The following is a 55705-nucleotide window of genomic DNA, read 5'->3' as shown; positions in this document are numbered from 1 at the left end:
ACCGCCGGCAGCAGCGCCAGGAAGAAGGCCATCGCCTTCGGATTGCCGAGGTTGATGGCCAGCCCTGCCAGGAATTGCCGCCCATCCTCCCGCGCCGCCACCGGGGCTGGCGCGGCCCCGGCTGGGGTGGCCCCGGCTGGCGTGGCCCCGGCTGGCGTGGCCCCGGCTGGCGTGGCCCCGGCTGGCGTGGCCCCGGCTGCGGTCCGGGCAGGCGCCCGCCAAAGCTGCCAGGCGAGGTACAGCAGCCAAGCGGCGCCCAGGTAGCGCACCACCTCGAACACCATGGCGAAGCGCGCTGCCAGCAGCGACAGGCCGGTGGCCGCCAGGGTGAACCAGATCAACGCGCCGAGGATGACGCCCGCGGTGAAGGCCGGCGCGCAGCCGATGCCCTGCGCCAGCACCCGCGCCACCAGGGCGGTCACGCCCGGCCCGGGGACGATGAGCACCGCCAGGTAGCTGGCGGCAAACAGGAACAGTGCGGCGGGCTCCATCTCAGCTCTCCTCGATGGCGCGGGCCGCCGCGTCCAGCGCATCGGCGATGGCGCGCAGTTCCGTCTCGCTCAACGGCCCGCGGCCCATGCGCAGCCGCATCGCCATGCGGAGGTTTTCCGTGGCGCGGATGATGCCGGGATGCTGGCCGCCGGCGCTCGCCAGCTTCGCCGCCTGCATCCGGGCCAGAGCCACATCCACGGCCGGCTGGTTGGCCTGCATCCAGCTGCGGCCCGCCTCCGTCAGCGCGAACAGCTTCTTGCCGTCCCGCTCCTCCGTGCTTGCGTGGCCCAGCTCCTCCAGCAGGGTGAGGGTCGGGTAGATCACGCCGGGGCTGGGGCTGTAGCTGCCGCCGGCGCGATCCTCGATTTCCTTGATGATCTCGTAGCCGTGGCGCGGCTGTTCCGCGATCAGGGCCAGGACGACCAGGCGCAGCTCGCCATGGTCGAACATCCGGCCGCCGCCACGGCTGCCATGGCGGCCTCCGTGGCCATGCGGGCGGTCATGTCCGAATTCGCCGCGCATGGGACCCCGGGCGAAGCGGCGTTCGCAGCCGTGGTGCCGATGATGATGATGCATGTATCTAGACCCTATTTCGATATTACTAATTGCGAGATATATCTAGATAGGGTCGGATTCAAGTTTCAGAGTGTAACCGAAGCCGGTGTACCGATACCCTCTTCAGCCGCCGCACCGGAACGGCACGAAGCTGCTGGCCGTGCCGGCGTTCATCGCCGCGATCGTCATCGCATCCGCCAGCGCCAGCTCCTGCGGCGAGCGCGGGCAGACCTCGACGCGGGACCGGCAGCCGGAGGCGAGGAAGGTGGCGTGCCGGTCGAGGAATTCGGCGCTGAGCCCTTGCCGCCCGAACATGGACAGGGCGCGCGGCCAGTCCGCGGTGTAGCGGGCGCATTTCTCGGCGTTCCAGTCCCGGCTGTTCGGGGCCTGTGCCGCTGCGGGCATGGCCAGGGCCAGCAGCAGCAGGGTCAGGATCAGCTTCATGGTCCCTCCACCACCAGCACCGCATCGCCCACCCATTGCCGGCTGCGCCGCACCCTGCCGGTCGCGGGCTCGGCCTCGAAGCGATTCTCGAAGTCGATCTCCGGGCCGGTGCAGGTCTCCGTCACCACCAGCCAGGCGCCCTCCTCCACCGCGGCCAGGCGGCAGGACAGCGCCACGCCGAAGCGCAGCCCGGCCGCCTCGCCATCCGCCTCGCGCAGGTCGATGCTGCGGCGCGTCGCGGTCTCCCGCCCGAGCAGCGCGCGCGGGTCGGCCAAGGGGTCCGGCTGCTCCAGCCGCGTCGCCGAGACGCCGGGGCCCAAGCCGGCGATGGCGGTGATGCGTGGTCCTTCGGTGGCGAGCGCCGCGCCACCCTCGGCGCGCCACAGCCGGCGCTCGCCGCTTTCCTGGACCAGCGTGAACAGGAAGGGTCGTCCTGCGCCGCTGACGCGCAGCACCGGCCCGGCCGGGGCCATCTCGCCGGCCTGGACCCGCGGCGGCGCGCCGAGCAGCGCCGCCGCGATCGGCGTGTCCCCACAGCCGGGAAGGCCCAGCAGGGCCAGCACCGGCAGCAGGGCCCGCCCCGCCTTCATGCGGTGCGCGGCGCCGGCCGCCACTGCAGGGACAGCAGCCCCACCGCCAGCACCATGCCGATCAGGTGGGGGTAAGGCAGCAGGCCCGGGGCGATCGTCTCCAGCAGTGCCGGGAACATCATCAGCACGCCGGCCACCGCCAGCGTCCAACGCTCCCACGCCGCGAGCGCGCGGCGCAGGAAGCCCTGGCAGGCCACCGCCAGCGTGCCGAGGCCGACCACCGCCAGCAGGAACTGCCAGGCCACGTCGCTCCAGCCCATGTCGCCGGAGAATTGCAGCAGCAGCCCGACGCCCTGCGGGTCCGTCACGAAGACGAAGGGCATGACGAAGGCGGGCAGGGTGTATTTCCAGGCCTGGAAGGTGGTGCGGTACGGACCCGCGCCGGTGATCGCCGCCGCCGCGAAGGGCGACAGCGCGGTGGGCGGGGAAACCTCGCTGAGCACCGCGTAGTAGAAGACGAACATATGCGCCGCGTAGTCCGGCACGCCCAGCTTGATCAGCGCCGGCGCCGCGACCACGGCGCAGATGATGTAGCTGGCCGTCACCGGCACCGCGAGGCCGACCACCCAGACGATCAGCGCCGTATAGATCGCCGTGATCACCAGCGACCCGCCGGCCGCCTGGATCGCGATGTCGGAGAATTTCAGCCCGAGCCCGGTCAGCGTGATGACACCGACGATGATGCCCGCGCTGGCGCAGGTCGCCGCGATGCCGACGGACTGCACGGCACCGGCCGCCAGCGCGCCGATCAGCTTGCGCGGCCACAGCGCCTGTTCCGGCCGCACGAAGGACAGCACCACCGCCACCACCATGGCGTAGAGCACCGACATGGTCGGCGAGTAGCCCATGATCATGAAGACGATGATCGCGATGAGCGAGGAGAAGTGGAAACCGTACTTCCGCAGCATCACCGGAATCGGCTCGACCTGCAGCGCATCATCCGGCACCGCATTGCCGCTGGCGGCCAGGCGGCGCTGGTCCAGCTCCACCATGAACAGCAGGGACGCGTAGTAGAGGATGGTCGGGATCACCGCCATCTTGATGACGTCGAGGTAGCCGATGTTGAGATACTCGGCGATCAGGAACGCCGCGGCGCCCAGCACGGGCGGCGAGATGATGGCGCCCAGGCCGCCGGCGGCCAGCAGCCCGCCCGCATCATCCGGCCGGTAGCCAACCTTCTTCATCATCGGCCAGGCGACGGTGCCGAGCGTGACGGTGGTGGCGACGCCCGATCCCGAAGGACCGCCCAGCAGGAACGATGACAGCACCACGGTGCGCCCGGCGCTGGCCGCCTTGCCGCCGGTTGCGGCGAAGGAGAAATCGACGAAGAACTTGCCCGCGCCGCTGGCCTGCAGGATGGCACCGTAGATGGTGAACAGCACGATCAGCGTGGCCGAGACATCGACCGCCGTGCCGAAGATGCCATCGAGGCCGATCGCCAGATGCGGGATCATCCGCTCGGAGTCGTAACCCTGGTGCTGCCACGGCGCCGGCAGCCAGTTGCCGAAGAAGCCGTAGAGCAGGAAGCAGATGGCGACGAAGGGCATCACCGGCCCGGTGGCGCGGCGCGCCACTTCCAGCACCATCGCGACCAGCATCCAGCCGACCACGATGTCCATCGGCTCGGGGAAGATGGCGCGGTCCTGCAGGTCGTCGCCGCCGCTGATCAGGTACCAGATCACATAGATGCCGGCCGCCGCCAGCGCCCAGTCCCACGGCATCAGCCGGTGCCGGAAACGGCGCGAGATGGGGAACAGGGTGAAGCCGATGGCGAGCGCGAAGCCGACATGGACGAAGCGCAGCGTCGTCGTCGGCACGATGTCCCACGCCGCCCAAAGGTGGAACAGGCTCATCGCCAGCGCGATGGCAACGGCGCCGAGGCCGAGGAAGCCGGTGAAGCGGTTCTGTGCGCCCTCCTCCTCCTCGATCAGGGTTTCGAGGCGGGAGGCGGTGGCCTCGTCGAGGGCGCCGGGCGCGAGCTCCGGCGGCAGGGGCGAATGGGTGCTCACGATATCAGCTCCGGCGGCCCGGCCGTGGAGGGCTGGCGCCTAAAGGTTCGGGCCACGAAAAAACCGGGGGCGGCGCGCTGTGGCCGCCCCCGTCCTCAAACTGCCAGAAAGGCGGAAGCCGCGCCCTCAGGCGAGGGTCGCGCCCTTGCCCTTCCAGAAGGTCTCGGCGGCCGGATGCCAGGGGATGCCCGCCGCGGCGGTCTTCTGGCCTTCCAGCTTGAAGTCGCGCGCCGCGGAATGGACCTGCGCCCAATCCTGCCGGTTGCCCCACATCACATCGAGGATCTTGCCCACCATGTCGCCTGGCATGTCCTCGCGGACGCCGACGATATTGGCCACCGACATCTGCTTGTTGGCGGTCGTCTGGCCCGGATAGGCGCCGGCCGGGATCTCCTCGGGGAAGTACACCGGACCGTACTTCTCGACGATCGCCGGGATGAACTCATGATGGTCGATCAGCACCAGCTGCACGCCCGGCGAGGCGCCGAGATCGGTGATCGCGCTGGTCGGGTAGCCGGAGACGAAGAAATACGCGTCCAGCTTGCCGTCCTTGATGGCGTTGGTGCTCTCGGCCGGGGACAGACGCTCCCGCGCGCGGAAGTCGTTGTCGCGGTGCAGGCCGGCGGCCTCGATCAGGCGCAGCGCCATCACTTCGGTGGCCGAGCCGGGCGCGCCGGTGGAGATGCGCTTGCCCTTCAGGTCCGACATCTTGGTGATGCCGGTGGAGGCCACGGTCACGACCTGCATGCGGTTGGTGTAGAGCACCGCGATGGCGCGCGCCGGGACCGGGCGGCCGCGGAAGCGGTCATTGCCGCGCACCGCATCCACCGCTGCATCGACCTGCGAAATCACCATGCCGACGCGATTGGCGCCGAGAAGCTGCAGGTTGGCGACGGAACCGCCCGTGACTTCCACGGTTGCAGACATGCCAGGGATGCCGCGCGACAGATAGTTCGCCAGCGCACCGCCCAACGGATAATAGACGCCGCCCGTCGTGCCGGTCGCGATGGCCATCTGCGTGGCGGATTGCGCGCGGGCCAGACCCGGCAGGGCAAGAGATGCGGCGCCTGCGGCAATGCCACCCGCGAAGCCACGACGGCCGATGTTGAATGTCATCTTTTCAGTCTCCCTCAGTTTCTTGTGCCGTCAGGAATACAGGCGGCTCGCCCAATGGGAAAGAGCGCATATTTGACCTGCATCAAGGCAGCAGCAGCCGGGCCAGCTTAACCTTCTGCCCATCGACACGCCAAAAGCCGCTGATGAACGGCGCCGGCGACCGCCGATGCAAGCACAGGAGCCACGCCATGACACGCCTGTCCGCCCGTGACCTGATGACCAGCGAGGTGGTGACGGTGCCGCCCGCAACGCCCGTCCTTTCCATCGCCCGCCTGCTGGCGGAACGCGGAATCTCCGCCGTGCCGGTGCTGGAAGGCACCGGCAAGCTTCTCGGAATCGTCACCGAAGCCGATCTGATCCGGCGCCTCGCGGGCGAGGTGGACCACCCGACCTCCTGGCTCGGCAACCTGTTCGCGAATGCGGAGCGGGATGCCGCGCGCTATGCGCGTGCGCATGGCGCCACCGCGGCGGATGTGATGAGCACCGACATCGCCAGCGTCGGCCCCGCCACGCCGGCGGCGGAGGTTGCGCATCTGATGGAGGACCGCAGCATCCGTCGCGTGCTGGTGGTGCAGGACGGCAAGCTGCTCGGCATCGTCTCCCGCGCCGATCTGCTGCGCGCGCTGGTGGCGCCGAGGCATGAGGCGATGGACCTGTCCGATGACCGCATCCGCGCCGCCGTGCTGGCGGCGATCCGCAAGCAGCCCTGGGCCGATACCTTCTACACGCTGATCGACGTGAAGGATGGCGTGGTCGAGATCAACGGCTTCAGCCGCAGCGCCGAGGTGCAACGCGCGCTGCGCGTGCTGGCGCAGAACGTGCCGGGCGTGAAATCGGTGGAGGACCGCACCACGCCGATGCCCGCCTACCTCTACGCCGCGGGGTAGTAGCGGGTCTCGCCGAAGCCCGGCACGCGGAAGGCGTCCTGCGCCACGCCGTGCCGGGCCTTCGCCGCTTCCAGCAGCGCGGCCGGTTCGTCGATGGGCTCATCGGTCAGGCCGAAGAAGGTGCCGAAATGCATCGCCAGGCTGGCGCGCGCGCCGCAGGCCAGATGCGCCTGCACGGCTTCATCGGGATCCATGTGCTGCGTGCGCATGAACCAGCGCGGCGCATAGGCGCCGATCGGGATCAGCGCGAGATCGATCATACCGAACCGCCGGCCAATCTCCGAGAAATGCGGACACCAGCCAGAATCACCTGCGAAGTACACGGTGGCGCCATCCGGCGCCTGGATGATGAAGCCGCCCCACAACGCGCGGTTGCGATCGAAGAGCGTGCGGGCGGAAAAGTGCTGCGACGGTACGTAGGTGACGCGCAGGCCCGCGACCTCGACGCTGTCCCACCAATCCATCTCGCGCAGCGCGCGCAGCCCGGCCTTCGCGAGCAGCCGCCCGGTGCCCAGCGATGTCACCGCAGGTGGCGCCCAGCGCGCCTGCACGCGTTGCAGCGTCGCCAGGTCGCAATGGTCGTAGTGGTTGTGGCTGACCAGCAGCAGATCGACCTTGGGCAATGCCTCCAGCGCCTGGCCCGGGGCACGCACGCGCTTCGGCCCGGCGAAGCGCAACGGGCTGGCGCGCGGCGACCAGACCGGATCGATCAGCACCGCGACGCCACCGATCTGCAGCAGCCAGCTCGCATGGCCGATGAAGGTCGCGGCGATCCGGCCCGCGCCGATGCGCGGTGGCGGCGGCTGCGGCGGATCGATGATCCAGGCCGGCCAGGGCGCCACCTGGCGGGAGCGGGACCAGCGCCACACATCGCGCAGGCCGTGGTCCACATCGCTGTGCAGATTGACGAAACGCCCGCCGAGGCGGCGGGAGGCGAAGTCGCTCATCGGCGTTCCCGGACGGTGGCCAGGATGGCGGCGCCGATCATCAGGAAGACCAGCACCGTCGCCATGCCCATGCGCTGGCTGCCGGTGACCGTCGTCACCGCCGCCAGCGCCGCCGGGCCGAGGAAGCCGGTGATGCGGCCGGACAGCGCGAACAGCCCGAAATGCGCCGAGATTTCATCCGGCGGCGCCAGGCGGGCCATGAAGCTGCGGCTGGCCGCCTGCGCCGGGCCGAAGAACAGGCCGAGCGACAGCGCCAGGATCCAGAACCACATTTCCGTCTGTGCCAGCAGCAGCCCGGTGCCGAGCACCACCATCGCCGCCAGCGCGCCCAGCACCATGCGGCGCGATCCCACGCGATCCTCGATCATGGCGAAGCCGGCGGCGCCCAGCCCGGCCGTGACGTTCATGGCAATGCCGAACAGCAGGATGCGATCCAGGCCCATGCCGAAGACGCCCGCGGCATAGATCGCGCCGAAGGCGAACAGCGTGTTCAACCCATCCGTGTAGAACAGCCGCGCCAGCAGGAAGCGCGCGAGGTCCGGGTTGCGCGGCAGCGTGCGGATCAACGCCGCGATCTCGCCCAGCCCGCGTGAGGCCGCTTCCGCCCAGCTTGGCCGTGGCCCGGCGGGATCGGGCAGCGCCACCAGCACGGGCCAGCCGAAGGCCAGCAGCCAGAAGGCCACCAGCAGCGCCGTGGCGCGCACATGCTCCGCCGCGCTACGGTCCAGCCCGAACAGCGCCGGGTCCGGCTGAATCAGCAGCACCAGGCTGACGGCCAGGCAGGCCAGCCCGCCGGCATAGCCGAGACCCCAGCCGAGGCCGGAGACGCGCCCCAGTCGCCCCGGCGGTGCGACGCCCGGCAGCATGGAGTTGTAGAACACCGTGCCGATCTCGAAGGCCACCGTCGCCAGCCCGACGCAGACCAGCGCATAGAGCGCCCAATCCGGGCTGGGCTGGGCGAACCAGATCATCCCGGTGGCGGTCGCCGTCAGCAGCGTGAAGATGCCGAGCATCAGCCGCCGCCTGCCGCCCGCATCCGCCACCGCGCCGAGCACCGGCGACAGCAGCGCGACGGCGAGGCCCGCGGCGGATTGCATCCACCCCCATTGCGCCTGCCCCGTCACCTGGTCCGCGGCGATGCCACTGGCGAAATAGGCCGCGATGACGAAGGTGGAGACAACAGTGGGAAAACTGCTGTTGGCCCAGTCATACAGCGCCCAGGCCCATGCCTTGCGTGTCATGCCTTGCGAAAGCCGAGGGCCATGGCCGTGTGCATCCAATGCAAGTGGTAGCCGTTCCTATCCCAGTTCCCGTTGTTGGAACCAGATGTGCTCGGCAGTACGAAGACCGGCGGGAAGCCGGGCGGCCGCAGCGCATCATCCAGCCGCCCGAAGGGCAGCGCCTTCGCGCCCAGCGCCAGCGCCGCGGTGCGCCCGCTGGTGAAGGCCAGCGCCTGCGGCCGGGCGGCGCGGATGGCGGCCAGCAGCCGGTCCCGGTCCGCCTGCGTCACCCGCACCAGCCGGTCGACGCCGGATTGCGTCTTCGCCAGATCCGTCAGCCCGATGCCGAGGCCCGGCAACTCGGGAAAATCCTCCGGCAGCAGGCGGCGCGGCGTGAAGCCGGCCTGGTGCAGCACGCGCCAGAAGCGGTTGCCCGGCGCGGCGTAATAGGCGCCGCGCCGGGCCGATTCCGGCCCCGCCGCCATGCCGCAGAACACCAGGCGCAATCCCGCCGGCAGCACATCCGGCAGGATGTCGCCGCTCACGCGAGGGCGGAGAGCGCGCGCGTCGCCACGCCGATCGCCACCAGGTCGCCTGCCCGCGCCGCCTCCCGCGCCAGCTGAGTCGCCTCCGCCGCCCGGGCCGGGTCGCCATCCCCTGCCAGCCGCGCCTGTGCCAGCCGCGCCTGCACGGCGGCGAGGTCGGCCAGTGCCTCCGCCTGCGCACGGGCGGCGAAGGCGCTGGTCACGCGCGCCCCCTCCGTGGCTTCGCGCAGCGCATCCAGGCAGAAGGCCTCGCCCACCGCGCGCCAGGCCTGCGCGGCCCCCGCGGGGTCGGCGCCAGTTTCCTGCGCCAGCCGCACCACGGAAGGCGCATCGGCCAGCCTGGCGGCACCGCCGGCCAATGCGGCGAGCCCGGCCGGCAGCCCCGCCTCCAGCAGCCGCGCGGCCTCCGCCCCAGGCGCGGCTTTCTCCGCGGCGATCAGCGCCGCGACGCCCGGGGACAGGGCGGCCAGCGTCGCATCCAGCGGCGCCGTACCGTGTTCCAGCACCAGCTTGCGCGTCGCCGCTTCCAGCAGCCGGCGCAGCGCCCCCAGCACATCCAGCCGCAGCGCCGCCGGCACCGGCGCGGCATCCGCCGCCGCGGCCGCATTCTCCAACCCGAACAGGGCGCTGGCCAGCCAGGCGGCGCGCGCCACCGTAGCGCCCGGCGTCTCGCCGCCCGCCAAGCGACCGAGGGCTGCGGTGCCGAGGTGGTTCGCCACCAGATTCGCCAGGGCGGTCGCCACCAATTCGCGCTTCAGCCGGTGGCGCGGGATCAGGTCACCGAAGCGGTCCTGCAGCGCCTGCGGGAAGTAGCCGCGCAGCAGCGGCGCGAGGGCCGGTTCGTCCGGCAGGCCGCTCGCCTCGATCGCATCGGTCAGCCACAGCTTGGCCGGCGGCAGCAGCGAGGCGAGTTCCGGTCGCGTCAGCCCCTGGCCCGCCGCGGCACGCGCGCGCAGCACCGCCTCATCCGGCAGCCCCGCCACCGTGCGGTCCAGCACGCCCTCCGCCTCCAGCCGCGTCATCAGCGCGGCGTGAGCGGCCAGATCCTCCGTCGCGCTGCGTGCCTCCAGGCTGATGGCGATGGATTGCGCGTGGTTGTCGGCCAGCACCAGGCGGCCCACCTCCTCCGTCATCTCGCCCAGCAGCACGTCGCGCTGGCGCCGTGTCAGCGCGCCCTCGCGTTCGGCCTCGGCCAGCAGGATCTTGATGTTCACCTCGTGGTCCGAGGTGCTGACACCGGCCGAATTGTCCAGCGCATCGGTGTTCAGCCGCACGCCGTGTTGTGCGGCCTCGATGCGTCCCGCCTGGGTGATGCCGAGATTGGCGCCCTCTCCCAGCACCTTGCAGCGCAGCGCCGCGCCATCGACCCGGATCGCGTCATTGGCGCGGTCGCCGGCTTCGGCCTGCGTCTCCGTGCTGGCTTTCACATAGGTGCCGATGCCGCCGAAATACAGCAGGTCGACATCCAGCTTCAGGATGGCGCGCATGATCTCGGCCGGCTCTGCGCGATCCGCCATGATGTCGAGCAGCGCCTGTGCCTCGGGTGACAGCGGCAGCGTCTTGGCATTGCGCGGCAGCACGGCGCCGCCGGGCGAGAGCAGCCGCACATCGTAATCCGCCCAGCTCGAACGCGGCAGCGCGAACAGCCGCGCGCGTTCGGCGAAGGCCACTTCCGGATCGGGGCTGGGGTCGAGGAAGATGTGCCGGTGGTCGAAGGCCGCGACCAGCTTCGTGCGCTTCGAGATCAGCAGCCCATTGCCGAACACGTCGCCCGACATGTCGCCGACGCCGGCGCAGGTGAATTCGGCTTCCTGCACGCCCTGGCCGCGCAACTCGGCAAAGTGCCGGTCGATCATCACCCAGGCGCCGCGCGCCGTGATGCCCATGCCCTTGTGGTCGTAGCCGGCCGAACCGCCACTCGCGAAGGCATCGCCCAGCCAGAAGCCGTATTCGGCGGACAGCCCATTGGCGATGTCGCTGAAGGTGGCGGTGCCCTTGTCCGCGGCGGCGACGATATAGGCATCGTCGCCATCCCGCCGCACGATCCCTTCGGCCGTGACCACGCTGCCGGACTCGGAGAAATTGTCGGTCAGGTCGAGCATGCCGCGCACCAGGGTCTTGTAGGCGGCGATACCTTCCGCCTGGAACGCCTCACGATCCGAAGACGGCGGCGGATGCTTCAGCACGAAGCCACCCTTGGCGCCGGTCGGCACGATGACGACGTTTTTCAAACGCTGCGCCTTCATCAGTCCTAGCACTTCCGTCCGAAAGTCCTCGCGCCGGTCGGACCAGCGGATGCCGCCGCGCGCCACCGGGCCGGCACGCAGGTGGCAACCCTCCATGCGCGGCGAATGCACGAAGATCTCGCGCCACGGCCGCGGCAATGGCATGTCGCCGGCGCGCGCCGAATCCACCTTGAAGGCCAGATAGGGCTTCGGCTGGTAGAAATTGGTCCGCAGCACCGCATCCAGCAGCAGCCGCATGCGGGACAGGATGCGGTCCTGGTCCGGGCTGGCGATGGCGTCCAGCAAGGTGGTCCAGCGCGCCAGCAGCGGCGCTTCCTCCCGATCCGTGCGCGCGGGGTCGAAGCGCGTCTCGAACAGCTCGACCAGCAGCTTCGCGGCTTCCGGGTTCGCCGTCAGCGCATCCTCCACGCTGGCCTGCGCGAAGGGGAAGCCGACCTGCTTCAGCCAGCGATACATTGCCCGCAGCAGCCAGCAGTGCTTCCAGGACAGCCCGGCGCGCAGGACCAGCCGGTTGAAGCCATCCGCCTCCGCCGTGCCATCCAGCAGCGCCGACAGCGCGCCGAGGATGCCGGGGAAATGCGCCTCCGCCACATCCGCCCCGGCCTCCAGCTGGAACACATGCAGCACCACCTCCGGCGCGCCATGCGGCACCAGGCGATAGGGCTGTTCCTCGATGGCGCGCAGGTCGAGGCTTTCGAACAGCGGCAGCGCATCGGCCAGCGCGAGCGGCCGGCCGGGGCTGGCCAGCCGCAGCGTCAGCCGGCGCGGCCCGCAGCCCGGCATGCGCGTCAGCGTCGCGCGCGGGCGGCCCTGTTCCAGCGCAAGCTCCGCCAGGTCCAGATCCGCGACGGCCTGCGACGCCGTCTCCAGATCCTGGTAGGCGCGCGGAAAGGCATCCCGCCAGCGGCCGAGGCTGCCCGCCGCGGCGGCGCCGAGTTCCTCGGCCAGCGCCTCCTCCAGCCGTTCGGAGAAGCCGCGCGCCACCTGCGCCACCGCGGCTTCCAGGGCCACGTCATCCACCGCCGGCAGGGTGCCGGGGCGGGTGCCGATGACGTAGTGCACGCGTGCCAGCGGCGCATCGCCCATCAGCGTGTACCAGGCGGAAAGCCGGCCCTCGAAGGTCTCCGCCAGCAGATGTCCGACGCGCTGGCGCAGCGTGGTGTCGAAGGTGTCGCGCGGCAGCCAGGCGATGGCGGCGACGAAGCGCTCGAACGGATCGCGGCGCAGCACCAGCGCGGCGCGCGGGCGGATGGCGAGGTCCAGCGCGCGCTTTGCCCCGGCCAGGATCGCATCCTCCGGCGCCTGGAACAGCTCGTCGCGCGGCCAGGTGTCCAGGATGTTGCGCAGCGCGCGCCCGTCATGGCTCTCCGGATCGAGTCCGGCCATGGCGAGAACCCGCAGAACCTTCTCCCGCAGCAGCGGGATGGCGCGCGGGTTGCGGTTGTAGGCGTCCGCCGCGAACAGGCCGAGGAACAGGCGCAGCCCGGTGATGCGCCCGGCCTCGTCGCGGATGCGCGTCATCACCACGTCGGCGTGCTGCGGGCGATGCACCGTGGCGCGCATATTGGCCTTGGCGACCACCACCGCCTCCATCCGGGCGAAGGTGGCGCGCACCGCGCCCGGCACGGCGGCGAGGTCCCGCAGCGCGTCGAACACCGGCACCGCATCGTCACGCAGCATGCCGAGGTTTTCCTCCGCCGCGACCTGCAGGGTGCCGTCCTCCGCCACCACCAGGCGGCGATGGCCGAGCAGGACGAAGTTATCCTCGCCCATCCAGCGCAGGAAATCGGCGGCGGCGCCGCCCTCGGCCTGCACCTCCCGCTCCGCCGCCGTCAGCCGCGCCAGCATGGCGGAGAAATCACCGACCGCGAGGCGCACATCCGTCATCGCACGGCGCAGTGCCGCCTCCACCGCCGGCCAGTCGGCGGGGCCGGTGCCGGCCAGCGTCAGGGTGGCGCCGGCGGCCAGCGAGATGCGCATCATGCTCTCGCGCGTTGTCACGCCGTCCACGCGCGCGGGCCCAGGGGCGCCAGGCTCACCCTCGCCGATCTCCAGCAGCCGGCCCTCGGCGTCGCGCCGCACGGGCACGATCGGGTGCAGCAGCTGGCGCACGACGCGGCCGGAGACGGTCAGCGCCGCCATCGCGCTGTCCACCAGGAAGGGCATGTCGTCCGTCACGATCTCCGCCACCGCGACGGCGCCGCGGCCGGGGCCGGGCGGCAGCACGCGCAGCCGGGTCTCCCGCTTGCGGCGCTGGGCGGCGAAGGAGAACAGGCTGGCGGCGGCCTCGGCCAGCGCCTCGGGCGGGGTGGCGGCGAGCTCGGCGGTGGGCACGGCCGCATGCAGCCGGCGCAGCAACTCGGCCGCCGCCGGGGGCAGGGCAGGGGCCAGGCGGGCCAATGCGGCATTGGCGGCCGCCAGCACCTGTGGCCGGACGCCATCCTCCGCCCCGTGATGCGGCTGCGGGGCGGTTGCCAGATCGGTCATGGGCGGGATCCTCCTGCCCCCGAAGCTGGCCCTTCGGCCTGTTTGCCGCAACCCGGTGGCCGCAAAGCCTTGCTCCGGCAAACCCTGGTGCAACTTCGCCCGCATCCGGGCTATTCTGTCGGAATGATCGACAGCCTCGCCGCCCTGCTTGCCCCCGTCACGCCGGAACGCTTCCTCGCCGAGCATCTGGACCGCCAGCCGCTGCACATCCGCGGCACGCCGGCCAAGTTCGCGGAGGTGCTGTCCTGGCGGCAGATCAACCGGCTGCTGGACATGACGCATATCTGGACCGCCACCAGCCTGAAGCTGGTGCTGGACGGCACGGCGGTGCCGGCGGAGCAGTTCTGCACCCGCGCCACCAGCCGCGACGGCGCCCCGGTGCTGCAGCCGGACGCGAAGCTGGTGCAGGGCTGGATCGCCAAGGGTGCCAGCGTCGTGATGAACGACGTGGACAGCCTCAGCCCCGGCCTCGCCAGCGTGTCCAACGCGCTGGAAGGCGCCGGGCTCGGCAAGGCGCAGGCCAATGTCTACATCAGCTGGCAGAGCCACAAGGCCTTCCACACCCACTACGACACGCATGATGTCTGGGCGGTGCAGGTGGAGGGCGAGAAGGTCTGGAACATCTGGGAAGGCCGCGCGGATTACCCGATTCCGCACCCCGCCTTCCGCGGCCAGCCGCAGGCGCATCACGACCAGGCGCGCGGCAAGCTGCGCGGCACCGTGCACATGCAGCCCGGGGACCTGCTGTACCTGCCGCGCGGCTGGTACCACGACGCGCTGGCGGAGGCGCCGGCCAGCGTCCATGTCGCCTATGGCGTGCACGCGCCGCTGGGGATGGACCTGATGAATATCCTGTCCGAGCGCATCCTCTACGACCCGGAATTCCGCAAGCCACTGCCGCGGCAGGATGGATCGAACCCGGCGAAATTCGCACTGACGCAGCGCGCCGGGCTGCTCGGCCAGCGGCTGTCGGAGCTGTGCCGCGACCCCAAGGTGATGGAGGTGCTGGCGCAGTTCGTCGGCAACTACCGCTACAGCCGCGGTGGCTTCGACATGCTGGCGGCGCGCGGCATGGCCCCGGCCTCGGCCCCTGCCGGTACGGAGGCCCCAGGGAAGGCATCAGCGGAGGCCCCGGTCTTCCGCATCCTTGCCGCCGGCGCCAAGCCGGTGCGGCGTGGCGCCGAATGGGTGGTGAAGGGACCGCAGGGCGCCGTGGTGGTCACCCCGCCGGAAGCCGAGGCCGCCGCCTGGCTGCTGGCCCGGCCGGATGTGACGCTGCCGGAACTCGCCGCCGCCGCGCCGTCGGTGGATGCCTCCGGACTGCTCGCCCGTCTCTCGACCGCCGGCCTGCTGGTGCCGGCGGCATGAGGGCGCTTTGGGGCGGCCTCGCCTGGATGCTGCTGGCCGTGCCGGCGGAGGCACAGCCGCGACCCTTCAACTGCGTCGGCGCGGAGCAGCTGGAGGATGACGTGATCGCGGTGCCCTTCGCCCGCAACAGCATGACGCTCGGCCCCGCCGGGCGCAGCGCCATCGCCACCGCGGCGGCGCAGGCGAAGGCGGAGCCGGAGCGGGTGATCTGCGTGCTGGGCCATGCCGACCGCAGTGTGGGCGCCGAGGCCAGCACCCGGATCGCGGCCCGCCGGGCACGTGCGGTATCCGTGGCGCTGGCGCAGCAGGGTGTGGAACGGGACCGGGTGCGGGCGGAGGCGCGGGTCGGCGCCTTCAGCGGCCGGGTGGATGAGCCGGGCGCGCGGGCGGTGACCATAGTGCTGCTGCCGTTGCGCTGAAGATAAGAAGCATTCGCAATTAAAGAAGCGGTTTCGCCTATTCGGCGAAATCATCGGAAATTATTACCGCTTCGGTCTGTAACATCATCCCGAACTGCGGCAGTATCGCCGCGCAGCGCCCGTCGAGGCGCGAGGCTGAACGGGATGGGAGTGCGCCGCGGTGACCGACGAACCGGAGGGTAAGCCGCCGCAGACACGCCGCCGGCTTTTCGTGCTGCGCCTGGCCGCCATGGTCGGCGTGCTTCCCGCCGCGGCCTGCGTGCCGCAGCAGGGCCCCGTCTACTACGCCCCGCCGCCGGTGCAGGTTCGCCGTGGCACCGGGATCAGCGACAGCGACCCGTCCGATGCGCCCGGCAACGGCCGCGGTGGCCATCGCGGCAGCGGCGTCACCGACAGCGATCCGAACGATTCCCCCGGCTTCGGCCGTGGCGGCTATCGCCGGAACACCGGCGTCTCCGACAGCGACCCGAATGATGCGCCCGGTCGCGGCCGCGGCACCTCCTACCGCGCGCCCGTCAATCGCGGCACCGGCATCACGGATAGCGACCCTTCCGATGGTCCCGGCCGCGGCCGTGGCTGGTCCCGCGTGTACCGCCGCAACAGCGGGCTGACCGACAGCGACCCCTCCGATGGCCCCGGCCGCGGCCGCCGCGGCTACTGAAGCGCGGTAGCGTCCCTCCCTGGCCTGCCCTCCCCGCCGGTGCGGGGCCGGCCGCAGCAAGGTTCGTCTGTATGACCCCCCGGCCATTGCGCGCATGAGCGGCTCCACCACACTGGCCGAGGAGGCCTGGCGCCTGGCCTTCGGCAGCCTGCCGATGGAGGACGGGCTGGCGCTGCGCGAGAGCCCCGACTGGCGGCATTTCCCGGGGAATGACCCCGCGCGCTACCGGCACCTGGTCTCGATCGCCGATATCGATGCCTTCCTGGCGACCGACGCCGCCGCCCGGCCGCGCATCTCGATGGCGGATGGCAACCGCAAGGGCAGCGCCGCAGTGCCGGAGGAGGCCTATGCCTTCGAGGATGGCGGCCTGGACCTGCCCGGCCTGTTCGCCACCTTCGATGCCGGTGCGACGCTGGTGATCTCCCAGTTCAACCAGATGCACGCGCCCCTCGCGCGCTTCTGCCGTGGGCTGGAGCAGGTCTACCTGCACGCCGTGCAGGCCAATATCTACCTGACCCCGCCCGGCGCCCAGGGCTTCCGCAGGCACTACGACACGCATGACGTGCTGGTGCTGCAGGTGGAGGGTGAGAAGGCCTGGCGCATCTGGCCCGGCCAGCCCTTCCCCAACCCGACCCGTCGCACCCCCTGGCCTGGTGGGATCGAGCCGCTGGCGGAGGCGGTGAACATCACGCTGCGCCCCGGCGATGCGCTGTATGTGCCGCGCGGCGTGCTGCATGACGCGGCGACGCAGGATGGCGAGCCCTCGCTGCACGTCACCATCGGCTTCATGGAGCCCTCCTTCGCCGAGGTGCTGCGCCTGGCGGTGGATCTGCTGGAGGAATCCGAACCCGCCTTGCGCGCCGCCTTCCCCACCTGGCGCCTGGCCGAGGGCCCCGGCGCGCTGGCCGCGCTGGCGCAGCCGCTGGCGGCGAAGCTGGCGGAGGCGGCGGCGCTGGACCGCACCGCGCTGGCGCTGCTGGACCGGCTGGCGGCGGACCAGCCCGCTTTGCTCGCCCGCGGCCTGTTCCCGAAAGTCCCGCAGGCCGATACGCGGCTGCGCCTGGCCCCCGGCGTGCTGCATGCGCTGGTGCCGGAACCCTCCGGCGAGGGCGCCTCGCTGCGCTGGGCCGGGGCACCACTGGCGCTGACCAACCAGGAAGCCGCCTGGGTGGAGCGCCTGGCGGATGGCGCGACGCCGGCGGAGCTGGGCGAGGACAGCCTGGATTTCTGCCGCAAGCTGCGCCGGCTGGGGCTGCTGGCGGAGGGCTGAGCCCTACTCCGCCGCCGCGACCGCGCCGCGCGGTGGCGGCGCGCTGGCCCAAAGCTCCGGCGCCAGTTCTTCCTTCCGATCCGGGAAGGCCAGCGCGCACAGGAAGGTCACCGCCGCAAAGAAGGCCAGCACCAGCAGCACGCTGCCCAGCCCGCCCGCCGTGGCGTGCAGCCAGGCGATGAAGGGGCTGGCCGCCGCCGCACCGAGGAAGCCAACGAAGAAGCGGATGGAATACAGCTTCGCCCGCAACGCCGGCGCCACGTAGCGCGCCGTCATCGTCTCATTCACCGTCACCTGGCCGAAGATCGCCGCCGCGATCAGCCCCGCCACCGGCAGCACCATCCAGCCCTGCAATTGCGACAGCAGGAGAAAGCCGGGCATCTGGATGCAGGCCAGCGGCAGGAAGACGCGCCGCAGCGTGTTGCGGTCGATCAGCCGGCCGACGGTGAATTGCGTCAGCCCGCCGCAGATCGTCACCAGGAAGGCCAGCAGCCCCACCACCGGCAGCAGATCCGGGCTGTTCGCCAGCCGCTCCGCCATCAGCTTCGGCAGCAGCAGGGTGAAGGCGTTGAAGATGAAGCCGGAGACGGTGGCGAGGCTCAGCAGCACCACCACCGCGCGCCGCACCACCGCGGCCGGGATCTCCGGGAAGGGTTTTCCCGCGGCCTTGTTCTTGGCGACGTCCTCCGGCCCCTCCCGCAGATACAGCAAGCCCACCAGAACGCAGAGCACGCCGGGCACGGCAAAGGCCCAGCGCCAGCCGAGCCAGGCGGCGACGAAGGCCGTCACCACCGGCGCCAGCGCCACGCCGAGATTGCCGAAGACGCCGTTGATGCCCATGGCCGCGCCGACACGCGCACCGGCCGCATCCACCAGCATCGCCGTGCCGATCGGGTGGTAGATGGCGCTGAACGCCCCCATCAGCGCCAGCGCGCCGGCCAGCCAGTACGGCCCCGGGGCGAAGGCGGCCAGCACCAGCGCGGCGCCGCTGCCGAGGAAGAAGGCCGCCAGCAGCGCCGGCCGCCCGAAGCGTTCCGCCAGCCAGCCCATCGGCAGGCTGCCCAGCCCGTACAGCACGAACATGCCGGTCCCCAGCGCCAGGATCGGCCCGTAATCGGTGCCGAACATCGCCGGTTCCTGCAACACGATGGCGAGCACGCCCGTCGCCAGGATCAGCAGCCCGTAATGGGTGAAGATATGCGCCGCGTTGACGAACCAGATCTGCCGATGAGCCGCGTCCATGACCATTTCCCTCGATTGCGGGCATGCTAGCCTGGCGGATCACAGATGGCTCGACAGACCATGTCGCCAATCCGCCAGATTGAGGCCCCCAATCCCGCGCCCAACCCCGTGCCCAACCTCGCACCGGGTCGCGGCCTGCCGCAGGAAGCGGTGGACCGTCCGCTCGCGGCCTTCGCCCGCGACTATCCGGCCGGGGAGGAGGTGCCGCGCCACAGCCACGACCGCGCCCAGCTTCTGTATGCGACGCAGGGTGTCATGCGGATCACCACGGACGATGCCGGCTTCGTCGTGCCGCCCATGCATGCGCTGTGGATGCCCGCCGGCGCGCCGCATGCCGTGGTGACGGAGGGGGGCGTCGCCATGCGCGCGCTGTTCCTGCGCGCCGATGCCGCCGCCGCCGGCCCCGGCGCCACCACGGTGCTGGCGGTCTCCGCTTTGCTGCGGGAGCTGATCCTGGCCGCCTGCGCGGAGCCGCTGGAATGGGACCCGCAGGGCCGCGGCGGGCACCTCGCCGCGCTGATCCTGGACGAGATCGCCCGCGCCCCGTCGCTGCCCTTCCGCGTGCCGGAACCGCGCGACCCCCGCCTGAGGCGCCTCGCCTCCGCCCTGCGCGCCGCGCCGGCCAGCACCCGCACGCTGGAGGATTGGGCGAGCCTGGCCGGCGCCAGCCCGCGTACGCTGGAACGCCGCTTCCGGCTTGAGACCGGCCTTTCCTTCGCCCGCTGGCGGCAGACCCTGCGGCTGGCCGAGGCCGCCGCCCGGCTGGCGGGCGGCGAGACCCCGGCGCGCGCCGCCGCCGCCGTCGGCTATGCCAGCGCGCCGGCCTTCGGCGCCGCCTTCCGCAGCGCCTTCGGAATTACGCCGGGCGCGGCGCGGGGGGAGCGGCCATCCGATTGAACCAGCGCGTGGAGCGCAGCAGCCCATCCGGCCGCGGCGCCATCCCGGCGCCCTCCATCAGCACGGCGGTGCGGCGCTCGGCCTCGGCCGGGGGCAGGCCGGGGGATAGTCGCCGGTACAGCGCAACGCCGCGCGCCACATCGGTGCGGGCGACGCGGCTGCCGGCATCGGCCCGGCTGCGGAGATAGGCCAGCACCTCCCGCGTCGCGGCGGTGCCGGTCGGCTCGCCACGCGCGGCGGCGGCGGCGGCCAGCGCGGCGCGGGCTTCCCGCGCGGTCAGGCCGTAGCGGGTCAGGCCCTCCGCCAGCAGGGCGCGTTCCGTCTCCGGCGCCAGCGGGCCGTCGCGCAGGCGCAGCCGGACGAGGTCGGCGAAGCCGGGCGGGGTCACCGCCTCCGCCCGCAGGGCGCCCGCCTGCGGGGCACCGGCCGCGCAGGCGGCGCAGGGCAGCAGGGTGGAGCGGCCATCCAGCTCCATCAGCCGCAGCTCCACCTGCATGTCCGGGTGGCGGGACAGCACGCCGGCGGCGGCCCGGTCCAGCACCGCCTGGTGCTGGGCCAGCTCATCGGCGCGATCCAGCGACAGGCGGCGGCCGGCGAACAGGTCCATGGCGCCGCAATCGCGGTGGTTCACGAACACCACCTTGCGCACGCCGTGCAGTTGGCGGGAGGCTGCCAGATTCTCCCACAGCGCCTGGCCCCAGGCAGGCCGCGCCGGGTCCACCACGGCGAGCGCGGCGCCGGCGATGCGGAATTCGGAATAGCGGTCGGTGCGGCCCACGGAATCCATCAGCCAGGTCACGTCATCGACCAGCCGCGGGTCGATGCAGCTCACCACGAAGGCATCCGCCTTGCTCGGTACCGGGGTCACTTGGCCACTTCCTCCGTATGGCTGATGCCGCCCAGGCGATGATCGACATGGGAATAGGACAGGCCGGCGGTGAACAGCGCCGCCAGGGTCAGCAGCGCGCCGATCAGCAGCGAGCCGGGATGCAGGATGGAGGTGTCGGTCAGCCTCGCCAGTGTCACGCCGCCGCCGAGGCAGAACAGCGCCACCAGCACCATGCCGCGCGGCTTCAGCACGCCGCGCGTGGTGCGCCACAGCATCAGAACGATCATCGCGAGCAAGGCGCCGATGGCGAGCTTGGCCCAGAACCACGCGAAGCCCTGCAGCACCCAGTGCAGGTAGGAATAGCCGGAAGGGTTGTAGATCGCGAAGACCACGAACAGGCTGAACAACCCGCGCGCCACCACGCCCTGCCAGTTGAAGCGCGCCGCGCTCATGGCGCCCTGGCCGCCCGGGCCGTGGGTGCGGGGACCGTGGGTGCGGGGACCGTGCGCGCGGGGGCCGTGCGGGCGGCGGTGTGCCCCGGCGCCGCGCGCGCCGTGGCCAGCGCGGCAAGCGCAGTGGCAGCATCCTCCATCAGCAGCCGGCGGGCCAAACCCTGCCGCCAGGTCAGCAGCGCCGCCGCCGCCGGGCCGACGAGCGTCGCCAGCGCCTGGTCCGCGGCGCGCAGCTCTCCGCGGCCCAGCAGCACCTCCGCCGCCTCGGTGGCGGCCAATGCCGGGCTTTCGCCGCCGCCGAAACGGGCGCCGAGCCGCATGGCGCCGGCCATCCAGTGCCACAGCCGCCCAGCCTCCGCCGGGTGGCCCATCTCGGCCAGCACCGCGGCGCGCGCGGCGACGGGGAAGCTGGCCGCCAGCTGGCGCGGCAGCGGCGCACCCTGTTCCGCCACGGCATCGAGCGGCGCCAGCAAGGCCTGCCAATCAGCCTCACCTGCGGTCAGCGCCTGCGTCACCGCCAAGGCACGCGGAAAGGGCGCGGACCGCGCCAGATGCGGCAGCAGCAGTTCCGCCCCCGCCAGCGCCAGCAGGGCGGGCTGCGCCTGCAGCGGCGTGGCCAGCAGCAGCAGCAGCAGTGGAATCAGGTATCGCATCAGCCGCATCCCGGATTTTCGGCGCGCAATTCGCCGCGTCTTGCTGCCAGTGCCGCCGCCACGGCCAGGCGCCCCTGCGCCGGCAGGCGCTGTTCGGCACGTTCGATGGCTTCCAGCGCCTGCGCCTCGAAGGCCTCCCGGTTCAGCGCGGAATCGACGCGGTTCAGCACGTAGTCCAGGCCCCAGGACAGGCCGACGCCGCCCGCCACACCCAGCGCCACGCCCGGCGTGCCGCCCAGCGCGTAGCCGAAGGCGCCGCTGGTGGCGACGATCGACCCGGCCTCGCTGACCCGCAGCGCCACGGCGCCGAGCCGCGCCGCCATCGGCCGCATGGAACGCAGGAACACCGTGCTGGTCTCGGCACCTTCCTCCACGACCAGCGCCATTGGGTCGGCCTCCACCGCCTGCCAATCCGCCAGGGGTCGCGCGGCGGCCAGCAGGTCGACCCGCGGCACCGCGACGGCGCCGGGGGCGATCAGCGAAACGCGCGGCAGCGCCTGCGCCTGCCGCGCCACCTCCGTCACCGCCAGCTGCCATTCCGCAACGATCACGTCCCGCACATGCGCGCGGTCCAGCGCCAGCGCCGCGGGCGGGATGGCGGGTTCCAGCACGCGGGTGCGGAAGGCCTCCCGCACCGGGGTGGCCATGCCCTGCGCGATGCGGTCCGGCAGGCTGGAAGCATCCGCCTCCGCCACGCCTTCCGCCAGGTTGCGCGCCGCCAGGCCGAGCACCCGATAAGCGGTCATGTAGCTCTGCACCCAGCCATAGGCCCAGTCGCCGAAGCCGGGCACCGCCTCCCGCGCCGGGGCCAGGCGCATGGCGGCGGCATCCGCCAGCAGGCGATGCGCCATACCTTCCAGCCGCGCCGCCTCCGCCGCCAGATGCGAATCCCAGGCCTGCAAGGCCGCCTCCGGCACGTCGCGCAGGCCGCAGCTTCCATCCGGGTTGCGCACTGCCATCGGTGCCGCCAGGGCTGGCTGCGCGAAAATTAGCAGGGCCAGCGCAACCGCGGCACGAAACCCCTTACTTGCCCCGGCCGCGCGCCCTAGCTTCCGCGCATGGAACATGGTGGCATCGGGATGATCCTGTGGGGCGGGGCGGAAGCTGCGCTCGCCATCCTGCTGGTGCTGGCGCTGCTGCGCGCCGCGAGCGTCGCCTACGCCGCATTGGCGCCCGCGGATGCCGAGGCTGTGCCACTGCTGCACGTGCTGGCGCTGTGCGCCGGCATCGCCAGCGGCGTCACGCTGCTGCTGGCCGTACCGCATGGCGAGAGCTTCCGCCTGTCCAGCATCTTCGTCGTGCAGGGACCGTGGAGCCTGGATCTGCCAGGCTTCCTGCTGCAGCACGGCCTGCCCGGCACGGCGACGCTGCAGAATGCGCGCGACCTGCTGCGCCAGGGTGGCCTCGGCGCACTGCCCGGCGGGCTGGCGCTGCTGCTGCTGGCGACCGGCCCGCTGGCCGCGCTGCGCTGGTGGCGCGGCTGGGCTCGGCTGCGCGCGCTCGGCGCCTTCCTGCTGCTGGCCGCCAGCACGGCGCTGGTGCTGCACTACGCCATCCACCTGCTGGCCTGGATGCTGGCGCTGCTGAATTTCTGGCTGTTCGCGCTGGTGCTGTTCGTCTTCCAGCGCTGGCGCCACGCGCCGCGCGGCGGGGGGCATTGATCGCACCGTCACGTCACCTCCATCAGCGACAGATACGGCCGCGGCGTCAGCAGCGCAGGGTCGCCGACGAAGGGGAAGGCCAGCTTCAGCGACACCAGCAGCACCGCGCCGACGATCAGCGCGATGATGGCGCCCATGGTGTAGTGCAGCGCCACATGGCCGCCGCCGAAGAACCATTGGAAGCTGATGGTGGCGACGGAGACGGTCAGCACCAGCGCCCAGATCAGTCCTGACAGGGTGCGGGACATCACCGAAAGCCGCTCGATCCGCGCCTTCGCCACCGCCGCCAGCCAGTCACCGACATTCTGCTTCAGCGCGTGCTGACCATCGCTGCGTCCCTCGACATCGAGGAAGGCGCGCGCCAGGCGCTGGAAGGCGGCCTCGGACCCGGTGCCGGGCTGGCCCGCCTGCATGACCGGCCAGTCATTCGCCACCACGGCACCGGCATAAAGCCGGATGGCGGTGCGCATCTCGTCGCGCGCCGGGGCTAGGTCCGCGCCGCCGAAACTGTCCACCGCCAATGCCAACATGTAGAGGTTGGACGTCTCCTGCTGCACCGTATCGCGCGCGGTCTGGTAGATGTCCCAGGATCCGACCAGCGCCAGCGCCGCGACCACCGCGTAGATCTCCACCACGAAGCCGTATTTCACCGCGCCGATCTGCGCGTTGGCGGCGAATTCCTGCGGCGTGAAGATCTGGTGCATGGCGTGGCCGAGGGCGAGCGCCAGCAGCACCGGCACGCCCGCCGTCAGCATGATTGCAAGCCAGCCGGGCATGGCCGCGATGTGATGTGGCAGCGAGAATTCCAATTGCCCCTCCTGGGCCACCCCTCGGGGCAACGTCACGCAGCGCTGGCGTGGTCAGTCGTATTCGGCTTCCGTCCAGGCCCAATGCCCCACCGCCAGCCCGGCCGCGCCGCCGATGGCCGCGGCCAGCGCGCCGCCATGGATCAGCACGGACCCGGCAACCGCGCCGGCGAACAGTCCGACGCCGAGCGCCATGGCATGGCCCGCGGTGATGCGCTGCGCCGGCACTGCCGGAATGTTCACGGAAGGCAGCGTGACGGCAGGAATGGCAGGCGTGGTGATGGTCGCCTGCGCCGCAGCATGCTGCGGCGACAGCGCCAGGCCGGCCAGAAGCAGGAACGCCAGGATCGTCTTCATGCGAGTACCCTTCAGCAGGAATTGAGAATCAACCATCGATGGCGCGCCACCAGCGCCGGGTGCGGATCAGCCTGCCATGCGGCTTCGGCGCCAGCTCCAGCTCCTCCATCCGCCGCTTCACGCGGCGCGCGGCTTCCGCTTCCGAAAGCCCGGCGCCCGTGCGGGCGCGATAGAAGGCGACGGCCTTGTTGAAATCCTGCCGCGCGACCCGGCCGCGCCGGTCCGCCATGGTCCGCAGCAGCATGCCGGAGGACCGGCCGACCTCGCCTTCCAGCGCGATCTCATCCTGCTCCGCCGCCGCGCGCAGCATGCCGCTGGCATCTTCCAGCCGCAGCCCGTAGCGCGTCAGCCCTTCCTCCAGCAGGCGCCGTTCCTCATTGCTGTCGAGGAAGCGGCGGCCCTGCATCTGCAGCTTCACCAACTCGCCGAAGCGGCTGCGGCCATCCTGGTCGCCAGCGTTCATCGCCATTCCCCTGCGCAGCCGTTCAATGTGCCAGTGTCGCCGGACGCAGCGAGGGCGCCGTCGGCTCCAGCGGCAGGTCCATGCCCTGCGGCCGCGTCGCCATGCCCTGCACCCGCGCATTCAGCCGGTCGATCGCCCGAAGGATGCGGCTCGCCTCGATGCCCAGCGGCGCATCCGTCGGCGTCAGCACGAACTTCACGCGCGGCAGCGGGAACAGATCCACATCCACCTTGTCCACCGTGAAGCCGCCGATTTCCGTCGCGTCCAGGATGCCGCGCACGATCGTGCGCTGGATCACCGCCATCGGGCCCGGGTTGCGCTGCGCGTGGCGGTCCAGCATCCGCTCGACATAGTCGCGATCCGCCTCCGTCAGCTCCCGCGCCTGGCCGAAGGCGAGGCCGAAGCTCGGGATCAGGCCGATGGAGCTTTCGATCTCCTTCAGCTTGTAGCCGGCGATGTCCATCAGCCAGGTGAAGTCGTCATTCTGTGCGCGGTTGCGGCGCAGCGCGCCGTGGCGGCGCATGAAGTGGCTGGCGCCGGTGCTGAAGCCGAAGATGTCGAGCACGTTGCCCCACAGCTCCCCCGCCCGGTCCACCAGGCCGTCCTCCGACAGATCCTGCAGGGGCACCGTCACCATGGTGCGCGGCGAGGACTGCGGCGATGGCGGCACCGGCTGCGCCAGCGCCACATCCCCGGCCAGCAGCGGCAGCGCCAGGCTTCCCGCAAGCAGCCAGTTGGCGAGGCGGACGGCACGGCGGGTGGGCTGGATGCGCGGCATGGGTTGGGTCTCCGGCGCCGGGTTCATCGGGACAGCAGGGTCATGCGGTCGGCGGTGCGGCGCTGCGCGGCGCGATCCGCCGGCGGCAGCGGCACCAGGCCGGTGACGGAGAGGTAGCCACCAGGGCCGGACGCCGCCTCGCTGGTCGCCTCGTTCAGGAATTCGCGGATGCCGCGCACCACGCCGACGCCTTCGCGCAGCCGCGTGTGCTGCCGCTTGGCGTAGACATAGACGATGCGCGTCGCGACATAGTCCTGCGCGTAGATCGAGCCCTGGGTCGGCAGCACGCCATCCAGCGTCAGCGCCACCAGGTTGCCGCCGCTGGCCTGCAGCTGGTCGTAGGAGATGACGCCGACGGTGCCCGGCGGGCTGGCCAGCAGCGCCGCCGGCACCTCCAGCCCGCCCATCCGCTGCACCCGGCCATCTTCCCGCACCGTCACGCATTTGCCGCGGCGGTACTGGGCCTCGAACAGCAGGCGGATCGCGCGCACGTCGCGGCAGCCGCCTTCCAGGATCATGTCCTCGAACAGCCCGTTGGTGCCGGTGCCGAGATTGGGCGCCAGCACGCGGATCTCGATGCGCGGCAGCGCCGGGGAGACCTCGGACCACAGCGCGCGGCGGTTCGGCACGAATTCCTCATCCACGATGCGCTCCGCCGCCAGCGCTTCCCACACCTGGCGGGAGGTGAGGTTGGTGGTGCCCTCGCCACGCCGCACCGCCAGCAGCACGGCGCTCAGCCCGATCCGCATCTCGACGATGTTGCGCACGCCATTGGTGTCGCAGGTCTCCACCATGCTGCGCGGCATGCGGCGCACCACCACGGCGATGTCGGGGGTCTGTGGGCCGACGCCGGCGCAGAACAGGTCCAGCACGCCGGAGGTCGGCAAGGTGCGCCGCGTCGGCTCCATCACCCCCTCGAAGCGCTCGGTGAAGCTGGCAGCCAGCATGCGGGCGACGGTGCCGGCGGAGGTGGAGGAAATGATCACCAGCCGGTCGCGCATGACGCCCTGCGCCGCGGCGGGCGGCGCTGCGGTGGCTGCGGTGCAGGTGGCCAGGGCTAAGCCCATCAGGAGATTGCGGAGGCGGCCCATGTTGGGACTCCCGGGTCAGTCAGGCGTGAAGCAGGCACCGCGGGGGCGGCGTGATTTCAATTCCGCAGCGTGGCCGCGGCCAGCTCCGGCCGTGGGCGCGGGGCAAGCGCGAGCAGCAGCGTTTCCCGCACCGCCTGCTCCACCGCCATGCGCGCCCGCGCCTGCGCCAGCCAGCCGGCCAGCAGCGGTTGCAGGGTGGGATCCAGCGCGCCGGCATCGGCCACCGCCCCGGCCAGGTCACCCCGGCGAAGCTGCGCGGCAATGCCGGCCACCGCGGCGGCCTGAAGCCCGGCCTGCGGCGGTGCCGCCAGGCCGATGCCGGACAGCACGCCGCGCGCGGCAAGCCCGGCGCGCTGCACCAGCGAATCCTCCTGCGGCGCACGGTCCAGCAGTTGCGGCGCCAGCATCGCGAAGCGGTCCCGCAGTTCCATCCCGCTCGGCAGGCCGCGCGCGGCATGGCTGGCCAGCACCTCGGCCAGCGGGCGCGGCACGGCGCCGGGCGGGGCGAGGGCCATCATCATTTGGTATTCGCGCAGCCAGGGCCGCGGCGTCGCGACGCTGGATTGCAACAGCAAGGCCGCCGCGAGGAAGCGGTCCGCGGTCGGCCCACGCGCCTCCAGAAGCGCCAGGCGCTGTGCCGCGGCTTCCGCCTGCCGTGCCGCCTCCTCGGCCCGCGCGGCGTGCGCGGAAAGCTGGGCATTGGCCTGGCGGAGCAGGGCGTCCAGCGCGGCCGCCCGATCCTCCACCGCCAGCACCACGGGCGGCGAGGACGAGCCGGCGGAGCTCAGCGCGGAAGGCCATAGCAGCACCAGCCCGCAGGCGGTCAGTGAAGCGCCCAGCAGCAGTCCCGCTACCGCATCACGCGCGCCGAGCAGCGCGCCCGGAGCGGCACCCGCGCGGAAGCGGCCGGAAGGCGGGATTGGCGCAGGCTCCGCCCGCGCATTCAGCTCGATCGCCACGGTTTCTGTCGCCCCTGAAGGTGGCTGTTTCCAGCGCCTGCCTGAGCCTAACCGCGGAGAGGTTGTGCAACTGTTAACCCGCGCCGCCGTATGCTGCGGCGCGGAATGATTCGCGGTCGCTACTCGACCGCGGCGGCGTCGAAACCATCCGGCACGTGCCCGCTGGGCCGCGCCATCGCATAGGGGCCGCGCGCCAGGAAGCGGCCATCGCCCGGCTGCGCCAGCACCTGCCCGTCCCGCACCGCCACGCGGCCGCCGGCGATGGTGACGCTGGGCAAGCCGCGCACCGCGAAACCCTCCCACGGCGTGTAGTCGATGGCGTGGTGCAGGTCCGCGTTGCGGATGGTGCGCTCCGCATCCGGGTCCCACAGCACCAAGTCTGCATCGGCACCGGGCATCAGGCTGCCCTTGCGCCCCTCCAGCCCGAACAGCTTCGCCGCGTTGGCAGAACTCAGGCGAACGAAATGCGGCAGGTCGATGCGGCCCTTCGATACGCCTTCGGAGAACAGCACCGGCAGCCGCGTCTCGATGCCCGGCACGCCATTGGGTATCGCGTTGAAGGCGGGCGTGCCATCGGCGCGCAGATTGGCACTGCCCATGCCATAGCCGCCACTGCCCGGCGCGCGCTTCGCCGTGGCGAAGGAAAAGCCGCAATGGTCGGAGGAGACCACATCCAGCGTGCCATCCAGGATGCGCCGCCAGACCTTCTCGTTCTCGCCCTTCGCCCGCAGCGCCGGCGAACACACCGCCTTGGCGCCGGCGAAATCCGGCCCCTGCAGATCGTCGTGCGACAGGGTCAGGTATTGCGGGCAGGTCTCGCCCCACACCTTCACGCCGCGCGCCCGGGCGCGCGCGATTTCCTCTGCCGCCTCCTCGCAACTCACGTGGAAGATCTGCACCGGCTGGTCCACCAGCTCCGCCAGCGCGATCGCCCGATGCGTCGCCTCCCGCTCCACCACCGGCGGGCGGGACCAGGCATGCTGCAAGGGATCCGTCAGCCCGGCCTTCAGCAGCGCGTCGATGCGCCAGCCGATCGCATCGTAATTCTCCGCATGGATGGTGACGAAAGCCCGGTGCCGCCGCGCCATCGCCAGCACCTGGATCAGCTGCGCATCATCCAGCCGCAGCGGATCATAGGTGAGGAACACCTTCAGGCTGCGCACGCCGCGCGCGATCAGCGCCGGAATCTCCCGCTCCAGCACCTCCGGCGTCGGATCGGTGATGATCTGGTGGAAGGAGTAATCGCAACGCGACTTCGCCGCCCGCGCCTCATACCCCGGCGCGCTGTCCGCCAGGGAATGCCCCTTCCACTGCGGCAGGAAACAGATGAACGACGTGGTGCCGCCCGCCAAGGCGGCCGCCGAGCCACTGGCGAAACTCTCCTCATGCACCGAGCCGTCCTGCGCCAGCTCCTCCAGATGGCAATGCGGATCCAAGCCGCCCGGCGTCACCACCATGCCCTTGGCCGAGACCTCCTCCCGCCCCGCCGCAAGATTGCGACCGATGGCCGCCACCTTGCCATCGACAACACCGATATCCGCCTCGAACACCTCGGCCGCCGTGGCCACCGTGCCACCCCGAACCACCAGATCAAACGCCGCCATCCGAACCCCCTGCACCCGCTCCGCCAGACTGACGCAGCCCCGCGGCGGTTGTCCATCGCCGGGGAGGCTGGGGTGGGGTGGGTTGCGCCCGTGATTTGCAGGGAGGGCGCTGCCCTCCCTCCGTCACGGCAGTGCCGTGACCCCGCAAAGGGCTTTGGCCCTTTGAACCCATGAATCATAAGTGGAGAAGCGGAGGGGGCCTGGGCGACCGCTTGTTCAGCGGTTCATCCGGCCCCCTCCGCTTCTTCGCTTAAAGTCCTCGCGGTCCAGGGGCCCGAGGCCCCTGGCAGGGGGTGCAGGGGAACAGCGTCCCCCTGCAATCACGCAGCGCGACCTTCGGCCACGCCACCCCCCGGGCGATTGGTCAGACCTCGCCGTGGGCTGCGCTGTCGGCGAAGGGGGCGAGGCGGGTGCGGATGAGGGTGGCGATGGCGTCGATGGCGGCGCGGCGGGGGAAGGTGGTGCGGGAGACGAGTTGGATGTCGCGGCCGGTCATGTGGGTCAGCGGGCGGAGTGCGATGCCGGCGTCGCGTGCCACGCCAGCGGCAAGGCCGGGGATCAGGGTCGTGCCGTAGCCGGCGGCGACCATGTTCAGCAGGGTGGAGAGGGAGGAGGCGCGCAGCGCGCCCGCGCGGAGGCCGGGGTTGCCGCAGGCGGCGAGCGCCTGGTCGCGCAGGCAGTGGCCATCGGCGAGGACCAGGATGTCTGGTGCCAGGTCTTCCTCCCGCACGTGGTCCTGGCTGGCGAGGAGGTGTTCGGGGGGCAGGGCGGCGAGGAAGGGTTCGGTGAACAGCGGTTGCGTGTCGAGGTCCGGACCTTCGGCGTCGGTGGCCAGCAGGGCGGCGTCGAGTTCGTGGGTGCGCAGGCGTTCGAGGAGTGCGGTGGTCACGTCCTCCCAGGGTTCGATGACCAAGTCGGGCAGGGCGTCGCGCAGCGGGCCGAAGACCAGGGGCAGCAGGTAGGGCGCCAGGGTCGGGATGATGCCGAGGCGCAGCCGGCCGCGCAGCGGGTCGCGGGAGGCCTGGGCGAGCGCCAGCATGGCGTCGGCGGATTCCACGGCGGCGCGGGCATGCGCCAGCAGGGCTTCGCCGGCCATGGTCGGCACGACGGATTTGTTGGTGCGTTCGAACAGCACCACACCGAGTTCCTCCTCCAGCTTGCGGAGCTGGGTGGACAGGGTGGGTTGGCTGATGTTGCACAGCTCGGCGGCGCGGCCGAAATGTCGGTGCTCCGCGACCGCCAGCGCGTAGCGCAGATCGCGCAGGTTCATGGTGGTGGCGTCCCCTGATTTCTTGTCGTTGACGATAAGACATATCAGGGGGCGGGGCGGTTGTCTGATATATGTGGTCTATCGTCAGGGTTGACCGGGCCGATTTCCGCCCCCTCTTGCGCGGCGGCCCCCATTGCCCCTACCTCCGCCCCGATGATGGCGGCGCGCGTCTTGCGCGCGACGAGGCCCCGAACGGGGCCCGCCGGCAGTCCGGCGAGCCAAGCCGGCGGATGCCGGCGCCCGGCGCTTGAGGGCATATAAAGATGAACTGGATTTCCGACTGGGCGCTGCCGAAGGTGAAGGCCCTGTTCGGGCAGCCGCGGGAGGTGCCGGACAACCTCTGGCACAAGTGCCCCGCCTGCGAGCAGATGATCTTCCACCGCGACCTGGAGCGGAACCTTCTCGTCTGCACCCACTGCAACCACCACATGCGGATGCCGGCCGCGAGCCGCGTGAAGGCGACGCTGGATGAGGGCTGGTCGCGCATCGAGCTGCCGAAGGCCCCGGCGGACCCGCTGCGCTTCCGCGACCAGCGCAAATACGCCGACCGGCTGAAGGAGGCGCAGCAGAAATCCGGCATGGATGATGCGGTGCTGGTGGCGCAGGGCAATATCCTCGGCCGCAAGGCCGTGGTGGCGGTCTTCGAATTCGGCTTCATGGCCGGGTCCATGGGTGCCGGCGTGGGGGAGGCGCTGGTGACGGCGGCCAAGCTCGCCGTGCTGCAGGACAGCCCGCTGATCGTCTTCACCGCCTCCGGCGGCGCGCGCATGCAGGAAGGCGCCATCAGCCTGATGCAGATGCCGCGCACCGTGATCGCGACGCGCATGGTGAAGGAGGCCGGGCTGCCCTTCATCGTGGTGCTGTGCGACCCGACCACGGGTGGCGTCACCGCCAGCTTCGCCATGCTGGGCGATATCCAGATCGCCGAGCCGAATGCGCTGATCGGCTTCGCTGGTGCGCGCGTGATCGAGCAGACGGTGCGGGAGAAGCTGCCGGAGGGCTTCCAGCGCGCCGAATACCTGCTGGAGCACGGCATCCTCGACATGGTGGTGAAGCGCCACGACATGCGCGCCACCCTGGCCCAGGTGATCTCCCTGTTGCGGGAGCCGACGCTGCCGGCCGAGCCGGTGCCGGAGGACCTGCCGGCGCTGCCGCCGCCAGAGACGGTCGAGGCCGAGGCCGTGAAGCCGGCGTGAGCACCCTGCGCGCCTCGCGCAGCGAGGAGATCATCAACCGGCTGCACAGCCTGCATCCGAAGCTGATCGATCTGAGCCTGGAGCGGCTGCAGCGCTGCCTGGCGGCGCTGGGCCATCCGGAGCGGCGGCTGCCGCCGGTGGTGCATGTGGCGGGGACCAACGGCAAGGGCAGCACCTGCGCCTTCCTGCGCGCCATCGCGGAAGCCGCCGGCCTGCGCGTGCATGTTTTCACCAGTCCGCATCTGGTGTCCTTCCACGAACGCATCCGGCTTGCCGGCGAACTGGTGACGGAGGATGCGCTGGCCGCGGCGCTCGAACATGTCGAGCAGGTCAATGAAGGCCAGCCGATCACGGTGTTCGAGGTCACCACCGCCGTCGCCCTGCACCTGTTCGCCAGCGTGCCGGCGGATCTGCTGGTGCTGGAGGTCGGGCTCGGCGGGCGCTTCGACGCGACCAATGTGGTGGACCGCCCGGCGGCCACGGCCATCACCAGCATCTCCCGCGACCACATGGATTTCTTCGGCGACGAGATTTCCCGGATTGCCTGGGAGAAGGCCGGCATTATCAAGCCCGGCGTGCCCTGCGCCACCGGCTTCCAGCCCGATGCGGCACGCCAGGTGATCGAGGCCGAGGCCGCGGAGCGCGGCGCTCCCCTGCATCTGCGTGGCCGCCACTGGAATGTGGCGGCGCAGCCGGATGGCACGCTGGAATGGTCCGATGCGACCACGCGCCTCGCCTTGCCGCGGCCGGGCCTGCCCGGACCGCACCAGGTGGAGAATGCCGGCATCGCCATCGCCGCGCTGCGCGCCTGGAATCCCGACTGGCTGACGGAGGATGCGATCCGCCAGGGCGTGGCACAGGCCACCTGGCCCGCCCGCATGCAGCGCCTGACCGGCAGGCTGGCCGCGCTGCTGCCGCAGGGCTGGGAGCTGTGGCTGGATGGCGGGCACAATGCCGGCGCCGGCGTGGTGCTCGGCCAGCATATCCGCGAGGCCTTCGCCGACCGGCCGGTGCATGTGCTGGTCGGCATGAAGGCCGGCAAGCAGGTGCCGGAATTCCTCGCCCCGATCATCCCGGTGGCCAGCAGCCTCTGGGCGGTGGCGGAGCCGGGGCAGCACCTGGCGATGACGGTGCCCGATGTGGTCGCCGCCAGCGGTGGCGCCGCGCATGCCGGCGGCACGGTGGCGCAGGTCCTGGCCGCGCTGCCGCTGGATGGTCCGCCGGCCCGTGTCCTGGTCTGCGGCAGCCTGTACCTGGCGGGCGAGGTGCTGAAGCTGGATGGTTGAGGCCGGCTGTCCCGGGCATCCAAGCTGGCGTACGGCAACCGCAGCGTGCATGAAGGAAGCTGCACGCCGAAGGTGAGGGGTGCGCGGCGGGGGGCGCATGGAAGACAGGACCACGGGCTGGCCGCTGCACAGCGCGCCGCCGCCGGGGGTGCTTTGGCCCGCGGCGCTTCAACATATCGGCCTCGGCTCCGTCACCCTGGTCTTTCCGCTGCTGGTGGCGGACACCGCCGGGGCGGATGCCGCCACCCTGTCCTCATACCTCTCGCTGGCGATGCTGGCGCTCGGGCTGGCCACGCTGCTGCAGGCCTGGGGGCGGCCGGTCTGGGGGGGGCATTCCATCGGCTCCGGCTTCCTGCTGCCCTCCGTCTTCACCGCCATCTACCTGCCGCCGACGCTGGTGGCGGCGCAGATGGGCGGGCTTGGCGCGGTGGCGGCGATGACCCTGGCGGCGGGCGTTACGCAGGTGGCGCTGTCCTTCGCCGTGAAGCGCCTGCGGCCCTGGCTGCCGACCGAACTGGTCGGGCTGGTGGTGCTGATGATCGGTGTCGGCCTCGGCCTGCTGGCGCTGCGGCTGATGCTGGGCTTCGGTCCGGGGCTGGATCGCGGCACGGATAACCTGCCGGCCACGGCGGTGGCGCTGGCGACCATCATCGGCATTGCGGTCTGGGGCGGCGCGCGGCTGCGGCCGGTGGCGGTGCTGGCCGGGCTGGTGCTGGGCTTCGCCACCCATGTCGTGGTGACCCTGGCGGAGGGCGCTCCGCTGCTACCGGTGCCGGTGGTCTGGCAGGTCCCCACCTGGCCGCTGGCCACCCCCACCCTGGAATGGACCCTGCTGCCCGGCTTCGCCATGGGCGCCCTGGCCTGCCTGGTGCGGGTCTGCGGCGATGTGGTGGCCTGCCAGCGCGCCAACGACCCGGATTGGCGGCGGCCGGACTACGGGCCGATGAAGGCCGGTGCGCTGGCCGATGGACTGGGCACCTGCCTGGCCGGGCTGCTCGGCGTGCCGGGCGTCAACAGCTACACGGCCAGCGTCGGGCTTTCGATCGCCACCGGCGTCACCGCGCGGCGGGTTGGCTTCGCGGTGGGTGGCCTCTGGATCGTACTGGCGCTGGTGCCGGGCTCGGCGGAGGTGGTGCTGGCGGTGCCGCGCGGCGTGCTGGGCGCGGCGCTGTTCTTTGCCGCCGCCTTCATCACCACGACCGGCATGGGCATCGTCACGCAAAGGCTGATGGATGCGCGGCGGACGCTGGTGGTGGGTGCCGCGCTGGTCATCGGCCTGTCCTACGACGCAGTGCCGCAGATCTTCTCTGGCCTGCCGGCCCAGATGCGGCTGCTGGTTTCCTCCTCCCTCGTGCTGGCGATGGTGGCGGCGCTGTTGCTGGTGGCGGCGTTCCGGATCGGCGCGTCCCGCCAACGCCGGTTCGTCTGGCGGCCGGAGGAAGGCGAGGCCCCGCTGCGCGATTTCGCCCGCCAGGCCGGCGCGGCCTGGGGCGCGCGGGCGGAGGTTGTGGCCCGGCTGGAGGATGCGCTGGAGGAAGTGGCCCAGGCCCTGCCGGCGCTGGTGGCCCCGCGCGGCTCGGCGGAAATCTCCGCCCGCTTCGACGAGTACAATCTGGACGCCACGCTGCGCTGGAGCGGCGAGCCGCTGCTCGCGGCCGATGGCCCGGCGCTGACCCTGGAGACGGCGGAGGATGCGGCCCTGGCCGCCCGGCTCGCCACGTTGATGCTGCGCCGTGCCGCGGACCGGGTGACGGAGGCGGTGCTACCGGATGGCCGGCAGGAGCTGCGCCTGCACTACGACCACTGACGGTCCATGCCGCGGGTCGTCGCCGATCCGCCTGCAATCACCGGCGCCCTCTCCTGCGGCAGGCGCCGCTTATGCCTTGCCAGCCGGGCGACGACCGGCCGGCACATGCTCATTCCGCCGGCGCCAGCCGCAGGATGCGGCCCTGCGCCTCATCCGTCAGCACCAGCACGGCGCCATCCTGCGCCACCAGTACGTCCCGCATGCGGATGCGGCGGTCGAACAGCAGGCGTTCCTCCCCGGTCACCCGGTCGCCCTCCGTCGTCAGCCGCACCAGGCCGGGCTGGTTCAGCGCCGCGATGAACAGGCTGCGCTGCCAGCCGGGGAAGGCCTGGCCGTCATAGAAGGCGATACCGGAGGGGCTGATCACCGGGGTCCAGACCCGGATCGGGTCGGTGATGCCGGGCCCGGTCTTCTGCTCGCTGATCACCGTGCCGCTGTAGTTCACGCCATGGGTCACCACCGGCCAGCCGTAATTCGCGCCGGGGCGGAGGATGTTGAGCTCATCGCCACCGCGCGGCCCGTGTTCCGCCTGCCACAGGCTGCCGGTCCAGGGGTTCAGCGCCAGGCTCTGCGGATTGCGGTGGCCATATGTGAAGACCTCGCCGCGTGCGCCCTGGCGATCGGCGAAGGGATTGTCCCGCTGCGGCCGGCCCTCGCGGTCCACCCGCAGCACCTTGCCCGCCAGGTCATCCAGCCGCTGCGACCGCATGCGGTCCACGTTGCGGTCGCCGGTGGACAGGTAGAGCCGCCCGTCGGCGCCGAAGGCGATGCGGCAGCCATAATGCTGGCGGCCGGAGGATTGCGCCGGCGACGCATCCAGCAGCGGTGTCACCGCCTCCAGCGCCGAGGCGTCATCCGACAGCCGGGCACGGATGAGCCGCGTCAGCGCGCCGCCCTGCGCCCCCGCGGCGGAGCCGCTCTGGACCAGCGTGGCGGCGCAGAGGAAGATCTCCCGATTGGTCTGGAAGTCAGGGCTGAGCGCCACGTCCAGCAGCCCGCCCTGGCTCGCCGCCTCCACCTGCGGCACGCCGGCCAGGGGGCGGGAGACGGCGCCATCGCGGCCGACCAGCCGCAGCCGGCCCGGCCGCTCCGTCACCAGCAGCCGTCCATCGGGCAGCAGCGCCGCGCCCCAGGGCCGTTCCAGCCCGGTGGCGAAGGTGGTGATGCGGAAGGTGGCGCGCTCGGAGCGCACCACCGAATCCCCCTGTGCCGAGGCGGGTTGCGCCGCGACGGAGAGGGGAAGGGCGAGGATGGCCAGGGCCAGGATGCGACGGATCATGACCCGGATGTAAGGCGGCGCCCGGCCTGCGCCAGCGCCGCCCGTCTTCACGCCCCCATCAGGGGCGTCGGCGTCAGGCCAGCTTGCCTGCCACCCAATCCTTCAGCGCGCTCTTCGGCAGGGCGCCGACTTTGGTGTCCACCGGCTTGCCGTCCTTGAACAGGATCATGGTGGGGATGCCGCGCACCGAGTAATCGTTCGGCGTCATCGGGTTGTCGTCGATATTGACCTTCGCGATGGTCAGCTTGCCGGCATATTCCTGGGCGATCTCGTCCAGGATCGGCGCCACCATGCGGCAGGGGCCGCACCATTCGGCCCAGAAATCAACAAGCACGGGCCCCGACGCCTCCAGCACATCCTGCTTGAAGCTGTCGTCGGTCACGGCCTTGGTGAACTCGTTCATGGGAAGTCTCCGCGCGCCTGGCGGGGGGCTGGCGCTTTGATGGCAAGATCGTGGCGGTCCCGGCCCGGGTCAAGCAAGCGCCAAGTGCAGCGGGCGCGGGGCGTCATGCGCCGGGTGCATGCGCGTCGAGCAACCCTTCCGGCAACGGCATGAGGCGCGCGCCGAAAGTCCAGACCAAAGCGCAATCCACGCGCCGCCCCGGGAAGGCCAGGCGCAACACGGCGCGGTAGGCCGCCATCTGGCGGAGATACAGCGCTGGCACGCCGGACACCTCCATCGGTGGCGGCCGGTTGGTCTTGTAGTCCAGCACAAGGACGCGATCGGGGCTCACCAGCAGCCGGTCGACCTGGCCGCTGACCAGCCTGTCTCCCACCTGGCCCGCGATCGGGGCCTCTGCCAGGCTCTCGGGGCCGAAGGCGTCGGCGAATGCCGGCGCCGTGAGCAGGGCCATCACCTCCGCCAGAGTCGCCGCCTGCTCCGCCTCGGGCAACCCCTGGCCGCGTCGCGCGAGGAAGGCCTGGGCGGCCTTTTCCCGCTCCGCCGGGGCGCGCTCGGGCAGATGCTGCAGCAGCGCATGCACCAGCCGGCCGCGCCGGAAGCGCTGGCCGCCGGGGTCGGAGGCGCCGTGCGGGGCGGCGGCGGGGGCCTCGTTCTCGCCAGGGATGGCAGAGGGCGCGAGCGCGTCCACCGTCACCTCCGGCGGGGCCGGGCGGCGGGCCCAATCCGGCAGGTCGGCCGGGCCGGCCGGCGGCTTGTCCCGCCCATCCGGCACCGGCGCCGCCTCCTGCGGGCTTTCCAGCCGGCGCAGCGTGGTGGCCGCGAAGCCGAAGCCGGCGGGGGCCTCCAGCGGCACTTCGGCGGCGCCAATTCGGGAAAATCCTTGCGCGATCAGGTCGTACCAGCAGGATTCGGGAAAGTCCCGCGCCTTCGGCCGCTTGCGCTGCCAGCCACAGACCAGCAGCCGGTCCTCCGCCCGGGTCAGCGCGACATACAAAAGCCGGTGCTCCTCCGCCGCCCGCGCCGCCTTCTCCCGCGCCAGCAGATCCGTGAAGGCGGGGGCGTGGTGGTCCTTGTTGGGCGCCCAGAGCGGCAGAGGCGGGGCGCCCTGCTCCATCACCCAGCGCACCTCCGTGCTGTCCCGGCCGCTGCCCACCGTGTCCGGCAGGATCACCACCGGCGCCTGCAAGCCCTTGGCGCCATGCACGGTCATGATGCGCACGGCATCGCCGGCGGCTTCCTGGTCCCGCTTCACCTCCGCCCCGCCGCGGCGCAGCCAATCGACGAAGCCCTGCAGGCTGGGCGGGTGGCGGCTGCCATGGTCCAGCGCGGCGTTCAGGAATTCGTCGATCGGATCCGCCGCATCCGGCCCCAGCCGCGCCAGCAGTTTCTGGCGCCCGCGATGTTCGCCCAGGATCTCGGCGAAGAGCGCATGCGGGGTGACGACATCGGCGCGGGACATCAGCCCGGCCAGGAAATCCGCCGCCGCGCCCTCGGGTGTGGCCTGGCCCCGCGCCAGGGCGAGCTGCCGCCACAGGCTGCCCTCCCGCCCCGCGGCGAGGTGCAGAAGCTGGTCGTCATCCAGCCCGATCAGCGGCGATTTCAGCGCCGCCGCCAGTTGCAGGTCATCCTCCGGCAGCAGCAGCGCATCGGCCAGCGCCAGCAGGTCCTGGACCGCGATCTGTTCCACCAGGCGGATGCGGTCGGTGCCGCCGACATTCACCCCGCGCTCCTTCAGCGCGCGGACCAGCCGCGGCAGCAGCCCGCCGGAGCGTTTGCGGACCAGCACCAGGATATCGCCCGCGCGGATGGCCCGGCCGCGGGCGGGCAGCATTTCGCCAGTTTCGATCCAGCCGGCGATACGCGCGGCCAGCGCCTCCGCCAGCAGCGCGTCCGGGCCGGTGGCGGCGGCGGGGGTTTCGGGCACCTCCCAAGGGGGCGGCGGGTCGGTCTCCGCGCCGTCCAGCATGGGCCAGAGCTCGACGCAGCCGGCCTGGCCGATGCGGTCCGGGCGGTGGCGCAGCGTGTCGCCCGGCGCCACCACGCCGTCCCGCGCCGGGCCCTCGGCAAACACCGCATCGGCCAGCGCCAGCACCGGCGCGGTGGAGCGGAAGGAGACCTGAAGCTGCACATCGCGCAGCGATTCCCCCAGCGCCTGCAGGCGGCTGGCGAAATGCCGCTGCCAGCGAGCGAAACCGGCGGAATCGGCACCCTGGAAGGCGTAGATGGATTGCTTGACGTCACCCACCGCGAAGATGGTGCGCCGCGTGGCATCGCGCCTTTCGGCGCCGGAGCCCGCGAAGAACTCCTCGGTCAGCGCGGCGGCGATGCCCCATTGCGCCGGGTTGCTGTCCTGCGCCTCGTCCAGCAGCAGGTGGTCCAGCCCGCCATCCAGCTTGAACAGCACCCAGGCGCTGCCCGGGTCGCGCAGCACCTGCCGCGCGGCGAGGATCAGGTCGTCGTAATCCAGCAGCCCGCGCGCCTTCTTCCGGGCGCGGTAGCCCTCCAGCACCGGGGCGCCGAGGCTGAGCAAGGCGCGCGTCGCCGCAAGCAGGCGGCTGGCGCGGCGGCTGCCCTCCACGGCCGCTACGCGTTCCCCTTCCCGCCGCAGGATTTCGGCGCATTCGGCCTGGCGCGGCCCGACATCCTTGGTGGCCATGCGGGCGCGCGGCGTGCCGTCCAGCGTCAGCAGGATTTCCGTCCATTCCGCCCAGCGCGCGGCGCGCTGTGCCGGGTGCAGTTCCAGCCAGGCCAGCAGCCGGTCGCCGCGCTTGCGGTCATTCTCGTTGCGGCTGCCCTGCAGCAGCCGAGCGGCAATCACCGCCTGTTCGTCCACCGCCTGCGCCCCGGCGGCGACCAGCGCGTCCTCTCCCGCGCCATCCGGCAGGTCGAGGTGGCAGCCGATGGCGGTGCAGAGTGCCTCCAGCGACCCCGTCTCCCGCAGCGCGGTGCCCAGCCGCTCCCGGTCCCGGTCCAAAGCGCGCACCAGGTTGGAGAAGGAATCGGGCGGCACCAGGCTGGCGAGGGCCTCCAGCGCCGGGGCCTGGGCGGGGCTGACCAGCACCGCTTCCCGCGCCTCGGCCAGCAGGGCTGCGGCATCCGCCTCCTCCACCACGCCGAATTGCGGCGCCAGGCCGGCTTCCAGCGGGAAGGCACGCAGCAGGGACTGGCAGAAGGCGTGGATGGTGCTGATCCGCATGCCGCCCGGCAGGTCCAGCACCCGCGCGAACAGCCCGCGCGCCGCATCCAAATCCCGCCGGTCCGGCGCCCGGCCGAGCAGGGAAGCCAGCCGCGCCGCCAGCTTCGCCTCCGGCTCCACCGCCCAGCGGCCGAGGTCGCGCGCCAGGCGATGCGCCATTTCCGCCGCGGCGGCCTTGGTGAAGGTGAGGCAGAGAATGGCGCCCGGCCGCGTGCCCGGCGCCAGCAGCAGCCGCAGCACCCGGTCGGTCAGCACCTTGGTCTTGCCCGACCCCGCCGAGGCGCCGACCCAGGCGGAGGCGGCGGGGTCCGAGGCGCGGGCCTGTTCGAATTCGGCTTCCTGGCGCGGCGTCAGGGTCAGGCTCATTCCTCGCCCTCCGCATCCGCCCATTCCGCGACGCGGGACAGATGGTCGTAGTCGCCGCCGCGCGTCTTGCGCCCGGGATGCGGCCGGGCGGTGAAGGCGGCGTCGCCGAGCAGGAACTTGTCCACCAGCGCGCCGAGGCGCTCCAGCGCCGCGCCGGCCAGCTCCGCGACATCCTCGGGCTCGGAGAACATCTGCTTCTCCTCCCCCGCCGTCTCACCGCCCGAGAGCTTCCAGTAGGTCAGCGCCCGCACCGGCGCGCCGGGCACGCCGGCAAAGGCGCCCTCCGCGGCCATGGCGGCTTCCAGGGGCAATTGCGGGGCGCGGCCATCCTGCAATTCATCGGGGCGCGGCAGGGTGCCGGTCTTGTAGTCGAGGATCGCCAGGCTGCCATCGCCCAGCCGGTCGATCCGGTCCGCCCGCGCCTTCAGCCGCACCGTGCCGCGCGGCCGTTGCAGGTCGAGCAGCCCGGCGGTCTCCGTCCAGCTTCCGGCGATGCCGCCACCCTGGCGCCGCTCCGCCTCCAGCCCCACCACGAAGGCGCCGATGCGCGCCAGGCGCGGGCGCCAGAAGGCGGCCAGCGAGGGCCGCGGCCCCTGCAGCACCAGCGCCGCCGCGGCGGCCTCGCCCCAGGCTTCGAGCGCCGCTTCCTCCCCCGGCCAGCCACCAGGGGCGCGGCTGATGGCGTTGACGAAGCCGGACAGCGCGGCATGGACGATGATGCCGTAATCCAGCGCGCCGACATCGGCATCCAGCGGATCCAGCTTGCGCAGCCGCAGGATGCGCTTGGCGTGGAAGGCGTAGGGGTCGGCCAGCAGGTCGGCCACCTCCGTCACCGAAATCTCCCGCGGCCGCTGCGCCAGGGTGGGGCGCGGCGCGGGGCGGGAGACCGGGGTGACGCGATCCGGCACGTCCAGCGCCGCCGCCATCCGCGCCGCCTCGCTGCCCGGCAGCGTCAGCCCTTGGCCGGACAGGAAGGTTTCCAGCCTGGTCAGCCAGCGCGCCGGCACGGTGGGCGACCCGCCGCGCCGCGCCGCACGTGAAAACACCGCCTCCGGCGCCGCGCAGGCAAACAGAAAAAAGTCCATGCAGACGCGGCCGATGCGTGCCTCCGGCTCCGGCAGGCCGAACTGCGCGCGCATCGGGCGGCTCATCCAGGGGCCGGGGTCGGTGGCCAGCGGCCAGACGCCCTCATCCAGCGCGCCGAGCACCACGCGGTCGAAGGACAGCAGCCGCGCTTCCAGCAGGCCGAGGATTTCCACGCGCGGATGCGCCGCGCCGTGCTGGCGGACGATGTAGGTGGCGATGCCTTCCAGGCTCGCCTCGAACAGCGCCGGCCACAGCGCCGGGTCCATCGGCGGCAGATGGCGCATGGCGGGGCCGAGATCGGCCATGTGCCCGGCCAGCACCTCACCCTCCTGCGCCGCATAGAGGCGCAGGCCGCCCGGTTCCTGGGGCGTGGCGGCCAGCGCCTCGGCGGCGGAGAGATGCGCTTCCAGCAGATCCGCCGGCGGCTTTGCCGCGCCATGGGCGGTGCTGAAATCGCCCAGCGCGCCGGCGAGTGCGGCATGCAGCGCCAGCAGCGGCGGCTTGCGGTCATCCTCCGGCAGGGCGGCGATGGCCTGGCCCAGCCCCTCCAGCCCGCCCAGCGGCCGCGGGCCGCGCAGCACGCGGCGTTCCAGCAGCCGCACGGCATCGAGGAAGGCGGCGCGGTCCATTCCCGCCGCCGACAGCGGATGTTTCGCCAGGGCCAGCAGCGGGACGGGGGCGAAATCCTCGGCCACCGTGCGGGCCAGCAGGCGCAGGAACACGCCCGTGGGCGTTTGCGCCAGGGGCTGGCCGGCGCTGTCATCGGCGCGGATGCCGTGGCGCACCAGCTCGGCCGAGACGCGGCGGGCCAGGTCGCGGTCGGGCGTCACCAGCGCGGCGCGGGCGCCGCGGGTCTCCAGCGCCTCGCGCAGCAGCAGGGCGATGGCGGCGGCTTCCGTCTGCGCCTCCGGCGCCGCGACCAGGCGCAGGCCATTCAGGCCGGGTGCCCAGGTCTCGGGCGCGGGGACCGTCCAGGGCTGCATCCCCTCCGGTGGGCGCAGCGCCATCTCCAGCAGGGCGCTGCGGGCGGCGGGGACGGTGGGCGCGGCCTCCGCGCAGCCATGCCAGCGGCGCACCTGGCGCGGCTCGGCGCCCATGGCGTGCAGCAGGCGGCCCTGGCTGCAGAAGGGGTGGGTGGGGGAGTTGCAGATCGAATCCCAGATCGCGGCCAGCTCCGCGCGGTCCAGCCCATGCAGCACCACGGCGCCTTGCGGCAGCCCGGCCAGCACCCGCAGCAGCTCCACCGCCGCCGGGATGGTGCCGCCGATGCCGATGCCGGCGGCGATCACGGGGTGCTCGGGCGGCCTCTCCTGCCACGCCTTGGTCTGTTCGCGCAGCGCCAGCACGCGGCGCAGGCCGATATCCAGCAGCCCCTCATTCTCCAGCCAGCCGGCCCAGGCGGTGGCGACGCCGCGCAGGAAGTGGGTGGTGATCTGCCAATGGGTCGCCTGGGATTCCGGCACCAGGTCTTCCAGCCGGCCGAGCCAGGTCTCGGTGAAATCAGCCGGGCTGCCGGTGGCGAGCAGTTCGGTATCCGGCTCCTCCAGCGCAATCTCGTCGAAGATCCGGGAAAGTTCGGCGGCCAGCGACCAGGCCTGTTCGGGCGTGCCGGGGCCGCCATGGCGCGGCGGCAGGCGGATCACCAGGCTGGTCAGCACCGCCTGCCGGGTCAGAGCCGGGACGGAGGGCGGCAGGTCCAGCAGCGTCGGCAGCGCCAGCTCATCGGCGTCTTCCGTGGAAAGCCCGGCCAGCGCCCGCATCCGCGGCAGCAGCAGCGCGCGCCCTTCCGCCCGGGCGAGGAAGGCATCGCGCAGCCCGCGCGCGGAACGCTGCGTCGGCAGCAGGATGGTGGCGCGGGACAGCGCCTCCGCCGGCTTGTCGCGGAAATCCGCGAGCACCCCGGCGGCGAGGCATTCCAGGAAAGGCAGCTCGGCCGGGATGTCGAAGAGATTCATGTTCCGTTCCAACGCTACCGGCTGGCGCGGGTTCGGTCCAGCGCCCGAAGCGGGATCAGAACAGCGCCGTCAGCATTCCCGCCCGCAGCATCGTCTCCGCCCGGTCCAGGTCCCGCGGGGTGGAGAGGTGGAACCAGGCGCCGTCATGCACCAGCCCGTACAGGCGCCCGTTCTCGATGGCGCGGTCATACAGCAGGTTCAGGCTGAACGGCCCCTCCGGCACGTCCTTGAACAGTGCCGGGGACAGGATCTGCACGCCGCCGAACAGGTAGGGGGAGATCTCCCGCTCCTTCAGCCGCCGCGCGCGGCCCATCGGGTCCAGCATGAAGTCGCCGCGACCGGCCTCCCCATCCACCTGGGCAGTACGGACCAGCAGCAGCAGCGCGTCCATGCTCTCGGGGTCGAAATTCGCGGCCAGCCGGGCCAAAGCAGGGGTCGGGCCGTCGAGCCAGAAGGCATCGCCATTGACCACGGCGAAGGGGCCATCGCCCAGATGTGGCAGGGCATTGGCGACGCCGCCGCCGGTCTCCAGCAGCACGTCTTCCCGCAGCACCGTGCGGTCCGGTGCGTCATGCGCGGCGACGGCCTCCGCCACCTGGTCGGCGAACCAATGGGCGTTCACCACGTGATGCTGCACGCCGGCATCGCGCAGCCGGTCCAGCGCATGGTGCAGCAGGGACCGGCCCTCCAGCATCAGCAGCGGCTTGGGCCGGTCGTCGGTCAGCGGCCGCATCCGCGTGCCGAGCCCGGCGGCGAGCACCATGGCGTGGGTCAGGGCGATCATGCCGCTTCAGTCTCCAGCCCCGCCGGATTGGCGCGCAATGCGGGGGGTACATGCGTGTCGAGAAATTCCGCCAGCGGTGCAGCCGCCGGGTGTTGCAGCGCCCGGCCGAGCAGGGCCCAGCAGCGCGGCCCGTGGCGCAGGTAATGCGGCTTGCCATCCCGCCGCGCCAGCCGCACCCAGAGGCAGGCGACGCGCAGATGGCGCTGCGCCGCATGGGCGGCCATGGCGCCGCGGAAATCCGCCGCATCCAGCTCCGGCCGCAATTCCAGGTAGCGCCGTATGCAGGCCTCGCGCAGCGCCGGGTCCACGTCCCGCCGCGCATCCTCGACCAGCGAGACGAGGTCATAGGCCGGGTGGCCCAGCGCCGCGTCCTGGAAATCCAGCAAGCCGACATCGGCCGGCGGGGCACGGTCCGGCAGCGGCATCAGGTTGGCCGGGAAGAAATCCCGGTGCACGAAGCCGGCTGCGGCGTAGGGCGCCAGCATGGCGTGGATCGCCTCGCCGAATTTCGCGCCGATGGCCTCGGATGGCGCATCGCCGAAGGCCGCCGGCCACCACCATTCCAGGAAGGTGGCCGCGGCGGTGTCGGCCATGCGGACGGAATCCCAGGCCGGCAGGCCATCCGGCGGCGGCACGGCGTGCAGCCGGGCCAGGGCGGCTGTGGCTGCCAGATAATGCGGCGCCGGCTCCGCCCCCGCATCCAGAAGCTGCGCCATGGTGCGCGCGCCGAAATCCTCGATGAGGGCGAAGCCCTGGCGCGGGTCCGCCGCCAGAACCTCCGGCGCCGAAAGCCCGGCCGCCTTCAGATGCGCGGCGATGGCGATGTAGGGGCCGAGATCCTCCTGCGGCGGCGGCGCCTCCATCAGCAGGGCCGGGCGCGGCCCACCGGCCAGCCTCGTGTAGCGGCGGAACGAGGCATCCGCCGGCAAGGGCTGGCGCTCCGCCGCCGCGAAGCCGTTTTCCGCCAGGAAGGCGACTGCCTCCGCCTTCATTTGTCGAGTCCTTGCAATCGTCTGGGCAATCGTCCGGGCAATCGGCCGGCCCAGCCGGTCAGCGTCGCGACGCGGGATGTCTCCGTCGCACCGGGTGCGAGCGTGATGGTCAGCGCCTCCGCCGGCCTCAGGGGGCCGAGCCGGTCGGGCCATTCGATCAGGCAGATCCCCTCCCGCGCTTCGTCCCAGCCCAGTTCGTCCAGCCCTTCCGGCCCGTCCAGGCGCCAGAGGTCGAAATGGAAGGCGGGGCCGGCGGGCAGGTCGTAGGATTGCACCAGCGTGAAGGTGGGGGATGGCACTTCCAGCGCCGGATCACCGCTGGCGGCGCGCAGGAAGGCGCGGGCGAAGGCGGATTTGCCGGCGCCCAGCGGGCCTTCCAGCAGCAGCGCATCGCCCGGCCGCGCAAGGGCGGCCAGGCGCGCGGCCAGCGCCGCGGTGGCGGCCTCGTCGGCCAGGGCAAGGGTCAGGATGGGGGACATGCGCGGCGGCAATCTGCCCCGGCCCCACTGCGGCGCACAAGACGCGGCCTTGATTGCCGGCCCGAGGCACGGCTTGATCCCTCGGCCGCCTTGGTCCAAGCACCCGCGCAGCATGGGAAGCGAGGGCGAGATGCCGGCGGTTGTCGAGACGGATGTGGCGATCATCGGCGCGGGTCCGGTCGGGCTCTTCGCCGTGTTCGAATGCGGCATGCTGCGGATGAAGACGGTGGTGGTGGACGCGCTGGGCGAGATCGGCGGCCAGTGCAGTGCGCTGTATCCCGAAAAGCCGATCTTCGACATCCCGGCGCACCCCGAGATCGCCGGCGCCGACCTGATCGCCGCGCTGCACAAGCAATGCGCGCCCTTCAACCCGATGCTGATGCTCGGCCGCCGCGTCGATGGCCTGCGGCAGGACGGCGAAAAGCTGGTGCTGACCACCAGCGAGGGCGATGTCATCACCTGCCGCGCCGTGATCCTGGCCGCCGGCGCCGGCGCCTTCGGCCCGAATCGCCCGCCGCTGGAACGCCTGCCGGAATTCGAGGCGACGGGCGGGGTGCGCTACCTGGTCAGCAAGCGCGAGGAATTCCGCGGCAAGCGCGTGGTCATCGCCGGCGGCGGCGACAGCGCGGTGGATTGGGCGCTGAGCCTGAAGCAGGTGGCCGCCCATGTGACGGTGGTGCACCGGCGGGACAAGTTCCGCTGCGCCCCGGAAAGTGCCGCGCAGCTCAAGCAGGCGGCGGAGCGGGGCGAGATCGAGCTGGCGATCCCCTACCAGCTGCACGGGCTGGAAGGCGAAGGCGGCGTGCTGACCGGCGTGTCGCTGGCCACGCTGAAGGGCGAGGTGAAGACGGTGCCGGCGGACCACCTGCTGGCCTTCTTCGGCCTGTCCATGGAACTCGGCCCGATCGCCGAATGGGGCCTCGGCCTGGACCGCAGCCACATCACCGTGGAGCCCGCGACCTGCGCCACCAATATCCCCGGCGTGCATGCCATTGGCGACATCGCCACCTATCCCGGCAAGCTGAAGCTGATCCTGCAGGGCTTCTCGGAGGCGGCGATGGCGGCGCATGCCATCCACCCGCGGATCTTCCCGGGGGAGGCGCTGCATTTCGAGTACTCCACCAGCAAGGGCCTGCCGGTTCCGGGCTGAGCACCGGTTCCGGGATGAGTACCGGTTCCGGGACGAGCACCGGCGCCTGACGGGCCCGGCGCAACCGCGCGCCGCCAGCCCGCGTTGGGCTGGGGCGGCCGGGCTGGCCGCGACCGGATCAGGACAGGTGGATGCAGGCCGCGGCCCAGACGACGATCGCCGGCGACCGGCCCTCCCTCACCTCCGGCGAAACCGCGTCCCGCACCATCGAGGTCGGCTCCGCCATCATCCAGGACAAGGTCGGAGCCTGGTCGGCCGGGTTCCAGTACCTGCTGCCCAACATCGTCGTCGCCCTGCTGGTGGTCGCCATCTTCATCGGACTGGCCTGGCTGGTGGCCAAGGGCTTCCGGCGCTGGGCGCGGCGGCGGGACCGGGAGAACCTCGGCGAGGTGCTGGGCGCCTTCCTGAAATGGGTGGTCATCTTCCTCGGCGTGCTGATCGGCCTGACCATCGTCATGCCATCGCTGCGGCCGGGCGACCTGGTGGCGGGGCTCGGCGTCGGCTCCGTCGCCATCGGCTTCGCCTTCAAGGACATCCTGCAGAACTGGCTGGCCGGGGTGCTGCTGCTGCTGCGGCAGCCCTTCCGCCCTGGCGACCAGATCATCGTCAGCGGCTTCGAGGGCACGGTGCAGCGCATCGAGACCCGCGCCACGGTGATCCGCACCTATGACGGCCGCGACGCCATCATCCCGAACGCCGATGTCTATTCGAACCCGGTGCTGGTCAACACGGCGCATGAAAGGCGGCGCGACGAATACGACCTGGGCATTGGCTATGGCGACGATATCGAGGCCGCCCGCCAAGCCATCCTGGCCGCCATCGGCAGCCTGCCGGAGATCGAGGCCGATCCGGCGCCGGAGGTGCTGGTCTGGGACCTGGCCGGGTCCAGCGTGAACCTGCGCATCCGCTGGTGGACGCATGCGCGCCGCATCGACGTGGTGCTGGCGCGCTCCGCCGTGCTGCAGGCGGCGAAGCAGGCGCTGGACCGCGACGGCATCGACATGCCCTTCCCGACCCAGGTCATGCTGTTCCACGACCAGACCGAGGAACTCGACGGGCTGCGCGGCGAACAGCGCGAGGGCTGGCCGAAGCGCGCGGCCGGGCGCCAGCCCCGCCCGGCGCGGGACCTGGCGCCAAGCCCGGCTCCCGACCCGGCACCCAACCGGGCAGGTAGCAACGCGGGCTGATCAGGCCTTCTGCAGCATCGCGTCGATCCGTTTCGCATCGTCGCGCGGCACGCTGAGGCGCAGCTCGGCACCGGACAGCTCCGTCGCGCTGCGGTCCAGCGGCACGCTGCGCACCAGTTCCTCCAGCGCCAGCTTCGCCGCCTCATGGTCCTTGAAGTGGCGCGACAGGGGCACCGCGTCGGGCACGTTCTTCGACGGGTGATCTTCCCCGGCCGGCACGGCGCGCGGACCCTGCGTCGCGGTGTCGGAAACCGGGTCGCTGGCCGGGAAGGTGTCCATCACCCCACGCTCGTGGTCGTTGACGGGCTTCTGGTCAGCGCGGTCGCTGTGGTTCGGCATGAGATGGCTCCCCTCGATGAGAAGCCGTAACGCCAGCGAACCGCGCGGGTTCGCACGGCGCGGCCGCCTGCGCCGCAGGCTCAGACGAAGATGAGATCCGCGCTGGTCAGGGAAATGAAGCCCTTCACATGGCCGATCAGCTCATCCCGGCCGCTATAGACCCCATCGCCATCGGCATCGCCGTAGATGCCCATGCCGCTGACGCCCTCGATCCTGACGCTGCGGATGATGTAGGTGTCGTAGTCGTCCGAGAGCTGGATCTTGTCGCCGCGCTGGAAGTCCAGGATGCGCCCATAGTCGGCGGTGCCCGATTTCCGCACATTGCCATCATCATAGAAGGCGCCACGGGCATCGCCGAGGACGAAGATGTCGTCGCCCCCAAGGCCCTGCAGCAGATCGACGGTCCCCCTGCCGAGATGACTGCCGGAGGCCGGCACGCCGCTCAGGATCTCGGCATCGGCGGTGCCGGTGACGGTGTCGCGGCCATCGGTGCCGTGGAGTGACGCCATGGCCGGCGGCGCAGACGCCTCCGGCTTCGCGCCGGCACGCAGCATCGCCTCCGCATCCAGCCGCCCGCCGGTCACGGTCCGCCCGGCCAGGGAGGCGGTGGCGATGGTGGAGTCGAGCAGGGCGGCGCGGATCTCCGCCGCGCTGTCCTCCGGATTGGCCGCCGCATACAGGGCGATGGCGCCGGTCACATGCGGCGTGGCCATCGAGGTGCCGCTCATCGTGCCGTAGCCGCCATTGGCGGTGGTGGACAGGATGCTGGCACCCGGCGCCGCCAGGTCCACCGTCGCCGAACCGTAGTTGGAGAAGGAGGCGAGGCTGCCGGTGCTGGTCAGGGCGGCGACCGAGATCACCGCCTCATGCCCGACGCTGTCCAGCGTGCTGAAGCTGGACGGGTAATTGGCCGACCTGTCGGTGTCCCGGCTGTTGTTGCCGGCGGCCGCGATGAACAGGTTGCCGGCCTCGGCGGTGCGGTCGATCGCCGCCTGCATGGCGCTGGAATGGCCGGCGCCGCCCCAGGAATTATTGGTGGCGACGAAATCCTGGCCGACCGCCGCCTTGCCGGCATTGGTGTAGTAGTCCAGCGCCTTCACCGCGTTGGAGATGCTGCCGGACCCGTTCGCGCCGATGAACTTCAGCGCCAGGATCTGCACCTCCCACGCCATTCCGGCCACGCCCACGCCATTGCCGCCGACCGCGCCGATGGTGCCGCTGACATGGGTGCCATGGCCGTTGTCGTCGAAGGGGTCGTTGTCGTTGTTGACGAAGTCCCAGCCGAACAGGTCGTCGCGATAGCCGTTGCGGTCCTGGTCGTCGCGGTTGGCCCAGCGCTGATCCTTCAGCAGATCGCCCGCATCGATCCGGCCATTGCGGTTGATGTCCGTGACGAAGCTCTTGTTGGCGGCCTGGTTCAGGTCGCGGAAGGTGATCTGCCCGTCGCTGTCCACATCCGCCAGGCTGCTGCGGAAGCTGATCGGGATCTCGCCTTGGTTGATCCAGACATTCAGGTAGAGGTCGGCATGGGTGTAGTTGATGCCGGTGTCCAGCACGCCGATGACGACCTTGGCGCTGCCGGTCTCGCCCGTCGCCCAGGCTTCCCCGGCCTGGCTGCCGAAGGCGTTCTTCGAGGTGGTGGCGTCGCCATACATGCCCCAGAGGGACCCGTTGGTGTAGCTGGCATCATTGGAAACCGCATCGACCGAGACGGTGAAGTTCTCCTCCGCGAAATCCACGCCGGGCTGTGTGGAGAGCACGGCGATCGCCTCGGCTTCCTCCGCGCCCTCAGGCAGCGTGACGCGCAGCAGCAGGCCATCCGGGCCGGTGGCCGCGCCATGGATGATCTCCACCGGGGTGCCGGAGACGCTGGCGAGTGCCTGCTCGACCAGCGCGGGGGACAGGTCCGGGCTGAACTGCACCAGGATCTCGCCGGGCTGCGCCGGTGGCGGCGAGGCCTCGGCCGGCAGCGGCGCATCCGGCTCTGCCGTGTTGCCGGTGGTGCTACCGTCCGGTCGGGGGTGTTCCGCGGCGGGGGGTGGTGGCGCTGCGGCCCAGACAGTCCGGGCCTGCTCCGCCGGTTGCGCGTCTTCGGCCGGCAGGTCGAACAGGAGGCCGCCTGGTACCGTCATTCGTGAGATGGACACGCATCCTCCGGAAACAGTGAGCCAGTGCCTCATTTTACGAGAGAAAAATGAAAGCGAAGTGAATCGCCGGCACGATCGTTACAGCCGCGCTTCCCGCCACAGGCCCAGCTTCTGCTGCGCGGCGGCGTCCGAATAGCCGAACAGCACCAGGTCGCTCTCGGCCGCCAGGGTCAGCGCGGCCCAGGACGGCACCACCAGCAGGTCGCGCGGGGCGAGCGTGAAGGGCGTGCCGGCGACGGTGGCGGTGCCGCTGCCCTCCACCACCACCAGCACCATCGCATCCGTCGCATGGCGTGGGCGCGTGGCGAATCCGGCGGGCAGCAGGCGGACATGGGCTGCGATGGTCGGCATCACGGGGCCGCCATCGGCCGGGTTCACGAATTCCAGCGCATGGCCGAGATGTGGGTCGGGGTCCCCGGCGCGCGCCATGGCGGCCAGGCTGTCGCGCCATTCGGCGTAGGGGTAGTGGAACAGCGGCAGGTTCTTCGGCCGCCGCGCGCCCAGCGTGCCGCCATAGGGGCGCAGGTTGCGGCCGTAGCGGGCGGCGGTGTCGCCCGGCGGGGCGGTCTCCGGATGCGCCATGGCGCCATCCGGCAGGCGTTCCGCGAAGCTCGCCGCGAAATGGCGCACCGTGGGAATGTCCAGCCCATCCAGCCAGATCATCGGCGCGGCGCTGGTATTGCCGTGGTCATGCCACTGCCAGTTCGGCGTCAGCACTAGGTCGAAGGGGCGCATCACCGCCTTCTCGCCATCCAGCGCGGTGAAGGCGCCGTCGCCCTCCATCACGAAGCGCAGCGCGCATTGCGTGTGGCGGTGGCAGGGCGCGACCTCCCCGGGCAGGATCAGCTGCAGGCCGGCATAGAGGCTGGTGGTGACGGAGGAAGTGCCGGGCAGGCCCGGATTCTCCAGGATCAGCACGCGGCGCTCCGCCTGTTCGGCGGTGATCAGGTCGCCGGCGCGCAGCAGATGCGCCCGCGCCGTGTCGTAGTGCCAGAGATGCGGCTGGACGGGGGAGGCGGGCGTCGGCGTGACCAGCGCATGCAGCACTTCCCAGAGCGGGAACAGATGCTGCGGCGCCATCTCCGCGTAGAGGCCCTGCAACAGGGCCTTCGGGTCGTTGGTCCCGTCCATCGCGCTTCCCCCGGGTGCTATCCCTTGCGCACAGCCTCCGCCAATTCCCGCACCCGGTCCAGCACCGCGGGCACGGTCGCCGCGGTGGCGCGGCCCTCGGCATCCAGGCTGGCGACCAGCCCCTCGATCAGCGCGGAGGCGACCACGGCACCATCGGCGATGCGCGACGCCTCCCCGGCCTGCTGCGGCGTGCGCACGCCGAAGCCGATGGCGATCGGCAGGTCGGTGTATTTGCGGATGCGCGGGATGGCGGCCGCCAGATCATCCGTGCTGGCGCTGCGCGTGCCGGTGACGCCGGTGATCGCGACGTAGTAGACGAAGCCGGTGGTGGCGGAGAGCACCTTCGGCAGCCGGTCCTCCCCGGTGGTGGGGGCGATGAGCCGGATCAGGTCGAGCCCGTTGGCGGTCGCATCCGGCGCGATCTCATCGGCTTCCTCCGGCGGCACATCCACCACGATCAGCCCATCGACCCCGGCCTCGGCGGCCTCGGCGCAGAACCTCGCCACGCCATAGGACAGGATCGGATTGAAGTAGCCCATCAGGATGACGGGCGTTTCCGCATCGCCTTCACGAAAATCCCGCACCATGCCGAGCGTGCCGGCCATGGTGGCGCCGGCCTTCAACCCGCGCTGCCCGGCCTTCTGCACGGTCGGGCCATCCGCCATCGGGTCGGTGAAGGGCACGCCGATCTCGATCAGGTCGGCGCCCGCCGCGGGCATGCCGCGCAGGATCGCCATGGCGGTCTCGCGGTCCGGATCGAACGCCTCCAGGAACGGGATGAGCGCACCGCGGCCCTGCGCCTTCAGCGCCGCAAACTTCGTGGCAATGCGCGACATGTCAGATGTTCTCGCCCAGGTGCTTCGCGACGGTGAAGATGTCCTTGTCGCCACGGCCGCACAGATTCATCAGGATGATTTTCTCGGCCGGCATCTTCGGCGCCATCTTCATCACCTCGGCCAGCGCATGCGCCGGCTCCAGCGCCGGGATGATGCCTTCCAGCTTCGAGCAGAGCTGGAACGCCGCCAGCGCCTCGTCATCCGTCACGCCGGAATAGGTGACGCGGCCGAGCTCATGCAGCCAGGAATGTTCCGGGCCGACGCCGGGATAGTCCAGCCCGGCGGAGATGCTGTGCGCCTCCGTGATCTGGCCGTCGCCATCCTGCAGCAGGTAGGTGCGGTTGCCATGCAGCACGCCGGGGCGGCCGCGCGACAGCGCCGCGGCATGTTCTCCCGAGTCCAGACCGCGGCCGGCGGCTTCGACACCGACCATCGCCACATCGGCATCGTCGAGGAACGGGTAGAACAGCCCCATGGCGTTGGAGCCACCCCCGACGGCCGCCACCAGCACATCCGGCAGGCGGCCCTCGGCCTCCTGCATCTGGGCCTTCGCCTCGATGCCGATCACGCTCTGGAAGTCGCGCACCATGGCGGGATAGGGGTGCGGGCCGGCAACCGTGCCGATGCAGTAGTAGGTGTCGCGGACATTGGCGACCCAATCCCGCAGGCCCTCATTCATCGCATCCTTCAGCGTCGCGGCGCCGGAGGTCACCGGCACGACTTCGGCGCCGAGCAGCTTCATGCGGAAGACGTTGGGCTGCTGCCGCTCCACATCGGTCGCGCCCATATAGACCACGCAGGGCAGGTCCATCAGCGCGCAGGCGGTGGCCGTCGCCACGCCATGCTGTCCTGCACCGGTTTCCGCGATGATGCGGGTCTTGCCCATCTTCTTGGCCAGCAGGATCTGGCCGAGCACCGCGTTGATCTTGTGCGCGCCGGTGTGGTTCAGCTCATCCCGCTTGAAATAGACCTTGGCGCCCATGCCCGGCGCGGCGTCCTTGCGCAGATGCGTGGTCAGGCGTTCGGCGAACCAAAGCGGGCTGGGGCGGCCCACGTAATGGGTCAGCAGCCGGCGCCATTCATCCTGGAAGGCCTGGTCGGTCTTGCTCGCCTCATAGGCGGCCTCGACCTCCAGGATCAGCGGCATCAGCGTCTCGGCGACGAAGCGGCCACCGAAATTGCCGAAGCGGCCGCGGGCATCGGGGCCCTGGCGGAAGGAATTGGGGGGCGGCTGCTGGTTCACGGGCGATGTCCTGGAATTGGGCATGGTCTTGGCCCGGCAGGGAGGGGCCGGGAGTCTCTAGCGCAGGCGGCTCAACTGGTCACGCGATGCAGGTCTGACCAGACCCAGGCGGTCTCGGCCACGGCGACCTCGCCATGCCAGCCGATCTGGCTGGTGCCCGGCACGGCGCCGGTTGCGGCGTAGAAGCCGCGCGCCCGCGCATTCGCATCCAGCGCCCAGGCCGCCGCCGAGCCATGCCCGGCCGCGAGCAGCACCCGCGCACCCGCCACCAGCAGCGCCCGCCCCAGCCCGCGCCCCTGCGCCGCACGCAGCAGATAAAGCCCCGAGATCTCGCCGGAGGCGCCCAGCGCCGGATCCCGCGCCGCGCAGACGGAGACGAGGCCGAGGATCGCGCCCGCTTCCTCCGCCACCAGGATGCCGCCCGGCAGCAGCGGTGCCGCCAGGTTGCGCGCCCAGGCGGCGCGGCGGCGGGCAGGGTCGGTCATCTCGGCCAGCAGCGCGTCCGGCACCAGGCCGGGATAGGTCTCGGTCCAGGATTGCGCGTGCATGTCGCCGATCGCCGCCGCATCCGCCCGCTCGGCGCGGCGGATCACGCCGCCTTCGCGGCCGCCACGAAGGCGGCGATGCGCGCCGGGTCCTTCACCCCGCGCGCGGCCTCGACACCGGAGGAGACATCGACCCCCGGCGCCCCGCTGGCGGCGATGGCCTGCGCCACATTCTCCGGCGTCAGCCCGCCCGCCAGCAGCCAGGGGCGCGGGATGCTGCGGCCGGCGGTCAGCGTCCAGTCGAAGGGCGCGGCATTGCCGCCGGGCAGCGGCGCGCCGGGCGGCGCTTTCGCATCCAGCAGGAAGCAGTCCACCGCCGGGGCATAGGCCGCCAGCGCATCCAGATCCGCGGCCGAGGCGATGCCCAGCGCCTTCATCACCGGCCGTCCGAATTTCTCGCGGATTTCGGCGCAGCGGGCCGGGGTTTCCTCGCCATGCAGCTGGATCATGTCGAGGTGCAGCGCCGCCAGCACGGTCTCGATCAGCGCGTCCGCCGGGTCCACGAACAGCCCGACGCGCTGCGGCCCGCCCGGCATGGCGGCGGACAGCGCCGCGGCCTGCGCCGGCGTCAGCGCCCGCGGCGAGGGTGGGAAGAACACCAGGCCGCACATCTCGGCCCCGGCGGCGCGAACCGCCTCCAGCCCCGCCACATCGCTGATGCCGCAGATCTTGACGAGCATGGTCAGCCCAGCGCCGCCGCGATGGCGCGCGCCGCCGCGCCCGGATCCGCCGCCTGGGTGATCGGCCGGCCAACCACGATCCAGTCGGCGCCGTCACGCGCCACCTGCTCCGGCGTCGCCGTCCGGGCCTGGTCATCCGCCGCGCTGCCGGCCGGGCGCACACCGGGCACCACCAGCACCGGCAATTCGCCCAGCGCATCGCGGATCGGTCGCACTTCCCGCGGCGAGCAGACCAGGCCATCGGCACCCGCCGCCATCGCCAGCCGCGCCAGCCGCAGCACCTGCTGCACCGGGCCGCCTGCCACGCCGGTCGCGGCCAGCGCCGCCGCATCCAGGCTGGTCAGCACCGTCACCGCCAGGATGCGCGGCCGCACCCCGCCCCCGGCTTCCGCCGCCTTTCGCGCGGCTTCCACCATGGCTGCCCCGCCGGCGGCATGCACCGTGATCCAGGCCGGCCCGAGCGGCGCCAGCGACCGGATGGCGCCCGCCACCGTGTTCGGAATGTCGTGCAGCTTCACATCGAGGAACACCGGCCGGTGCGCCGCGATCCGTCGCACCGCCGCGCCGCCCTCGGCCGAGAACAATTCCAGCCCCACCTTCAGCAGCCCGGCATGCGGCGCGACGGCGCCGGCCCAGCTTTCGGCCGTGGCGAGATCCGGCGCATCCAGCGCCACGCACAACCCGCAGCGGCGCATGTTCAGCGCGCCGCCGGCAGGGTGATCTGCATCGGCACCGGCGTGCCCTCATGCCGGGCCTGGGCTTCGCGCGCCTTCAGCACCGCCAGCTCCGCCTCCAGCAGCTTCGCGGCCTGGGTCACCTCGCGGGCGCGGCGGCGGGCCGGCAGGGCGGCGGCCCAGGCGATGATGGCGCCGAGCACGAAGCCGAAGCCCGACAGCACCAGCACCGCCACGCCGAGCGGCGCCGCCCAGGCCAGGTCGAAGGGCCACAGCCGCAGCTGGACCTCCTGCATGTTGGACAGCGCGAACAGCGCGAGGAGGATGAGCAGCGGCAGGAACAACAGCCAGCGCATGGGGGGCCTCTCCGATCTTCGCGGCCTGTCCTACCCGGCCCGGCGAGGTTACGGAAGCATCGCGCGGTGCACGAGCGCGGGTGTCAGGCCACCAGCGCCGCGCAACGCGGGAATCATCGCCGCGCGGCTCGAAAATTCGCCGCTTTGCGGCTCAGGCTTTCGCGGCGGCGGTCGTGGCGCGTGGCCGCCGGGGCGGGTCCTGCAGCGGGCCGCCATTCACGCGTTCCCGCAACTCCTTGCCCGGCTTGAAATAGGGCACCGCCTTGCCGT

General features: G+C 71.8%; 52 protein-coding genes (2 of these 52 cut by a window edge). 12 read left to right on the top strand and 40 right to left on the bottom strand.

Annotation, left to right across the window (positions count from 1 at the left end; genetic code table 11):
• The 6 genes from HB662_RS08960 to HB662_RS08935 form a co-directional block, all read right to left on the bottom strand.
• A protein-coding gene (locus HB662_RS08960; protein WP_168049321.1) for a LysE family translocator crosses the window boundary here: on the bottom strand, positions 1 to 491 show its 5' portion. The gene continues 205 nt to the left of window position 1, outside the view; only the first 491 of its 696 coding nucleotides appear in the window; the start codon lies at positions 489 to 491; its stop codon lies off the left edge, out of view.
• A 1-nt stretch (position 492) separates the two neighbouring features.
• Complete coding sequence (locus HB662_RS08955; protein WP_209443158.1) at positions 493 to 1014, bottom strand: PadR family transcriptional regulator; 522 nt, start codon at positions 1012 to 1014, stop codon at positions 493 to 495.
• A gap of 156 nt (positions 1015 to 1170) precedes the next feature.
• Positions 1171 to 1491: a hypothetical protein gene (locus HB662_RS08950; protein WP_168049317.1), complete on the bottom strand. Its 321-nt coding sequence runs from the start codon at positions 1489 to 1491 to the stop codon at positions 1171 to 1173.
• Positions 1488 to 2081, bottom strand: coding sequence for a YjbF family lipoprotein (locus HB662_RS08945; RefSeq protein ID WP_168049315.1), 594 nt, complete (start codon positions 2079 to 2081; stop codon positions 1488 to 1490). The genes HB662_RS08950 and HB662_RS08945 overlap by 4 nt, the downstream gene beginning before the upstream one ends.
• Positions 2078 to 4090, bottom strand: a complete 2013-nt coding sequence (locus HB662_RS08940; RefSeq protein ID WP_342449472.1) for a TRAP transporter permease — start codon at positions 4088 to 4090, stop codon at positions 2078 to 2080. Before HB662_RS08940 ends, HB662_RS08945 begins: the two co-directional genes overlap by 4 nt.
• A gap of 126 nt (positions 4091 to 4216) precedes the next feature.
• A complete protein-coding gene (locus tag HB662_RS08935) occupies positions 4217 to 5206 on the bottom strand; it encodes a TAXI family TRAP transporter solute-binding subunit (RefSeq protein ID WP_168049313.1) in 990 nt (329 codons plus the stop codon).
• A gap of 188 nt (positions 5207 to 5394) precedes the next feature.
• On the opposite strand from HB662_RS08935, the gene HB662_RS08930 reads away from it, so the two are divergent.
• Positions 5395 to 6093 (top strand): CBS domain-containing protein, encoded by a 699-nt coding sequence (locus HB662_RS08930; RefSeq protein ID WP_245185494.1) that lies wholly within the window; start codon positions 5395 to 5397, stop codon positions 6091 to 6093.
• Here HB662_RS08930 and HB662_RS08925 read toward each other — a convergent pair.
• Genes HB662_RS08925 through HB662_RS08910 form a run of 4 tightly spaced genes read right to left on the bottom strand, consistent with a single transcriptional unit; the run spans position 6078 to position 13538 of the window.
• Positions 6078 to 7040, bottom strand: coding sequence for an MBL fold metallo-hydrolase (locus HB662_RS08925; RefSeq protein ID WP_168049311.1), 963 nt, complete (start codon positions 7038 to 7040; stop codon positions 6078 to 6080). The two genes, HB662_RS08930 and HB662_RS08925, sit on opposite strands and share 16 nt — an antisense overlap.
• Positions 7037 to 8281 (bottom strand): MFS transporter, encoded by a 1245-nt coding sequence (locus HB662_RS08920; protein WP_168049309.1) that lies wholly within the window; start codon positions 8279 to 8281, stop codon positions 7037 to 7039. The genes HB662_RS08925 and HB662_RS08920 overlap by 4 nt, the downstream gene beginning before the upstream one ends.
• Positions 8278 to 8805, bottom strand: coding sequence for a mismatch-specific DNA-glycosylase (locus tag HB662_RS08915; protein ID WP_342449471.1), 528 nt, complete (start codon positions 8803 to 8805; stop codon positions 8278 to 8280). The genes HB662_RS08920 and HB662_RS08915 overlap by 4 nt, the downstream gene beginning before the upstream one ends.
• Entirely contained in the window at positions 8802 to 13538 is a 4737-nt protein-coding gene (locus tag HB662_RS08910; RefSeq protein WP_168049307.1) for an NAD-glutamate dehydrogenase, read from the bottom strand. Before HB662_RS08910 ends, HB662_RS08915 begins: the two co-directional genes overlap by 4 nt.
• A 123-nt stretch (positions 13539 to 13661) precedes the next feature.
• On the opposite strand from HB662_RS08910, the gene HB662_RS08905 reads away from it, so the two are divergent.
• The 4 genes from HB662_RS08905 (at position 13662) to HB662_RS08890 (ending at position 17256) form a co-directional block, all read left to right on the top strand.
• Positions 13662 to 14906 (top strand): cupin domain-containing protein, encoded by a 1245-nt coding sequence (locus HB662_RS08905; RefSeq protein WP_168049305.1) that lies wholly within the window; start codon positions 13662 to 13664, stop codon positions 14904 to 14906.
• Positions 14903 to 15325, top strand: a complete 423-nt coding sequence (locus tag HB662_RS08900; protein ID WP_168049303.1) for an OmpA family protein — start codon at positions 14903 to 14905, stop codon at positions 15323 to 15325. Before HB662_RS08905 ends, HB662_RS08900 begins: the two co-directional genes overlap by 4 nt.
• Positions 15326 to 15485: 160 nt before the next feature.
• Positions 15486 to 15986 (top strand): hypothetical protein, encoded by a 501-nt coding sequence (locus tag HB662_RS08895; protein WP_168049301.1) that lies wholly within the window; start codon positions 15486 to 15488, stop codon positions 15984 to 15986.
• A gap of 94 nt (positions 15987 to 16080) precedes the next feature.
• Positions 16081 to 17256, top strand: coding sequence for a cupin domain-containing protein (locus HB662_RS08890; protein WP_168049299.1), 1176 nt, complete (start codon positions 16081 to 16083; stop codon positions 17254 to 17256).
• Positions 17257 to 17259: 3 nt separating this feature from the next.
• Here HB662_RS08890 and HB662_RS08885 read toward each other — a convergent pair whose 3' ends face one another.
• Positions 17260 to 18498, bottom strand: coding sequence for an MFS transporter (locus tag HB662_RS08885; RefSeq protein WP_168049297.1), 1239 nt, complete (start codon positions 18496 to 18498; stop codon positions 17260 to 17262).
• Between the two features lie 45 nt (positions 18499 to 18543).
• On the opposite strand from HB662_RS08885, the gene HB662_RS08880 reads away from it, so the two are divergent.
• Positions 18544 to 19395, top strand: coding sequence for an AraC family transcriptional regulator (locus HB662_RS08880; protein ID WP_245185493.1), 852 nt, complete (start codon positions 18544 to 18546; stop codon positions 19393 to 19395).
• Here HB662_RS08880 and HB662_RS08875 read toward each other — a convergent pair.
• From HB662_RS08875 to HB662_RS08860, 4 genes are read right to left on the bottom strand one after another with little or no spacing between them, the layout of a single operon-like run.
• Complete coding sequence (locus tag HB662_RS08875) at positions 19355 to 20263, bottom strand: hypothetical protein (protein WP_168049295.1); 909 nt, start codon at positions 20261 to 20263, stop codon at positions 19355 to 19357. The two genes, HB662_RS08880 and HB662_RS08875, sit on opposite strands and share 41 nt — an antisense overlap.
• Positions 20260 to 20676 (bottom strand): DUF6524 family protein, encoded by a 417-nt coding sequence (locus HB662_RS08870; RefSeq protein WP_168049293.1) that lies wholly within the window; start codon positions 20674 to 20676, stop codon positions 20260 to 20262. Before HB662_RS08870 ends, HB662_RS08875 begins: the two co-directional genes overlap by 4 nt.
• Positions 20673 to 21329 (bottom strand): hypothetical protein, encoded by a 657-nt coding sequence (locus HB662_RS08865; RefSeq protein WP_168049291.1) that lies wholly within the window; start codon positions 21327 to 21329, stop codon positions 20673 to 20675. The genes HB662_RS08870 and HB662_RS08865 overlap by 4 nt, the downstream gene beginning before the upstream one ends.
• The gene (locus tag HB662_RS08860) at positions 21329 to 22288 is read right to left on the bottom strand and encodes a hypothetical protein (protein WP_168049289.1); all 960 of its coding nucleotides are present in this window, start codon (positions 22286 to 22288) and stop codon (positions 21329 to 21331) included. The genes HB662_RS08865 and HB662_RS08860 overlap by 1 nt, the downstream gene beginning before the upstream one ends.
• 99 nt (positions 22289 to 22387) lie before the next feature.
• Between HB662_RS08860 and HB662_RS08855 the strand changes: the two genes are divergently transcribed.
• A complete protein-coding gene (locus HB662_RS08855; RefSeq protein ID WP_168049287.1) occupies positions 22388 to 22990 on the top strand; it encodes a hypothetical protein in 603 nt (200 codons plus the stop codon).
• Positions 22991 to 22998: 8 nt separating this feature from the next.
• Here the strand turns inward: HB662_RS08855 and HB662_RS08850 are convergent, their stop codons facing one another.
• From HB662_RS08850 to HB662_RS08815, 8 genes are all read right to left on the bottom strand, one after another.
• The gene (locus HB662_RS08850; protein WP_168049285.1) at positions 22999 to 23799 is read right to left on the bottom strand and encodes a bestrophin-like domain; all 801 of its coding nucleotides are present in this window, start codon (positions 23797 to 23799) and stop codon (positions 22999 to 23001) included.
• A gap of 51 nt (positions 23800 to 23850) precedes the next feature.
• Positions 23851 to 24153 carry a hypothetical protein gene (locus tag HB662_RS08845; protein ID WP_168049283.1) on the bottom strand — a complete coding sequence of 101 codons (303 nt, stop codon included), beginning with the start codon at positions 24151 to 24153 and terminating at the stop codon, positions 23851 to 23853.
• A 28-nt stretch (positions 24154 to 24181) separates the two neighbouring features.
• Positions 24182 to 24616: a hypothetical protein gene (locus HB662_RS08840; RefSeq protein ID WP_168049281.1), complete on the bottom strand. Its 435-nt coding sequence runs from the start codon at positions 24614 to 24616 to the stop codon at positions 24182 to 24184.
• Positions 24617 to 24638: 22 nt separating this feature from the next.
• On the bottom strand, positions 24639 to 25394 hold the full coding sequence (locus tag HB662_RS08835) for a hypothetical protein (protein ID WP_168049279.1): 756 nt from the start codon (positions 25392 to 25394) through the stop codon (positions 24639 to 24641).
• Positions 25395 to 25417: 23 nt separating this feature from the next.
• Complete coding sequence (locus tag HB662_RS08830) at positions 25418 to 26485, bottom strand: PstS family phosphate ABC transporter substrate-binding protein (protein ID WP_168049277.1); 1068 nt, start codon at positions 26483 to 26485, stop codon at positions 25418 to 25420.
• A 56-nt stretch (positions 26486 to 26541) separates the two neighbouring features.
• Positions 26542 to 27444: a hypothetical protein gene (locus HB662_RS08825; protein ID WP_168049275.1), complete on the bottom strand. Its 903-nt coding sequence runs from the start codon at positions 27442 to 27444 to the stop codon at positions 26542 to 26544.
• Positions 27445 to 27563: 119 nt separating this feature from the next.
• On the bottom strand, positions 27564 to 29048 hold the full coding sequence (hydA, locus tag HB662_RS08820) for a dihydropyrimidinase (RefSeq protein WP_168049273.1): 1485 nt from the start codon (positions 29046 to 29048) through the stop codon (positions 27564 to 27566).
• Positions 29049 to 29412: 364 nt separating this feature from the next.
• Positions 29413 to 30318 carry a LysR substrate-binding domain-containing protein gene (locus HB662_RS08815; protein WP_168049271.1) on the bottom strand — a complete coding sequence of 302 codons (906 nt, stop codon included), beginning with the start codon at positions 30316 to 30318 and terminating at the stop codon, positions 29413 to 29415.
• Between the two features lie 263 nt (positions 30319 to 30581).
• Between HB662_RS08815 and accD the strand changes: the two genes are divergently transcribed.
• The 3 genes from accD (at position 30582) to HB662_RS08800 (ending at position 34607) form a co-directional block, all read left to right on the top strand.
• The gene (accD, locus tag HB662_RS08810; RefSeq protein WP_168049269.1) at positions 30582 to 31514 is read left to right on the top strand and encodes an acetyl-CoA carboxylase, carboxyltransferase subunit beta; all 933 of its coding nucleotides are present in this window, start codon (positions 30582 to 30584) and stop codon (positions 31512 to 31514) included.
• Positions 31515 to 31519: 5 nt separating this feature from the next.
• A complete protein-coding gene (locus HB662_RS08805; protein WP_168049414.1) occupies positions 31520 to 32800 on the top strand; it encodes a bifunctional folylpolyglutamate synthase/dihydrofolate synthase in 1281 nt (426 codons plus the stop codon).
• Positions 32801 to 32897: 97 nt separating this feature from the next.
• Positions 32898 to 34607 carry a solute carrier family 23 protein gene (locus HB662_RS08800; RefSeq protein WP_168049267.1) on the top strand — a complete coding sequence of 570 codons (1710 nt, stop codon included), beginning with the start codon at positions 32898 to 32900 and terminating at the stop codon, positions 34605 to 34607.
• Between the two features lie 109 nt (positions 34608 to 34716).
• Here the strand turns inward: HB662_RS08800 and HB662_RS08795 are convergent, their stop codons facing one another.
• The 7 genes from HB662_RS08795 to tsaE form a co-directional block, all read right to left on the bottom strand.
• Positions 34717 to 35886 carry a PQQ-dependent sugar dehydrogenase gene (locus tag HB662_RS08795; RefSeq protein WP_168049265.1) on the bottom strand — a complete coding sequence of 390 codons (1170 nt, stop codon included), beginning with the start codon at positions 35884 to 35886 and terminating at the stop codon, positions 34717 to 34719.
• Between the two features lie 73 nt (positions 35887 to 35959).
• The gene (trxA, locus tag HB662_RS08790; RefSeq protein WP_168049263.1) at positions 35960 to 36289 is read right to left on the bottom strand and encodes a thioredoxin TrxA; all 330 of its coding nucleotides are present in this window, start codon (positions 36287 to 36289) and stop codon (positions 35960 to 35962) included.
• Between the two features lie 103 nt (positions 36290 to 36392).
• The gene (gene addA / locus HB662_RS08785) at positions 36393 to 39851 is read right to left on the bottom strand and encodes a double-strand break repair helicase AddA (protein ID WP_168049261.1); all 3459 of its coding nucleotides are present in this window, start codon (positions 39849 to 39851) and stop codon (positions 36393 to 36395) included.
• Positions 39848 to 42892, bottom strand: a complete 3045-nt coding sequence (gene addB, locus HB662_RS08780; protein WP_168049259.1) for a double-strand break repair protein AddB — start codon at positions 42890 to 42892, stop codon at positions 39848 to 39850. Before addB ends, addA begins: the two co-directional genes overlap by 4 nt.
• 55 nt (positions 42893 to 42947) lie before the next feature.
• On the bottom strand, positions 42948 to 43676 hold the full coding sequence (locus HB662_RS08775) for a nucleotidyltransferase family protein (protein WP_168049257.1): 729 nt from the start codon (positions 43674 to 43676) through the stop codon (positions 42948 to 42950).
• Positions 43673 to 44668, bottom strand: coding sequence for an aminoglycoside phosphotransferase family protein (locus tag HB662_RS08770; protein WP_168049255.1), 996 nt, complete (start codon positions 44666 to 44668; stop codon positions 43673 to 43675). Before HB662_RS08770 ends, HB662_RS08775 begins: the two co-directional genes overlap by 4 nt.
• Positions 44665 to 45147 carry a tRNA (adenosine(37)-N6)-threonylcarbamoyltransferase complex ATPase subunit type 1 TsaE gene (gene tsaE / locus HB662_RS08765; protein WP_168049253.1) on the bottom strand — a complete coding sequence of 161 codons (483 nt, stop codon included), beginning with the start codon at positions 45145 to 45147 and terminating at the stop codon, positions 44665 to 44667. The genes HB662_RS08770 and tsaE overlap by 4 nt, the downstream gene beginning before the upstream one ends.
• A gap of 130 nt (positions 45148 to 45277) precedes the next feature.
• Here tsaE and HB662_RS08760 point away from each other — a divergent pair, with 130 nt between their 5' ends.
• Together HB662_RS08760 and HB662_RS08755 are read left to right on the top strand one after the other, a co-directional pair.
• A complete protein-coding gene (locus HB662_RS08760) occupies positions 45278 to 46297 on the top strand; it encodes an NAD(P)/FAD-dependent oxidoreductase (RefSeq protein WP_168049251.1) in 1020 nt (339 codons plus the stop codon).
• Between the two features lie 131 nt (positions 46298 to 46428).
• Complete coding sequence (locus HB662_RS08755; RefSeq protein WP_168049249.1) at positions 46429 to 47484, top strand: mechanosensitive ion channel family protein; 1056 nt, start codon at positions 46429 to 46431, stop codon at positions 47482 to 47484.
• Here HB662_RS08755 and HB662_RS08750 read toward each other — a convergent pair whose 3' ends face one another.
• The 10 genes from HB662_RS08750 to ihfB form a co-directional block, all read right to left on the bottom strand.
• Positions 47485 to 47823, bottom strand: coding sequence for a hypothetical protein (locus HB662_RS08750; protein ID WP_168049247.1), 339 nt, complete (start codon positions 47821 to 47823; stop codon positions 47485 to 47487).
• 80 nt (positions 47824 to 47903) lie between these two features.
• Complete coding sequence (locus HB662_RS08745; protein WP_168049245.1) at positions 47904 to 49970, bottom strand: S8 family serine peptidase; 2067 nt, start codon at positions 49968 to 49970, stop codon at positions 47904 to 47906.
• A 78-nt stretch (positions 49971 to 50048) separates the two neighbouring features.
• On the bottom strand, positions 50049 to 51101 hold the full coding sequence (gene gtdA, locus HB662_RS08740; RefSeq protein ID WP_168049243.1) for a gentisate 1,2-dioxygenase: 1053 nt from the start codon (positions 51099 to 51101) through the stop codon (positions 50049 to 50051).
• Positions 51102 to 51118: 17 nt separating this feature from the next.
• Positions 51119 to 51937, bottom strand: coding sequence for a tryptophan synthase subunit alpha (gene trpA / locus HB662_RS08735; protein ID WP_168049241.1), 819 nt, complete (start codon positions 51935 to 51937; stop codon positions 51119 to 51121).
• Position 51938: 1 nt separating this feature from the next.
• Positions 51939 to 53204 carry a tryptophan synthase subunit beta gene (gene trpB / locus HB662_RS08730; RefSeq protein WP_168049239.1) on the bottom strand — a complete coding sequence of 422 codons (1266 nt, stop codon included), beginning with the start codon at positions 53202 to 53204 and terminating at the stop codon, positions 51939 to 51941.
• A 47-nt stretch (positions 53205 to 53251) separates the two neighbouring features.
• Positions 53252 to 53773, bottom strand: a complete 522-nt coding sequence (locus HB662_RS08725; protein ID WP_168049237.1) for a GNAT family N-acetyltransferase — start codon at positions 53771 to 53773, stop codon at positions 53252 to 53254.
• Positions 53770 to 54405 carry a phosphoribosylanthranilate isomerase gene (locus HB662_RS08720; RefSeq protein ID WP_171970231.1) on the bottom strand — a complete coding sequence of 212 codons (636 nt, stop codon included), beginning with the start codon at positions 54403 to 54405 and terminating at the stop codon, positions 53770 to 53772. The genes HB662_RS08725 and HB662_RS08720 overlap by 4 nt, the downstream gene beginning before the upstream one ends.
• A 2-nt stretch (positions 54406 to 54407) precedes the next feature.
• Complete coding sequence (pyrF, locus tag HB662_RS08715; RefSeq protein ID WP_168049235.1) at positions 54408 to 55100, bottom strand: orotidine-5'-phosphate decarboxylase; 693 nt, start codon at positions 55098 to 55100, stop codon at positions 54408 to 54410.
• Between the two features lie 2 nt (positions 55101 to 55102).
• Positions 55103 to 55435 (bottom strand): lipopolysaccharide assembly protein LapA domain-containing protein, encoded by a 333-nt coding sequence (locus tag HB662_RS08710; protein WP_168049233.1) that lies wholly within the window; start codon positions 55433 to 55435, stop codon positions 55103 to 55105.
• A gap of 151 nt (positions 55436 to 55586) precedes the next feature.
• On the bottom strand, positions 55587 to 55705 hold the end of the coding sequence (gene ihfB / locus HB662_RS08705) for an integration host factor subunit beta (RefSeq protein ID WP_168049231.1). 217 nt of this gene lie beyond the right edge of the window; the window shows 119 of its 336 coding nt (coding positions 218-336); its start codon lies off the right edge, out of view — the gene reads right to left on this strand; its stop codon occupies positions 55587 to 55589.

Origin of the sequence: Falsiroseomonas frigidaquae (genome assembly GCF_012163145.1) — a bacterium.
GTDB classification, from domain to species: Bacteria; Pseudomonadota; Alphaproteobacteria; order Acetobacterales; family Acetobacteraceae; genus Falsiroseomonas; species Falsiroseomonas frigidaquae.
Note: the sequence above shows the minus strand (reverse complement) of the source record. Positions and strands in the feature narration are given on the sequence as shown.

Bases quoted from the DNA above. Each gene is read 5' to 3' on its own strand.
- HB662_RS08795 (WP_168049265.1), bottom strand. From the start codon at position 35,886: ATGATCCGTCGCATCCTGGCCCTGGCCATCCTCGCCCTTCCCCTCTCC.
- HB662_RS08800 (WP_168049267.1), top strand. From the start codon at position 32,898: ATGGAAGACAGGACCACGGGCTGGCCGCTGCACAGCGCGCCGCCGCCG.
- HB662_RS08925 (WP_168049311.1), bottom strand. From the start codon at position 7,040: ATGAGCGACTTCGCCTCCCGCCGCCTCGGCGGGCGTTTCGTCAATCTG.
- HB662_RS08955 (WP_209443158.1), bottom strand. From the start codon at position 1,014: ATGCGCGGCGAATTCGGACATGACCGCCCGCATGGCCACGGAGGCCGC.
- HB662_RS08880 (WP_245185493.1), top strand. From the start codon at position 18,544: ATGGCTCGACAGACCATGTCGCCAATCCGCCAGATTGAGGCCCCCAAT.
- HB662_RS08760 (WP_168049251.1), top strand. From the start codon at position 45,278: ATGCCGGCGGTTGTCGAGACGGATGTGGCGATCATCGGCGCGGGTCCG.
- HB662_RS08930 (WP_245185494.1), top strand. From the start codon at position 5,395: ATGACACGCCTGTCCGCCCGTGACCTGATGACCAGCGAGGTGGTGACG.
- addB (WP_168049259.1), bottom strand. From the start codon at position 42,892: ATGAATCTCTTCGACATCCCGGCCGAGCTGCCTTTCCTGGAATGCCTC.
- HB662_RS08840 (WP_168049281.1), bottom strand. From the start codon at position 24,616: ATGAACGCTGGCGACCAGGATGGCCGCAGCCGCTTCGGCGAGTTGGTG.
- tsaE (WP_168049253.1), bottom strand. From the start codon at position 45,147: ATGTCCCCCATCCTGACCCTTGCCCTGGCCGACGAGGCCGCCACCGCG.
- HB662_RS08710 (WP_168049233.1), bottom strand. From the start codon at position 55,435: ATGCGCTGGCTGTTGTTCCTGCCGCTGCTCATCCTCCTCGCGCTGTTC.
- trpB (WP_168049239.1), bottom strand. From the start codon at position 53,204: ATGCCCAATTCCAGGACATCGCCCGTGAACCAGCAGCCGCCCCCCAAT.
- HB662_RS08855 (WP_168049287.1), top strand. From the start codon at position 22,388: ATGGAACATGGTGGCATCGGGATGATCCTGTGGGGCGGGGCGGAAGCT.
- HB662_RS08755 (WP_168049249.1), top strand. From the start codon at position 46,429: ATGCAGGCCGCGGCCCAGACGACGATCGCCGGCGACCGGCCCTCCCTC.
- pyrF (WP_168049235.1), bottom strand. From the start codon at position 55,100: ATGCGCCGCTGCGGGTTGTGCGTGGCGCTGGATGCGCCGGATCTCGCC.
- HB662_RS08775 (WP_168049257.1), bottom strand. From the start codon at position 43,676: ATGATCGCCCTGACCCACGCCATGGTGCTCGCCGCCGGGCTCGGCACG.
- trxA (WP_168049263.1), bottom strand. From the start codon at position 36,289: ATGAACGAGTTCACCAAGGCCGTGACCGACGACAGCTTCAAGCAGGAT.
- HB662_RS08935 (WP_168049313.1), bottom strand. From the start codon at position 5,206: ATGACATTCAACATCGGCCGTCGTGGCTTCGCGGGTGGCATTGCCGCA.
- HB662_RS08900 (WP_168049303.1), top strand. From the start codon at position 14,903: ATGAGGGCGCTTTGGGGCGGCCTCGCCTGGATGCTGCTGGCCGTGCCG.
- HB662_RS08720 (WP_171970231.1), bottom strand. From the start codon at position 54,405: ATGCTCGTCAAGATCTGCGGCATCAGCGATGTGGCGGGGCTGGAGGCG.
- addA (WP_168049261.1), bottom strand. From the start codon at position 39,851: ATGAGCCTGACCCTGACGCCGCGCCAGGAAGCCGAATTCGAACAGGCC.
- HB662_RS08835 (WP_168049279.1), bottom strand. From the start codon at position 25,394: ATGCCGCGCATCCAGCCCACCCGCCGTGCCGTCCGCCTCGCCAACTGG.
- HB662_RS08910 (WP_168049307.1), bottom strand. From the start codon at position 13,538: ATGACCGATCTGGCAACCGCCCCGCAGCCGCATCACGGGGCGGAGGAT.
- HB662_RS08865 (WP_168049291.1), bottom strand. From the start codon at position 21,329: ATGCGATACCTGATTCCACTGCTGCTGCTGCTGCTGGCCACGCCGCTG.
- HB662_RS08885 (WP_168049297.1), bottom strand. From the start codon at position 18,498: ATGGACGCGGCTCATCGGCAGATCTGGTTCGTCAACGCGGCGCATATC.
- HB662_RS08845 (WP_168049283.1), bottom strand. From the start codon at position 24,153: ATGAAGACGATCCTGGCGTTCCTGCTTCTGGCCGGCCTGGCGCTGTCG.
- HB662_RS08770 (WP_168049255.1), bottom strand. From the start codon at position 44,668: ATGAAGGCGGAGGCAGTCGCCTTCCTGGCGGAAAACGGCTTCGCGGCG.
- HB662_RS08860 (WP_168049289.1), bottom strand. From the start codon at position 22,288: ATGGCAGTGCGCAACCCGGATGGAAGCTGCGGCCTGCGCGACGTGCCG.
- hydA (WP_168049273.1), bottom strand. From the start codon at position 29,048: ATGGCGGCGTTTGATCTGGTGGTTCGGGGTGGCACGGTGGCCACGGCG.
- HB662_RS08950 (WP_168049317.1), bottom strand. From the start codon at position 1,491: ATGAAGCTGATCCTGACCCTGCTGCTGCTGGCCCTGGCCATGCCCGCA.
- HB662_RS08830 (WP_168049277.1), bottom strand. From the start codon at position 26,485: ATGGGCCGCCTCCGCAATCTCCTGATGGGCTTAGCCCTGGCCACCTGC.
- accD (WP_168049269.1), top strand. From the start codon at position 30,582: ATGAACTGGATTTCCGACTGGGCGCTGCCGAAGGTGAAGGCCCTGTTC.
- gtdA (WP_168049243.1), bottom strand. From the start codon at position 51,101: ATGGACGGGACCAACGACCCGAAGGCCCTGTTGCAGGGCCTCTACGCG.
- HB662_RS08945 (WP_168049315.1), bottom strand. From the start codon at position 2,081: ATGAAGGCGGGGCGGGCCCTGCTGCCGGTGCTGGCCCTGCTGGGCCTT.
- HB662_RS08890 (WP_168049299.1), top strand. From the start codon at position 16,081: ATGAGCGGCTCCACCACACTGGCCGAGGAGGCCTGGCGCCTGGCCTTC.
- HB662_RS08920 (WP_168049309.1), bottom strand. From the start codon at position 8,281: ATGACACGCAAGGCATGGGCCTGGGCGCTGTATGACTGGGCCAACAGC.
- HB662_RS08815 (WP_168049271.1), bottom strand. From the start codon at position 30,318: ATGAACCTGCGCGATCTGCGCTACGCGCTGGCGGTCGCGGAGCACCGA.
- HB662_RS08750 (WP_168049247.1), bottom strand. From the start codon at position 47,823: ATGCCGAACCACAGCGACCGCGCTGACCAGAAGCCCGTCAACGACCAC.
- HB662_RS08905 (WP_168049305.1), top strand. From the start codon at position 13,662: ATGATCGACAGCCTCGCCGCCCTGCTTGCCCCCGTCACGCCGGAACGC.
- HB662_RS08870 (WP_168049293.1), bottom strand. From the start codon at position 20,676: ATGAGCGCGGCGCGCTTCAACTGGCAGGGCGTGGTGGCGCGCGGGTTG.
- trpA (WP_168049241.1), bottom strand. From the start codon at position 51,937: ATGTCGCGCATTGCCACGAAGTTTGCGGCGCTGAAGGCGCAGGGCCGC.